Source organism: Streptomyces sp. NPDC107575, from assembly GCF_055657265.1.
On record NZ_JBVKBG010000003.1, the window covers coordinates 509496 to 566481 of the forward strand.

Here is a 56986-nt window from a genome sequence, read left to right on the forward strand (position 1 = left end):
TCCGCCTGGGACGGGGGCCTGGACTCCCTCCACCTCCGGGGGCGACGATCACGCGTCCGTGACCCCACCCCGGGCAGGCACACCACCCCTGCCAGGGGCCGACCCGCACCGTCCTCCGCCTGGGACGGGGGCCTGGACTCCCTCCACCTCCGGGGGCGACGATCACGCGTCCGTGACCCCACCCCGGGCAGGCACACCACCCCTGCCAGGGACCGACCCGCACCGTCCTCCGCCCGGAACGGGGACATGCGACTCCCTCCGCCTCCGCCCCCGGCCGGCGACGATCACGGCTCCGCGGCCTCACTCCAGGACGGGGCCTGAGACTGCCTTCACCTCCGGACTCACACCCCACACTCGCGATCCCCCACCGGGAAGCCGACCCCGCCTGACGCGACACCTCCGATTACGCCCCGGCATGGCTCAGCCCTCACGTGGTACGCCACCTGCCGGTTACGACCACCCCGCCTGGCACGGCACCGCCGGCTACCACCACCCCGCAGGGCCCGGCACCCGTCTGATGCGGCGCCTGCCGACTACGCCCCCCGATGGGCTCGGCACCAGCGGGTTGCGGCCGCCCCGCCGGACGCGGCACCCGCCAGTTGCCACCACCCGCGTGACGCGGCTCCCACGGGAAACGGTCTTCCGACTGACGCCCGCCCACCCGCGCAACACGGGTTTCCCGCCCACCTCCCACCCACCCGCCCCCTCCGGGGGCTCCGGCCAAGAGCCCCCGGGCCGGCCTCACGACCCGCGCCGGGTCGAACACTTGAGGCGCCGCCCTGCGGGCCACCCCCGCCAACGCCTTGGGCACTCCACCGCCCACCGTGGTCAAGGCAGCCCCGTTCCGACGCCGCGCAACTGGCAACGCACCCCGGAGTGCCGAAGCCCCCGGAAGTAGCGGGCGAGAGGGAGATGAGCGAAGCCCGGCGCAGCCGGAGAAGGGACGGCGCCGCGCACCAGGGCCATAGGCACGAGCCCCGATCCCCAGGGGCCGCGCCGCCCCGACGAAGACCTGGAGCCGACGCGGCGCAACCGTCACCACAAGCGCCGGCCCCCAGCACACCCCAACCCCGACACCGCGCAACAGCCACCCCACCCCGCGGGGCCGAAGCCCCCGAAGGGGGCGGGAGGGAGGGAGATGAGCGAAGCCCGGCTCCGCCGGAGAAGGAACGGCGCGGCGCACCAGCACCGCAGGCACCAACCTCAGCACCCCGAGACCGCACAGTCACCGCCCCGACGAAGACCCGGAACCGTCACCACACACCCCCGACCCCGGCCGCGCGACACGTCCCAGCCCCACGGTGCCGCAAGGCAAACCCCCACCCGCCGGGGGGGCCGAAGCCCCCGGAGGGGGCGGGTGGGTGGGAGGTGGGCCAGGCCCGGCGCAGCCGGACAAGGGACGCCCCCGCGAACCAGCACCGCAGGCGCCGCCCCGGCCCCCTCACCCCAGGGGACCGTGGACGGGAATCGGGCCAGCCTCGGCGCAGCCAGAAAGGCACGGCCCCGCGAACACGTTCCGAACAGGCACCGACCCCGGCACCCCCACACCCAAGCCGACCCAGAACAGAAGTCGACCGAGGCCCGCCCCAGCCGGAAAAGCACGGCCCCGCCCACACACCCCGAACAGGCGCCACCCCGGCCAACCCCCGAACCCCGGCGCCGCGCATCGACAACAACAGGCGCCGACCCCGGCCCCAACCTCACCCCAACGCCGCAACCCTCTCCCGATACCCCCGGACGGGCCCCGCATCGCGATACGGCTCAAGCCGCCGCTCGAACTCCCGCACATACTCATGCGCCCGCACCGACCGCATGTCCGCCGCCGCCGACGCCGCCTCCGCCCCCAGCGCGCACGCCGAGTCCAGCTCCCCGAGCCCGAGCCGCGCCGACGCCAGCACCACCCGGCAGAACAGCCGGCTGCGCGCGAACCCCGGCGCCCGCAGCTGCAGCGACCGCTCCGCGTGCTGCGCCGCGGCCCGGTACTGCTGCAGGTCCCGGTGGCAGTGCCCGAACTCGTCCGCCAACTGCGCCTCGTCGAAGAACCGCGCCCACGGCGGCACCTCGTCCCCCGGCCGCACCGCCCCGAGCGCCCGCTCGGCCCGCACCAGCGACGCCGTGCACGCCCGCACCTCACCGAGCACCCCGTGCCCGCGCGCCTCCACGGCGTGCAGCAGCGCCTGCACCGAGGGCGGCGCCGAGGCCCCGACTCCCTGCTGCGCGACGCGCGCGAGCTGCACCGCCTCCCGCCCGTGCCCGAGGTAGACGGCCTGCCGGCTCATGGTGACCAGCACGTACGAGCCGTACATCCGGTCCCCCGCGGCCTGCGAGAGCCGCAGCGCCTGCACGAAGTACCGCTGGGCGAGCCCGTGTGCCGCGATGTCGTACGAGGTCCAGCCCGCGAGCCGGGTCAGATCGGCGACCGCGCAGAACAGGCGCCGCCCGTGCTGCTCCCCGTACGCCCCACGCAGCATCGGCTCGGCCTCGTGCTCCAGGTACCGCACGAGCGCCTGCCGCGCGTGCCCGCCCCCGTACGCGTGGTCGAGCGCGCGGAACAGTTCGCCCACCGAGCGCAGTGCCGCGATGTCCCCGCTCGTCACCCGGTGCCCCGGCCCGCGCTCGGTCTGCCCGCGCTGGCGCGGCACGGCGCCGCCCGCCGCCCCGGGCACCGCGACGGGCCGTCCCTGCACCGGCACCCGCGGCATCTGCTCGCCGTGGGCCACCCGGTCGTCGGCCCGGCCGATCAGCCAGTCGCGGCTGGGCACGACGAGCCCGGCCGGGGTGAACGCGATCTTCCGCAGCTCGGCGTGGCTGCCGGAGTCCTTGCGCCACAGGCCGCTGACGATGTCGACGGCCTCCTCGGGCGACGCCGCGAACTCCAGGCCCGCGTACACGGGCGCACACGCGTCGAGCCCGAGGTCCTGCGCGGAGAGGCGGCGGCCGAGGCGGCGTGTGAACACCTCGGCGATGAGCGCCGGTGTCGTTCCTCTGGGCTGCTGCCCGCGCAGCCACCGGGTCACGGATGTCTTGTCGTACCGCAGGTCGAGCCCGTGCTCGAGCCCGAGCTGGTCCACGCGGCGCGCGAGCCCCGCGTTGGAGAACCCGGCCTCCGCGATGAGCGCGGAGAGCTGGCGGTTCGGGGTGCGCTGCGGAGGTCGTTCCGTCATGCTGTGCGTTTGCCTTCCGGGCCCTTGGAAGCGGTAAAGGGGGGCCATCGAGTGCCCCCCTTTAGTCGCTGCTCCCTCATGGAACGGCGTGCTCCGTGACCGGCTCCCGCTCACGGACGGCGCTGAAATTATCACGGAGCGCACACGGCGTCCCCCAATCAGCCCAGCCAAACCCCTCCTTCATCCGATCGTGTGACAAACCGCGCGAGGGGTGGACGGCGGGGCCGTCATCCGGGAGCCGTACAGTTGCTCCGGGCGCGTTATATGCACGGTGAAGGTTCTTAGGGAGGCACTTGCCGTGAGTGAGTTCCGGTTCGTCCGCATGGGTTTCGGTGCGGACATGGTCGATTACCAGGTGGCCTGGGACGAGCAGCGCCGTGTGCACGCCGCTCGCTTCGCCGACGAGGTGCCCGACACCTGTCTGCTCCTGGAGCACCCGCCCGTCTACACGGCCGGCCGTCGCACCGCTCCCGAGGAGCGCCCGCTGGACGGCACCCCGGTCATCGACGTGGACCGCGGCGGCAAGATCACCTGGCACGGCCCCGGCCAGCTCGTCGGCTACCCGATCCAGAAGCTCCCGCGCCCCGTGGACGTGGTCGCGCATCTGCGCCGCCTGGAGGACGCGATGATCGCGGTCTGCGCCGAGTTCGGCATCGCGGCCGCGCGCGTGGAGGGCCGGGCCGGGGTATGGGTGCTCGGCGACCCCATTGAGCAGCGTACGAACCTGGGCGGTCTGTCCCTCGACTTCAACCCCCGGCTCAGCAGCGAGGACGAGGAGTTCGACCACCGCCTCGTCGGCCCCGAGTACGCGCCCTCGAACGCGGGCCAGCGGCACGAGGACCGCAAGATCTGCGCCATGGGCATCCGCGTCGCCAAGGGCGTCACGATGCACGGCTTCGCGCTGAACGTGAACCCGGACACCTCCAACTTCGACAAGATCATCCCCTGCGGCATCCGCGACGCGGGCGTGACCTCCCTCTCGTACGAGCTCGGCCGCGAGGTCACGATGGACGAGGTGCTGCCGATCGCCGAGAGGCATCTGCAGGACGTCCTGGGGAACGCGGACCTCAAGCCGCGCACGGTCGAGAAGGCCTCCGTCTAGCCCATTCGGGGAATGCACCCCGCAGGCCACCGGTTGGCCACCCGTGAGGGCCACGAACATCACGGGCGTACCCTGATGTACGCCGAGGAATCAAAGCTTTAGGGAGCCGGTCGTGTCCGCAGTCGCACCCGACGGACGCAAGATGCTGCGCCTGGAGGTCCGTAACGCTCAGACCCCCATCGAGCGCAAGCCCGAGTGGATCAAGACCCGGGCGAAAATGGGTCCCGAATACACGAAGATGCAGAACCTCGTGAAGAGCGAAGGGCTGCACACGGTCTGCCAGGAAGCGGGCTGTCCCAACATCTACGAGTGCTGGGAGGACCGCGAGGCCACCTTCCTCATCGGCGGTGACCAGTGCACCCGGCGCTGCGACTTCTGTCAGATCGACACCGGCAAGCCCGAGCCGCTCGACCGTGACGAGCCGCGCCGCGTCGGAGAGTCCGTCGTCACGATGGACCTGAACTACGCCACGATCACCGGCGTCGCACGCGACGACCTGGAGGACGGCGGCGCCTGGCTGTACGCGGAGACGGTCCGCCAGATCCACCGCCAGACCACCAACCGCGCGGACGGCCGCACCAAGGTCGAGCTGCTCGCCCCCGACTTCAACGCGAACCCGGACCAGCTGGCCGAGGTCTTCTCCTCCCGCCCCGAGGTCTTCGCGCACAACGTCGAGACGGTCCCGCGGATCTTCAAGCGGATCCGCCCGGGCTTCCGCTACGAGCGTTCACTGAAGGTCATCACCGAGGCCCGCGACTTCGGCCTGGTCACCAAGTCGAACCTGATCCTCGGCATGGGCGAGACCCGCGAGGAGATCAGCGACGCGCTCAAGCAGCTGCACGAGGCGGGCTGCGAGCTGGTCACCATCACGCAGTACCTGCGCCCCTCCGTGCGGCACCACCCCGTGGAGCGCTGGGTCAAGCCGCAGGAGTTCGTGGAGCTGAAGGACGAGGCCGAGCAGATCGGTTTCTCCGGCGTCATGTCGGGCCCGCTGGTCCGCTCCTCGTACCGCGCCGGCCGGCTCTTCCAGATGGCCAAGGAGAAGCGGGGCTCCTTCACCGCCTCGCAGGCCGTGTGAATTCACGCACAAGAGGCTACTGATCGGTAGTGGCCGGTAAGACGCGGTCCTGACGATCCCCGCAGTTGGGGGGCACCGTCAGGGCCGCGTCTGTGTTTGCGGCGCGAGCGTCAGGGCTTCATTGGTGTTTGACCGTCCGGTCACGCCCTGGTAACACCAATCAGTGACTCTGGAATCACGCCCCGTACACCCCGTGCCACAGCCGTGATCACCCTTCGAGGGGGGACCTCAACCATGCAGGCCGCGCCCGTCCGCGCCACCGCCATCCCGACCGTCACCGACGCACTGCGCGCCGTGGAGTCGCTGCTCATGAGCGGCGGCCAGCGCACCGCCCGCCGCAATGCCTGGACCTCGGTCCTGGAGGACCGCCGCCGCGCCAAGGACCGGGTCGAGGCACAGCGCGTCCTGGAGGCCGCCGCATTGCGGGGCTGATCCGAACCAGGGACGAACCAGGGACCGGTGCGGGTTCTACCCGCTTCCCCGGCCACGTAGACTTCAAGACATGGCGAGGAAGGAAACTGCAGCGGACGCTGCTAACACCGGGCGGCTCAAGCAGATCGCCCAGACCTACAAGATGACCCGCAGGGTCGACACCAAGATCGGTCTCGTACTCGCGGGTGTGGGAATCGTCACCTTCGGTGTCCTCCTCGCGATCGGCTTCTTGATCGGTCACCCGATCTACCTCGGAATTCTCGGCCTCCTGCTCGCTTTCCTCGCGATGGCGATCATCTTCGGGCGCCGGGCCGAGAAGGCGGCCTTCGGGCAGATGGAGGGACAGCCCGGTGCGGCCGCGGCCGTGCTCGACAACATCGGACGTGGCTGGACGACGACCCCCGCGGTCGCCATGAACCGAAGCCAGGACGTGGTGCACCGCGCGGTCGGCAAGGCCGGCATCGTGCTCGTCGCGGAGGGCAACCCGAACCGGGTGAAGTCGCTCCTCGCGGCCGAGAAGAAGAAGATGGCCCGCATCGTCTCCGACGTCCCGGTCCACGACTTCGTGGTCGGCACGAGCCAGGGCCCCGAGGGAACGGTTCCGCTGAAGAAGCTCCGCACGACGATGCTGAAGCTGCCGCGCGTGCTTACCGGCCCCCAGGTGACCGCGACCAACGACCGGCTGAAGGCGATGGGCGACCTCATGTCGAACATGCCGCTGCCGAAGGGTCCGATGCCGAAGGGCATGAAGATGCCCAAGGGCGGCGGCGGCCGCGCCCGTTAACGCTCCCCGTACGCACATGTGGCGGGCCGGAACCCGAGGGTTCCGGCCCGCCACTCGTCTTTGCGGTGCTCGAATCTACGGTGCCGGTCCCGGACGGTCAGCTGCGGACCTGGACCGCCTTCGCGACCCGGTCGTGCAGGCCGCGGCCGTCGCGGTCCCAGATCAGGGCCGGGACGGCGACGCACAGCAGCACCGAGCGGGCCAGCACCCGGCCGAAGCCGATGCGTCCGCCGGCCTCGGAGACGACCCGCAGGCCGAAGAGGCGCTTGCCGGGCGTGCAGCCGATGGTGCCGACCGTGAGCACGCTGAGGACGAAGAAGATGAGCAGCGCCCAGTTCCCCGTCGCCTGGTCGTAGCCGTGCGTGACCAGGCCGTATGCGATCAGCATGCACAGCGCCCAGTCGACGACGAGGGCTCCGATGCGGCGTCCTGGGCGCGCGATGGAGCCGGGTCCGTGCTCGGGCAGACCGAGCTGTTCACCGCGGTAGCCGAAGTCGGCACCCGCCTGTTCCATGGCCTCACGAGGCCCGGACAGCCACGATCCCATTGCTTCCCTGTTGTCCACGCGTCAACGGTACTGCGCCGCTCTCCTGATGCGGCCCTGACCCCCGCTCCGGTTAACTTGGGCGAAACAAATGGGTCATGCTTGAGAAATCACGCCTGCATATCGTCAGGTCCCAGCGTGTGCCACCGCACCGGTCGCGCGATCGAGCTGCCAAGAGCTGCAACCCCGCCCCTCCCTGGGTGGGAGTAGGAGGAGTTGGATGTTCCAGAACGCCGATGACGCCAAGAAATTTCTCGCGGACGAGGACGTCAAGTTCGTCGACGTTCGCTTCTGCGACCTGCCGGGTGTGATGCAGCACTTCACGGTACCGGCTGCGGCGTTCGACCCCACGGAGGAGCTGGCCTTCGACGGCTCGTCGATCCGCGGCTTCCAGGCCATCCACGAGTCCGACATGGCGCTGCGCGCGGACCTCTCCACCGCCCGTGTGGACCCCTTCCGCCGCGACAAGACGCTGAACGTCAACTTCTTCATCCACGACCCGATCACGGGCGAGCAGTACTCCCGTGACCCGCGCAACGTGGCGAAGAAGGCCGAGGCCTACCTGGCCTCCACCGGCATCGCCGACACCGCGTTCTTCGGCCCCGAGGCCGAGTTCTACGTCTTCGACTCGGTGCGCTTCGAGACCTCCGCGAACCGCTCGGTCTACGAGATCGACTCCGAGGCCGGCGCCTGGAACACCGGCTCCGAGGAGAACAACCGCGGCTACAAGGTCCGCTACAAGGGCGGCTACTTCCCGACCCCGCCGGTCGACCACTTCGCCGACCTGCGCGCCGAGATCTCCCTCGAGCTGGACAAGCAGGGCCTCCAGGTCGAGCGCCAGCACCACGAGGTGGGCACGGCCGGCCAGGCCGAGATCAACTACAAGTTCAACACGCTGCTCGCCGCGGCCGACGACCTGATGCTCTTCAAGTACATCGTGAAGAACGTCGCCTGGCGCAACGGCAAGACCGCGACCTTCATGCCGAAGCCGATCTTCGGTGACAACGGCTCGGGCATGCACGTCCACCAGTCCCTGTGGTCCGGTGGCGAGCCCCTCTTCTACGACGAGCAGGGCTACGCGGGCCTCTCGGACACCGCCCGCTACTACATCGGCGGCATCCTCAAGCACGCCCCGTCGCTGCTCGCCTTCACCAACCCGACGGTGAACTCGTACCACCGCCTGGTCCCGGGCTTCGAGGCGCCGGTCAACATGGTGTACTCGCAGCGCAACCGCTCCGCGGCCATGCGTATCCCGATCACGGGCTCGAACCCGAAGGCCAAGCGCGTCGAGTTCCGCGCGCCGGACCCGTCCTCGAACCCGTACCTCGCCTTCTCTGCTCTCCTGATGGCGGGCCTCGACGGCGTCAAGAACAAGATCGAGCCGGCCGAGCCGATCGACAAGGACCTGTACGAGCTGGCTCCCGAGGAGCACGCCAACGTCCAGCAGGTCCCGACCTCCCTGCCCGCGGTCCTCGACGCCCTGGAGGCGGACAACGAGTACCTGCAGGCCGGCGGCGTCTTCACGTCCGACCTGATCGAGACGTGGATCGACTACAAGCGCACGAACGAGATCGCCCCGATCCAGCTGCGCCCGCACCCGCACGAGTTCGAGCTGTACTTCGACATCTAAAGATCAGGTCCGGGCGACCTGGGCGGGAGTTCCGAAAACCTGCGTTGACCTGCGAAAACACTGCTCAGCAGTGCTCGTTGTTCCCGCTTAATTTCCACCCTCTTGTGCACCGCGTGTGCACCGCTCGGTTGATTCACTGACGTAGCGTCAGCAATAGCAAGGCCGTCACTCTCATCAGGGTGGCGGCCTTGCTCTGTAGCGTGCGTCCCGTGTAGGCCCTCGCCGCCTGCGATCCATCAAGGAAAAGGGCGAGCTTCATCCCAGGCACCGGTGACATTCTGTGTTGGTGGACACAGTCTTCCCCGACCAACTGGGCACGGTTGAAAGAGAATCCCGGGCCGCTACGCAAGCGCTGATCGGACGTCTGAAGCTAACGGCACCGCATGTGCAGCCGCCGGAGCAACAGGATGTTGCCTTCATACCGGTGACCCGCGTGCAGTGGAAATCCGTGCTGAAGGACGCCGACCTGCCCAGGCTTCAGCAGGAAACTGACGAGACGGCAATGGAAATCCTGCTCCTGCGGACCGCCTCCGGCGCGACGGTCGGGAAGCGACTTCCAGAGTTGTTGCAGCGTCTCGGCACGTCGGTTGTCGCCCTCAGCTCAGTGGCAGCTGAGGTATCCCGGTTCAGCCCTTCCCGTACCGGCGCGGCTGAGCGACGATTGGCTGCTGACCTGGCGCAAGCAAATCAATGCGAGGTCCAGGCGCTGTTCGCCTGCCTCAAACAGGGGTGGCTAGAGGCCGCCTGGGCTCCGGTACAAAGGCATGCTCAAGCGGCCCAAGCAATTGCGCGGGCTCTGGAGACTGCAACCAGGAATCATCATCAGGCCAACGCTCCTGACGAGGACACATACCGACGAACACTCGGTCTGTCGGCCGAGGAAGTGGGTCACGGCTCGGGTGTAGCGGTACGAGCTCGTTTGCTGGCTGCCTGGGCGAAGGATCCAAAGAAACTCGATCGTCGGCTACGCCGGAGCATGAGTCATCTGATCGACGACTCCATACCGCTGACAGTGAAACTGCTCAATCACCTAGCCGCCCTCGCACTGTCCGACCGACCCTTGGAGGCACACCGCGCCGCACTCCTGTCGCGTGATCTGGTTGCGTCCCATCTGAAGTTGGAACCAGAACTTACGTGTGCGGTGATTGCACGGCACGTCAGTCAAGAACGGGAGTTACTGTCCTCCCACCGTGGACAGATCGCCTACCGCGACGCCTATAACCGGGCGGAGCACCAGGAAGAGAAAGCGCGTGCGGTCTTGGACATGCATCGGACTGCGCTGGAAGGCGACGTCAAGCGCACTGCAACTGTGGTCTTGGAACTACTGGGCAGGACGATCCCGCAAGGGGCCTCTCTTTCGACCATTCGAGGCCTGCTCGTGGCCGAGGGTGGACAGCCTCTGTGCAAATTGCTGGCTTCCACGATCCGCTCTGAATGGCGCAACGCGAACGCACACGAAGACTTCCGCTGGGACCCCGTCGACGGCACGCTTCTTCTAGGCGGCCAGCCGACTGATCTGCAGGCGGTACTGGACGCTGTCATCCGAGCCCGCACCATCTGCCAAGGGTTCGAGCACGGAGTCGCCGTGGCCTACGCGCAGAACGCATCCTTGATCAATTGGGGTGCGGAGGAGGCAACCTACGTCAGCCGAGACCTCACCATACTCCAAGCCGCTGGAGAGGCCAGATTCTCGGTGCTGGACATTCGACGCCATGGCAGTCTCGTACGCCTGGACATTCCCGATCTCTCCATCAAGGACTTGAGAGAGGCATTCCGGGCAATTCTGAGGGGATCCCTAGCGGACCCTGGTGTCGAAAGTTGGGAGTTGCGGCAACTCTCACAGGACCGGCCGCCACTATGCGTGGACTACACGGGGACACGCGTCGGACTCCTGCTCTCGGAACCTCTATGGGATAGCGTCGATCCGCTCCCATTCGCCGCACTCCCCCTGCTGGCAAACGCCATGAACAATGCAGGAGAGCCGGCCGAAATCGCAGCCTCATCGATTCTCTTTCTGGCTGCAGCCCATGTAGTTGGAGAGCGTGACCGCTTGTCGCGTGCTCTTGCACACGGGGATCTAGCCGCCAAGAAGGAATTGATCAGCACCACTCGGCTGATCGGCAGCGGCGCCAAGGCTGCAGCCGACTTGTTTGAGAATCAGGCCCGACGCAAGTTGCTGGCCTTTGCCGAAGTTCTCGCCGGAGAGTGCCACCGTCTGGACAACGCTCCGCCCAGGGACCTCGCCCGCGGCTTCGTGCCTGCCGATCGGACCCTGCGCAGGCATGTACCTATCCTGCCGTGGATCGCAGGACTCGAAGGCTCCAATGCACGAAGCTCCCCAGACCAGAGCGAGTGACTGCCTGCGTGGCTTCGACCAGCGCCGACGAGGTCCGCGTGCGGATTCCCTATCCATCCATTACGCGAAAGCGCCCAGTCAGTTGTCGCGTGTTCGGCGCTGGCTGACCAGAGCCTGAATTACCTCCTCTGCCGGGTGCCACTCACCTCGGGCTACTGCCCCTGACCCGATGCCTGCGAACGGACGCATACGGATCACTGCACGGCCTGTGCGGCGCCAAATCTCCTTGATTCCTGCGCCCAGGATTGGCGCTGAGGTGTACCACATACTGTGTGAGTGCTCATCGAGCCGTTTCGAGGGCTGGAGGCGTACGCCTCTACCCAGATGAAGAACCTCTGGGAACCGGTAGGGGCACAGGGTTTCCTCTCCAGCGCCTAGGTCTGCCTCAACCCCGGCAGCCGTTACCGTTACGGGAACTAGGCCGCGGTTCACGACGAGTACCCCGAGGTAAGTCTCGCCGTCGACCTCATCGACGGTAGTCTTGGCTATCCCGTTCAGCGGGACGGGGATGATGCCAGACCGCTCCACCCCTAACCCGCCATGCAGTTCGACCGTGAAATCCACAGCAGTGAGCTTCTGGAGCGAAAGCTGGACCTGCCGGACAATCTCGACCAGTTCCTCAGAGACAACCTGCTGTCCCGGCTGGGCTACCTGTGCAGACTTCCACTGCTCCAGCTCCGAGGTCTCGTAGAGACTGTCGTGTCTGTCGACGGGCTTGTGGTGGACGGCGCAGAACAGCAGTAGGTTCTCGAAGCCATTGATGTCCCCCTTGTATTGGGCATCATGCCGGGGGCCATTTAGCTTTTCGGACCGGATGTGTGCGATCTCGGCGATCACGGTAGGACGGCCCCGGTCCCACAGAACAAGCGGCTGAGGGCACTCGGGCCACGCGCATTTGGTCGCGCTGCCGAAGAGCAGCTTGAGCGTCAGATCCGTGTAACTTCTCGCCACGCCCGGAGTCTATCGATGCAGTTGGATTCGCTCCTATGTCTCCCAACGCGACTGAGCATCAGGGGAGCCAAGTGCAGACCACGTTCGGTCAGCGCGACAAGTTGATCAGAGCCACTACAACCGGCAGCAGAATCGACATCGGGACGCTGCACAGTCGTCCCGGATCTGGCGACGGGATCGTTCGTCAACCAACAAGACCGGCGGAACATCTGCGGCCAATGGACGATGAACCCCGGCCCCTCACTGCCAGCCATCGAGCGATACCTCCGAGCCACCTTCAAGGTAGCGGCGCAAAGCACTGTCGGTCGTGTCGACGAACTCTTCCGGAATTGCGTCGGCATCCACCCAACTCACCTGAGCATGCTTGCGTGGCTCCCGGTTCTCCGGCTCCCCGGACCACTCATGAGCAGTGAAGACGACGGTGAGGAAGCCGTTCGGGGCCTCGACTCCCCAGGCCCCGTGGATGATGTGGGCGACCTTGAGCGCCTCCGGCTTCACGACCAGGCCGGTTTCCTCGTACAGCTCCCGCACCGCGGTCTGCGTGATCGGCTCTCCCGGCTCGCTCTTGCCGACCGGCAGGTCCCACATGCCCTGGGCGAACTTGGCGTTCTCGCTTCGCTGCAGCAGGACGATCCGGTTGGTGGCCTTGTCGTGGACGATGACGGCCGCGACCAGCAGGGTCATGGATTCGAGGGCGGGCTTGAGGGCTTGGGGGCGGGCGTCGGTCGTCGGTTCAGCCACGGTGTTCCCTTCATCGGCCAGGTAGTTGGGCATGTTAGGCGAGCGCCTCACGGGCTCGGCGGGCGAGTTCGGTCGCGCCGGGGACTTTGCGGCGCTGGTAGATCGCGAGGGGCGAGCGCAGGGACGAGATGGCCTTGCGGGTGCGGTCCGACGTCATGCCTTCCATCAAGGTCAGGGACTGGGACCAGGCGGCGATTGCCTCGTCGGCGCGGGCCTGGGCGGCGAGGCTGTCGCCCAGGTCGGCGTAGGTGAGGGCGTGGACGCGCTTGTACTGGACCGGGTCCCAGCGGGTGAGTGCTGCCCTGTGCTGGACCTCCGTCCCCGGGTGGTCGGCGAGGTCGGTGAGGGTGCGGGCGGTGTGGCTGGCGACTGTGCCGGCGGCCGGGCCGCTGACGCGTGAGTAGCTGGGCTGCGGGCCGTCCTCGCGGAGAAGCGCGTCCTCGGCAGCGAGTAGGGCGCGGGCCGCGGCGGGCTTCTCGCCGGTGGCGGCGTAGGCGCGGGCGTGGGTGATGTGGAGGAGGGCTTCGGTCTGGCCGTCGACGCGGCCGAGTCCGCGGGTGAGGGCGCCTTCGACGAGGTCTACGCAGTGGTGGGGTTGTTTGAGGCTGAGGGCCTGGTGGGCGAGGGCGCGCATCATCCAGGCGGCGTGGCCGTTGGGGTCGGCTTCGCAGGCGAGTTGGTAGCCGACTTGGTAGTAGCGCTGGGCGGCGCCTTCCTGGCCGAGGTCGTGGTGTTTCCAGCCGGCCAGGTAGGCGAGTTCGGCGACCGCGCCGAAGGCTGCCTGGCGCAGGGCTTCGTCCGGGAAGCGGGCGCGGAGCATGGGGGCGGCGGTGTCGGCGAGGTAGGCGGTGACGGTGGTCAGGCCGTGGCCGCCGCCGAGGCGTTCGTCGGCGGAGCTGAACGCGGTGGTGATCTGGCGTACGACGGCGACGTCCTCGGCCCCGACCAGGACGCCTCCGGTGCGGGCGCGGAGCATGCGGGAGGTCGCCTCGTGGTCGTAGCCGAGGGGCATCGCGACCCCGGCGGTGGTGAAGGCGGCGATCCCCAGGAAGTGCCGCCGGTCGACGTCGGCGCGCCCCAGCTCCGTCGCCGTGACGACCGGGTCAGGGCCAGCAGCCGGTGCCTCGGTCGGGCCGCGCAGGCCGATCTCGGTGAGTGTGACGGTCCGTGCGAGCCGCCGGGAGAGTGCCTCGGCCAGGTACTGGCCCATCCGGCCGCTGGGCTCGCGGGCACCGTTGACCCAGTGGGAGATCGCGGACTTGTTGGTCTGAAGGATCTCGCCGTTCTCGGCGGCGACCCGGCGCACGTCCTTGGCCAGGGCGTCGTAGGTACATCCGCTGGCAGAGATCACGTCCCGTAGACGTGAGTTGGGCTGGTTGGGCGCTGGCACGACCTCCCCCGATCAGCAGCTGTAAACCGCGTATACCGCTTCCGCCGCCTCTCACCGTACCCACTGAGCGTGACGACGGGTTCACTAATCAACAGCCGCCCGGAACGGTTCCAGGTTCCGACCGACCCAGGCTCCCCTCCTGGTCCGGGCGGCCCCAAGTTCCGTACGCCTGATCCGGGTTCGGGCATTCCTGTGCCCGAACCCGGCCGATGAGAGACGGAGACACGGTGACCACCATCGACACCACGGCCATCACGGCCGTTCTGCCCGAGGCGTTCGACGAGCGCTGGAGCCGGCTGCCCGGCATCCAGGTCGACGGCCGGCGCATCACCATCGACCCGGCCGAGTACTTCTTCCGCTTCGAGTCCAGCACCTGGCTCGTCGCCGACTGGGAGCTGGTCAAGTCCCGGCTCCTGGAGGTGGAGGAGACGACCGAGAGCGCGGTCGAACAGCTCGCCCTCGACTTCATCCGGGAGCACGCCCGCTCCACCCTGGACGCGGCACGCGTCCTGACCACGGCGCACGAGGTGTACGCGTACCTGTTCCGCGAGGAGCACCTCGCCTCGCTCGGCCTGCCGCAGATCACCGCCGCGCACCTGCGGATGCTGCGCGAGGCGGCCACGCTGATGGCCCTGAACAAGGTCGAACTGGACGGGCACATCTCCAACGTCGGCCCGTGCTGGTTCTTCCCCGCCGCCACCTCCGTCGTCTTCGACCTGGACGACGCCATGGGCGGCCTGCTCGACGAGGTCTACCACGGCGGCTGGTTCAACGAGCACCGCCGCATCGAGTCCATCAAGGCCCACGCCGCCCTCGGTGGACGCCTGGTCCACGGCTGCCAGTCCGTGCCGGATCAGTCCGGCGGCGTCGTGGCGCCCTACGGTGCCTCGATGGCCAACTTCCGCGATGACCTTGCCCAGTTCAAGGCCGGATGGATGGAACAGGTCTACGCCCACCGCGCGACCGACCGCCCGGCCGCCTAACCCCTCCGACGCAGCTCCGGGGCGGGACGCGCCCCCGCTCCCGCCCCGGACGCCCCACCCCGTACAGGAAATACAGGAGCACTCCCCATGGACGAGTCCCTCACCGCCGAACTCCTCCACAACCTGTGCACCGCCACAGGCCGCCCGACCCCCGTCCGCGAGGAGGTCCGCGTGTGGTCGATGTCCGGCGTCGAACGCGTCACCTTCCCCGACCGCACCACCGCGATCTTCAAGTACGCCAAGCGCCCCTTCGACAGCGAGGACCAGGCCCTGCGCCTCGCGCACACCCTCGGCATCCCCGTACCCAAGGTGTACGCCTCCGCGGTGCGCGACGGACGGCTCGGCATGCTCATCGAAGACCTCGGGCCGGCGGCCCGTGAGGCCGACGACCTCGACGGCGCCGCAACCGCTGTCGTCGTACACAGCGCCCGCACCGCCCCACCGCTCGCCCTCCTCGACGAGGAAGCGCTACGCGCCCTCCCGGCCCGCGCCCTCGACCACCTCCGCGCCCTGCGCAAGGCCGACCGCTGGGCGGCCGAGGACACCGATGACATCGAGCAGGCCCTCGACCTCCTCGCCCGAGCCGCCCCGCACCGCGTGACCGGTGCAACGCTCGCCCCGTTCGGCTGGGTGCACTCCGAGTTCCACCCCACCAGCCTCCACATCGGCCGCGGCAACACCTGGCGCCTGCTCGACTTCGCCCGCGCCTTCACCGGCCCTGGCCTGCTCGACCTGGCCAGCTGGCACGGCACGATCGAGGACCCGGACCCGGCCCGTCTGCGCACCTTCATCGAGCAATACGTCGCCGCCGGCGGCACCCCCGACGCCCTCGCCCCACGTGGCGAACTGCCCGCCGAGCAATGGGCCCTGGGCTGGCAGCGCATCTGGAGCGTCGAGTGGTTCATGGACCAGGCCATCCGCTGGATCAACGACCCGGCCACCGACCCGGCGTACATCAAAGTCGTACGCCGCCACCTCACCGACGTCCTCCGCCTCCTGGAGGTCTAGATGCCCACGGCACCAGCGCCCTCCCCCTGGCACGCACACGCCCTCCAACGCACGGCGTCCGCACCCGCCGACCCCCTGCCCGTTCCCGCCCGGATGGAATGGACCACCCGCCCGGGCCTCGGCCCCGGCGCGGAGATCCTCGGCCACGACCTCGCCCACCGCCGCGTCCTCGAACTCGGCTGCGGCCCCGGACACAACGCCGCCCACCTCGCCACCCGACGTGGCGCACGCGTCACCGGCGTGGACCTCGTCGGCCTCCAGATCCGCCGAGCCCGCGCCCACTACGGCCGTTTGTCCGGCCTCACGTTCGCCGCCGGCCACGCCCTCCACTACCTCCAGGCGACCGACGAACAATTCGACGCCATCTACTCGGTCTTCGGCGCGGTCGGCCTCGTCCCTCCGAACCTGCTCCTGCCGGCCATCTCCGCGCACCTCAAACCCGGCCGCACCCTGGCCTTCTCCGTTCCGCACCCCCAACGCGGCGGCCGACGCACTGCCAGCGACGACCGCCCCCGCCGCGACCACGTCACCTTGCCCGACCGTAGCCGCCTCCCCCTGGTGCGCTGGGAGTTCGACGCCGAGCGCTGGGGCCGGCACCTCGTCCGGGCCGGCCTCCGGCTCACCTCCGCGCAGGACTTCCACGACGGTCGCCACGGCCCTTGGCCGACCACGCTGCTGATCACCGCACGCAAGCTCTGACTCGCACCGCGCCCAAGCCGGAGGAACCCATGCGCCCGCCCTACCTCTTGATCGACATCGACGGTGTCCTCATACCGTTTCCGCACGCGGACGGGGCCACTCCACCCAGTCACGTCCGCTATGACGTCATACCTGCCGACCGTCCGCCCGACGCTCCCGTTCCGGTGTGGCTGAACCCGGCACACGGACCGATGCTCACCGACCTCATCCGCACGAGGCTGGTCACTCCGATGTGGTGCACCAGCTGGCGCCACGACGCCATCACGCTGATCGGTCCCCTGCTCGGTCTGCCCACCTTCCTGTACGTCGATCTGCCCCGACCGAACATCACCACCAGCCACCCCAACGGCTACCTCTGGAAACGCGACCACGTCGACGCGTGGCTCGGCGACGCACCGGCTGCCTGGATCGACGACGACTTCACCGATCTCGACCACACCTGGGCGACCGCACGCGCCGCTCGCGGGTTCCCCACGCTGCTGGTTCAGCCCGACCCGTACGTCGGCCTGCTGTCCGAGCATCTGGTGGCAGTGCGGGACTGGGCAGCGGCCTTGCACTCGGCGGCACGGGCTGCGTGAGGCTGCCCCAGTAGCTCGAACATTGGCGTTGGAGGTCGCTGTTCCCGGAGTGGGCACTCCGTCAGCGTCGGCGGCCGTGGTCCGCGGGATTCCCGCGCTGCACCGTGACGGCCTGCTCCTGCTGCGCCGCAGATGTGACCTGCAACGTGCTGCGCGTGCTCGGCCTACGTGCTGCCTGTGCGCGCCGGTTCGGCTCGACCGTGATTCGCCAGTTGAGCACCTCGGCCGGATGCTCGGCCGTATCGAGTTCGCGTTCACCCGCGAGCCGGGCAAGGAGTTGGCGGGGCTCGTGGCCAGCAGTTTGGGCGCGGGCGAGTGTGGTGGCCAAGGCCGGCCAGGACGGGTCGGTGAGGATGCGGGCAGCGTGGCCAGGGATGGCCTCACACACCGTGGCGTCGAAGCGATCCATGGTCTGTTGACGTGGCGCGCGTCGGGTGAGGTCAGCCAGGACCGGGTCGGCTGCCTGGCTGTAGGCCGTCTGTAGGTGACGAAGGGCTTGCTCGGCTGCGGCGGCCTGCTGCTCGTGGCCGCGCTGCTCATGCCACTTGGCGGCGGCGCGGGCCAGGTGCAGGGCAGTGAAAACCAAGGAGATGGCGAGTCCACCCGGAGCACTGGGGGCATACGCGAGTTCCTTGGCGGCCCTGCGCAGTTCACCGACGGCTTGGTGGTCGGCCTGGATGGCGGAGCGGCGGGCGCGATGGAACACCCGAGCCGCTGCTTGGAGTTGAGCCTGGTGCGGGCCAGATGTGGCGCGAGCCAGGTTGTGCAGGGCGTCGCTGAAACCGTCCAGCTGGCCCTGAGCCACGGCGTCGTTGTCCGCATCGAGAAACGTGCGGGCGGTGCGCATGGCGGAATCGACACGGCGCCACGTGTCCGCCGCGTCCGCCATGGCCTGCGGTCGGTCGGCCACTTCTTGGTCGGGCAGTCGCTGACGCAGTCGGTTGAAGGACAGGTCAGGGGCGAGCTTGGAGCCGCCGAAGTAGACGGTGTCGCCTGGAGCGGCCAAGCTGTAGCCGGTCACCTCACCGGTCTCGGGGCCGACGCGGGTCTTCACCTGGATGCCCAGCGAGTCGAGGACGGTGAAGTAGTCGTCGAGGCTGCGGACCGCGGCAGCGACCGCGTACGCCTGCTCGCGGAGCCACTCTCGCGCGACCTGTTGCTGACCAAGGCGTTCGGCCTTGGCGCGCTCGGCACCGGTCGGTGTCTTGGGTGCTGTCAGGTCACCGGACTTGAGTCGGCGCAGCCCGAACTCGGCCTCGATCTGTCGGCATTCCTTCTGCGCTCGCTGGCCGTCACGGTTCGTACGTGGACGGCGGCCGTCGGCGCGGACGGTGGTGGCCAGGATGTGGATGTGGTCGTCCGCGTGGCGCACCGCGATCCACCGGCACGCCTTCTCGTCCCCTTCTGGGGCGATGCCGGTGGCAGCGACGACGCGGCGAGCCACCTCGGCCCACTCGGCGTCGGTCAGGTAGCGGTCGCCTGGCGCAGTGCGCACCGGGCAGTGCCATACGTGCTTCGGCGGCTTCGTCCCGCCCAGCTCGCGGGTGCGCAGGTCGACATGGTGGTCAAGCCGCTTGGCAAGCAGGCTGTAGGTGGCGACGGGGTCGCGGCCGGGGTCAGGGGCGCCGACCATGTCCCATGCGGCAACGATGTGGGGGTCGGTGTGCTCGTCTCGCCGCCCCTTCCCGAAGAGGTAGTTGATCAGCCCCCGAGTGTCGGAGCCGGTCGAGACGTCAGGAACCATGGCGGCCGCCTTCCGCCACGAGCTCGTCCATCAGCTGGTAGCTGCGCTCGACGGCCCGGCTGACGCGGTCGAGTACGTCCTCGGCCTGGTCGGGAACGGTCCCGCTGTTGATGGCCATGGTGATCTGGTTGAGATTGGTGCCGATGCGGTTCAGCGCCTTGGTGTGGGCCTCGACGGCCTCCACTAGCGGGCGGATCGGATCGTCGTCTGGACTGCCGACCGCGTGCGCCTTACCGAGCGCTACCGCAAGGGCGGAGTCGCCGACGAATCCGGCGAACGTCAGGTGGCGTTGCTTGGCTGCCTCGTCGATGAGACGGACCGCGGTCGAAGTGAAGCGGACCTTCTTCTCCTGATCGCGCTTCTCGGTGGTGCGCTTGCGGTTCATCCGTGCGGGCAGCACCGGGGCGTCGGGTTCACGCCACGAGGGCGACTCGACGGGCAGTGAAGGGTGGGCGGGTGACTCGGACGGCGGCGCAGTGGCGTCGGCGGGCGGCTCGTCGTACATGGCGGCGACGCTGGTACCGGACGCGGCGCTGGGCTCAGCCATCCCCTCCCTTGGCTCGGGTGCCCGCTGGCGCCCGGTCCCGTTCTCCCCCGCCACCCCCGGGGCGGGGGCAAGCGCGGACGAAGCCCCGTTAGGGGCTCGAACGCTCCAACTTGCTGCCGTTCGTCGTCCCAGGCCGAGCCATCCCCGGCGGCGAGTGGGGTGTGCGTTACCGGTGTCGGTGTCGGTGTCGGGCATCGTGGTGCTCCAAAGGCAGGTGGTTGGCGGGGTGTCACATCCGTTGCATGCGTCGCATGCCTGGTCAGCACAGGTACGGACGGCGGTGCAGGTACGGATACGTCCGTCCCGGCGAGAGAGTCCGTCCCCGCGCTGACCTGCGCGGGGACGGATGCGACGCACTGCTACGGACTCCCGTCCAGGTGCGTTGTGCAGGTGAGGTCAGAGAGTTCGCTTCGGCCCGGCAGAACCGCCGGGCGGTCCCACAGGGAGCGACTCCGTCGGCCCGCTCGTGACCGGCTTGCCCACGGTCGGACCTGCGGGTGTGACGCCGGGCGCAGGCTCAGGTGTGGTGTCGGTCTGGATCAGGTCGGGGCAATGGCGGGCCCAGGCATCCAGGAATCGGTTGCGCACATACGCCTTGGCCTGACGCCCCTGATCGAAGCGGTAGTTGGTGGGGCTGATGCCGAAATCACGCAGCAGGTTGCCGAGGTGGTAGGCGTTCAAGCCCTTGGCACCGTGGTCCGCCCACGGAGCGTCCGCGTCCTGGATCAGGACAGCGACCAGGTCCAGGGTGGGCAGGGCTTCAGGGTTGTTCGCCTGCTCGAAGACGCGATGGATATCGCGCAGTAGCCGAGTCTTCAGGCTGGTCTGTTCGTCCTGCGCAGCTTCGTGGCGGGTCATGGCCACACACGCGGTACGCGCCTGCCTTGACCAGTGACCACCGGCCAGGTCGGCGATGATGACCAGCGGCTCCCACGTGTCCGCCGCCCGGTCCTCCACCGGCATCGGCGGCACGATGCGGGCGGCCGTGCTCCGCAGCGGACCCAGCCACGCAGCCAGCCGATCACGTAGTGCTTTGAGTTCCGGTCCCGCGTACCGCGAGCGGAACGGGGCGACCTTTTCAACGGGCTTGCGCTTCTGCATCCGCAGTACGACCGACCGGTCGGTGATGGTGTCGGGCAGGTCGCCGATACCTGCGATCGCGGCCATCGCGAAGGTGGGGAACGGCGTGGGCTTGTGCTCCGGACCGGAGATCCGCCAGGCGGGCCGGTTGCGCTGGTGTCCGGCGTTGAGCAGGCCGCGCAGGACCTCGCTGTCGCCCGCTGCCTTAGGGCTGAAAATGGTGTCCGCCTCGTCCACCAGCAGCGTGGGCGGGATCTTGCCGATGGTGCGGAAGATGACCGCCGGAGAAGTGTTCACCGTCATCATCGGGTCATGGACGGTCTCATAAAGGACGTCCAGCACACGGGACTTGCCACAGCCCTTGGTCGGGCTCATCACCGCCAGGCGAGGCGCGTGCTGCAGGACAGTCTGGATGTGCGTGGCCGCCACCCACAGGGTGACCGCGGTCAATGCCTCCTCGCTCGGCAGCACGACGTACTTACCGATGGTCGATCGCAACTCATCCAGCAGCACCACTCCCTCCCCCGGCACCGAATCTCCACCGTCACCGGCCCCCGAAGCACCGCCAGATTTCATGGCGTCCCCTGACCCAGTCCCCGAACGGTCGACAGTCCCCGTCCCCTGGATGGTCCCCAGTGACCGCTGGGGACCGGATTCGCCGCCCTCAACGCGCTGCGACGCGTCCCCATCACGGTCCCCGGACCGCTGGCGGCCGTCCCCGTCACGGCCCCCAGGCTGCGTCCTCACCGCGCTGACCTGCGAATCGGCAGCAGGCTCAGAGTTCCGGTCGCTGGTTGGGGACCGGTCCCCAACCGCAGCCGCGGACATCCGGTCCCCAACTTCCGTTCCCCGCACACCGGTTTCACTTCGGGGACCGTGCCGGTCCCCGTCGACCACAAAGTTCATCGGACCGGGGACCGTATCCACAGACCAGGTTTCCCCCTGGTCCCTGTTGAGCCAGGGAGCTCCCTGGCCGGGTACGGCAGCCTTGGGCCAGATCGTGGGGGCTGCTTCGGCGGCAGAGCTGGACGTAGAGTCCTCCATAGACGTTCCTCTCCGGTGAGGGCAGGTCCGGCAAGACCCGCCCTCACCCGTTCGTTCCTTCAGATATGGGCGATCAGTTGGGGAATCTTCGGCCCTCGGCGGTGGTTCGCCGGGGGCCGCTTCGTTGTCCCCGTGGGGTGCGGAGTCAGACCGTGAGGTCGTACGAGGTCTGCGCGTCCAGCCACACGTCCACCTCCCGCCACCGGTAGCGCAGGTGCCGGCCGACCTTGTGCACGGTCGGCCCGATGCGCCGGTGACGCCACTGGTAGAGCGTCTTCACCGGCACACCGAGGTAGACCGCCACCTCCTCCGGCGTGGCCAGAGGGACAGGACCAGCGCCGTAGGCAGGGGTGGGGCGCGGGGTTCGGGGCATAAGGGCTCCTTGGCTGAAGTGGCGGGGTGGACAAGACAGCCACAGAATTGCCTGCCGCGTCCAGCGGCATTGTGCGGAAATCCCACGGCCACCCCAAACGACCTGTCGCCGAATGGGAACAAAACCGTAGACCCGGATCGCCGGTTGCCGAAATTGCGCCGAGAGCAGAGGGATCGGTCCGCTTTTCTCCGGACGCCCTGTCACCCCAATCCGCCCAAGCCATCTGACATAATCGCAGGTCAGCGACCAATCCGAGCACCTCAGAGACAGCGGCGTGGGACCATAGCACGAGAATCCGGCTTCACCGAACCACCAGAATTGTTGGCTCCGCCGAGCTTTCACAAGTCCTTGAGGAACCTCTTGCCACGGCCGCCGAATTCGAGTTACAGCTATCTGTCATGGCAACCCGACCCATAGAAATAGGCCCGGCCGGAATCCAAGCCGCGCGCAATATCGAGTACCTGCGTCTGCTGCGTGGCCTCTCCCAGCAGCGCCTCGCCGAACGATGCACCGCCCTCGGCCGCCCCCTGACCAACATCGCCCTCAGTCGCACCGAACGCGCTCGCCGCCGCTGCGACATCGACGACCTCGTCACCATCGCTACCGCACTCGGCGTCTCGCCGATTGCTCTGCTCACAATCTCCGCTGCGGGGAAGCGTGGCTGAGCCGTACGACCGCTGGCACAAGAAGCGGCCGCAGGCCGACGACGAGACCTGCACTGCCCACAAGAAGGTCCCGTCCCGCGAACACGGACGCGGCAAGCGATGGTTGGCTCGCTGGCGCGATCCCGACGGGCAGCAGCAGAGTGAGAGCTTCGACCGGTACGAGGACGCCCGGCAGCACCTCACCAAGATGCAGGGCAGCGTCGACGACGGCACGTACATCGACCCGAGGAAGGGCGAGGCCCAGCTCAAGGCGGTGGCCGAGCAGTGGTTGGCGAACCAGACGTTCGAGAACCCTCGGACGTACGCCCAGTACGAGTCCCGCGTCCGGAACCACGTCATCGCGCCGCTCGGCTCACTCAAGCTGCGCCAGGTCAAGGCGTCCACCGTGCAGACCTGGATCAAGCGCCGACTTCAGGTGCTCGACGAGACGACCGTCGGGCTGGTCTTCACGCACCTGTCATCGATCCTGGCCATGGCCGTGGACGACGACCTGATCGCCAAGAACCCGTGCGAGACCGGCTCGGTGAAGCGCGTGAAGCCCCGGCGATCGAAGAAGGCGGCGAAGGACGCGCCCTTGCAGTGGGAGCAGACAGACGCCCTGCAGCCCCACCTGCCCGAGCGCTACCGGGCCACCGTCGACTGCGGCCGAGGACTGGGCATGCGGCAGGGCGAGATCTTCGGGTTCAGCCCCGAGGACGTCGACTGGCTACAGAAAGACAAGGTCGTCCACATCCGCCGCCAGATCACACACGATCGCGGCGCTCTGGTTTTCGCCCCGCCGAAGGGTGGCACGGAGGACGATCCCAAGGACCGCTTCGTACCGGTCGGCGATGCGCTGGCCGTACTGCTCACCGAGCACATGCGCGAGCACCCGCCGGCCGAGGTCACCCTGCCGTGGATGACCAGGGACGGCGAGCCCGTGACCGTACGCCTGGCGTTCACCACACGGGAGCACAAGCCGCTGAACAAGAACTACTTCAACTACCTCTGGAAGGCCGCCCTGGAAGCGATCGGCGCGATAACGGCCGTCAACGACAAGCCTGTTGGCAGGGGCCGCAAGTGGGAGGAGTGCCGCGACAAGATGATGCATGCCCTGCGGCATCTCTTCGCCTCCGAGGCCATCAACGAGGGCGTCGATGTCTACACCCTCGCCGACCTCCTCGGCCATGAGGACCCTGCCTTCACTCTTCGCCGCTACGTCCATCGGGTGAGCGGGGCCGTCGAGAAGGCCCGCAAGGCGATCGGCCGGCGCTATTCGCCGGCCGGGTGAAACAGGGCCGCCCGCTCACTCACCTTCGAACGGCCCTGACGCCGGTCCTTTGGAGGACCATCCCCGCGTCCGTGGCGACGCATCGGGCCCAGGACGGCCTCAGCCGCGATCAGTACTGCCCCGAGGGGTGAGCACAGGCGCGGGCCCGGGGACGGACGTGGGCGCGTCACCCTGCCCCTCGATGCGGTCCAGGAGCAGGGTGACGGCCCGGTCGGCCAGGTCTTCGAGGTGGAGGTCTAGGGCGGTGAGCGGCGGCGTGGCGCTGCGGGCTCGGACGCCGTCGTAGTTGGTAGCGACCATCAGGTCTCCGGGCACGGCCAGGCCGAGTTCCTCTGCGGCGCTGAGCGTTCCTACGGCGAATGCGTCGAGCGGGGCGTAGATCGCGTCGACCGAGGGGTGGCGGCGCAGCAGGTCGAGGGCAGCGGCGTGACCGGCGCGGGCTCCTTCGCGGGCGTCGGCACGCGCGATGCGCAGGGGGCGGTCGTGTTCAGTGGCCCAACTGCGGTAGTAGGCGCAGATGTCGTCGGTGAGGACCCGGTCCTCGGTGGTGACGAGCACGGCGATCTCGCGGCAGCCGCGGTCGGACAGATGGGCGAGGATCACGTCGGCTCCGGAGGCGCCGCGTTCGACCCAGGACATGGTGCTGCCGGGGGTGCGGTCCCGGCCGATCGAGACGGTCGGCAGATCGAGGGCGGCCAGGCGCTTGCCGATCCAGTGGTCGGCGACCGGCTCGATGAGCAGGGCTCCGTCGACGTCGAGGCGGTCTATGAAGGTGCTGTCGCTGCCGTCCACGGGCGGCACGAGGAGCAGGGCGTAGCCGCGTTCGAGGGCGATCCGGGCGGCGGACGCGGCGATGTCCATGAAGAAGCCGAGGCGTGAGACGCCGCCGATCACCGCGGGCGGCATGGTGCTCATCAGGGCGATGGTCTGGGACCGCCCGGCGCGCAGCCGTCGGGCGCGGACGCTGGGCCGGTAGCCGAGTTCGTCCGCCAATGACTTGATCCGTGCGCGGGTGCGCGGGTCGAGCGTGCCCTTGCCGTTCATGGCCCAGGACACGGCGGTGGTGGACACCCCGGCGGCCTCGGCCACGTCAGCGATGGTCACGCGGCGCGTGCTGGTCACCCTTCCCCTCCCGGTGTCGCGCTGATGTTGCGCTTCGAGGTCGTTCCCGCCTCGCCCTTGACACTAGCCGAGCCTCTCGCATCTACTTCAATTAATCGATTAATTACAGGGACTTCAGAGGGGCCTCGATGGCTGTACTCGTGATCGACACGGATCCTGGTCTTGACGACGCGCATGCGCTCGCCATGGTGCTGACGCCGAGTGCGGTCCGTTCGGTCCCGCCGGTCGCCGCGCTGTGCACGGTCGCGGGCAACGTCGGTATCGACCAGGTCACCGCGAACGCCCGCTGGCTGCTCGGCGCGTACGGCGTCGAGAACGTGCCCGTGCACCGCGGCGCCGCACGCCCCCTCGCCGGACCCCAGGCGCACGCCGCCGACATCCACGGCGAGGACGGTCTGGGCGGCGCACCCCGCAAGGACGTGCCCGACGTGCCGGAGTCCCCCCTCACCGCGGCCCTCGCGCTCGTCGAGACCGCCCGTCGCCACCCCGGTGAGACGACTGTGGTCGCGCTCGGCCCGCTCACCAACCTGGCTCTTGCCGTGCGCCTCGAGCCCCGGCTGCCCCAGCTCCTGGACCGCGTGGTCGTGATGGGCGGCGCCATCGACGGGCGCGGCAACCTCACCATGAACGCCGAGTTCAACACCGGCGCCGACCCGGCCGCCGCCGACGTGGTCTTCGCCGAGTTCGAGCGGGTGACGCTGGTGTCCTGGGAGGCCACGCTCGATCACCCGTTCACGCCCGAGGAGTTCACCGGCTTCTTCGTCGGTGACTCCCGACCCGCGAGGGCCCTGCACGACCTCGTCCAGCACGGCTTCACCTCTGACCCCGGCTACGCCGCCCGTCCGTCGTTTCTTCGCCCCGATCCGCTCGCGATGGCCGTCGCCCTGGACCCGTCCGTGGTCACACGCTCCGAGCGGCATCGCATCTACGTACGGCACGGCGGCGGGCTCGATCACGGGCTGAGCGTCGTGGACTGGCGGGACCGCGGCGATGTATGCCTGCCCGACCGGCCCGCCGTCGAGATCGTCTTCGAGACCGACCGCGAGCGACTGCTCGACCTGCTCAGGGTCTGACGGATCCGGTCCGCCGGCTCCAACGCCGCGGCACAGGCCCGTACTTCATCGCGCCACCCACCACCACTCACGCACCCCTCTCCTCAGGAGGTCCCGTGTCTTCCTCCCCCGGCCTGTCGCGGCGCGCTTTGTTGCGCGGCGCCGCGATGCTCGGCGGCGCCGCCGCGCTCGGGCCCGCGCTCACCGCGTGCGGCTCCAGCGGCACCGACGCCGACGGCGCCACCCGGATCCAGCTGGGCTGGCTGCCCAACGTCGAGTCGATGGGCCTGCTGGTCGCCGCCGCCAACGGCCACTACCGCGCCCAGGGCATCACACCCAAGCTGGCACCCGGCGGGCCCACCGTCGTCATCGAACCGCAGATCATCACCGGCAAGGCGCTGGTCGGCACCGAGTCCAGCGACACGCTGGGCGACGCGATCGCCAAGGGCGCGCCGCTGGTCGCGATCGGCGCCATGTACCAGCGCTCTCCTTCCTGCATCCTGTCGCTGGCGAAGAAGCCGGTGCGCACGCCCAAGGATCTGGAGGGGCGCCGCTTCGGTGTGGCGCAGAGTGACGCCCGCGTGTACGCCGGTTTCTTCAAGCTGGCCGGCGTGGACGCGAGCAAGATCGAGATGGTGCCGACCGGCACCGACCCGTCCGCGCTCGCGTCCGGCGAGGTGGACGCCATCTCGGCGACCCTCGCCAACCAGCCGGTCGCCCTGAAGCTGCGCGGCATCGAGACGACATCCATCGCACTCGCCGACCACGGATACAACCGGTGGGGCGGGCTGCTCACGGTCAGCGCGCGCAGCCTGCGCGACGACGCGACGCGGGCGAGGGTGGTCAAGGTGCTGCGCGGCACGGTCCTCGGCCTGCAGGACGCGGTCGCCGACCCCGCCGGCGCGGCCCGCACCATCGTGGACCGCTACGGCAAACAGACCGGCCTGGACCTGCCCGGCCAGCGGGCGGGCGCCAAGATCTGGGCGGGTCTTACCCGCACGCCCGACACCGAGAAGCACGGCCTAATGCGCCTGACCCCGGAGGGCATCGCCTCTCAGGAACGTTTTCTGCGCAGCCTCGGCATCAAGGCCGATGCGAAGTCCATGTTCGACTCGTCGCTCCTCGACGAGATCTACGGCACCGCAACCCACCTGTGACCCCTGTCCGTCCGAGGAAGGACCTCCCCATGTCGTCAACCCCTTCGGCGGGCCTGACCGCCGACGGCGTCGAGCGAGTGTTCAAGGTCGCCGGCGACACCGTGACCGCGCTCGGCGGAGTCGATCTGGCCACGCCAGCGGGCTCGTTCGTCTCCCTGCTCGGCCCGTCGGGCTGCGGCAAGTCGACGCTGCTGCGCATGTTCGCCGACCTGGACGTGCCGACCGGCGGCCGCGTCGCCGTGCACGGCGAGACGCCCGACAAGGCCCGCACCGCGCACAAGGTCGGCGTCGCGTTCCAGGACGCGGCGCTGCTGCCCTGGCGTTCGGTCGAGCGCAACATCCGCATTCCGCTGGAGGTCGCCGGCAAGCAGACCGACAGCAGACTGATCGCCGACCTGATCGAACTGACCGGACTCAAGGGCTTCGAGAAGGCCCGCCCCGGCCAGCTGTCCGGCGGTATGCGCCAGCGCGTCGCCATCGCCCGCACCCTCGTGCTCCAGCCCGAAGTGCTGCTGCTCGACGAGCCGTTCGGCGCGCTCGACGACATGACCCGGCAGACCATGAACCTGGAGCTGCAGCGCATCTGGACGGAGCGGCCCGCGACCACCCTGCTGGTCACCCACTCCATTCCGGAGGCGGTGTTCCTCAGCGACAAGGTCGTCGTGATGGACGCACGGCCGGGCCGCATCGTCGCCGAGATCGACATCGACCTGCCGCGGCCCCGCACGCCGGAGATCCAGCGCACGACGGAGTTCCACGCGTACGTGGACCAGCTGTCGGAGGAGCTCTTCGCCGGGCACGGCGCACTCGCCGGGGGCGCGGCATGAGCGCGCTCCCGCTGGCCCCGGCCCCCGCGCGCCGGGCCTTCAAGCCTGCCGCGGCCCGCTGGCTGCCGGTCGTCTCGGGTGTCACCGTCCTGCTCGCGGTGTGGTGCGCGGTGGCGTTCTCGCTCTCCGAGCAGCAGCTGGTCCCCTACCCCTGGGACGTCGTGCACGCCCTGTGGCGGGACCGTTCCCTGCTGCTCGACAACTCCTGGCCGACCCTGTGGGTGGCGCTGCAGGGATTCTTCTGGGGCAACCTCGTCGTGATCCCGCTCGCGGCGATCGCCCTACTGTGGCCGGCGAGCGAACCGGTGGTGAACCGCCTCGCCGTCGTGCTGCACGCCGTGCCGTTCATCGCCATCGCCCCGATCCTGATCGTGGCACTGCCCGGCGGCAGCGCGAAGGTCGTCATCACGGCGCTGATGGTGTACTTCCCGTCCCTCGTCGGCGTCCTGCTCGGCCTACACAGCGCGGACTCACGCTCCCTAGACATGATCCGGGCCGCGGGCGGCTCCCGGCGCACCGCGCTGGTGAAGGTCCGCTTCCCCGCCGCGCTCCCCCAGGTCTTCGCCGGTCTGCGGATCGCCACCCCGGCGGCCCTGCTCGGCGCCCTCGTCGCGGAGTTCTTCGGCGCCGACCGCGGGCTCGGCGCGCTCATCGTGCAGGCGCAGACCTCGATGGAGGTGGAGCGCACCTGGGCCACCGCCGTCTGGATCGGCCTGCTCTCCGGCGCGGTCTACGCACTGATCTCCTACGCGGCCCGGCTCGCCACCCCCTGGGCGGGCAAGGGCGGCACCGTCGCGACCGACATCGGCACGGGGCAGAGCGCCCCGGGCAGCCGCACCCAGCGCGTCGTCGGCATCGTGCTGTCAGCCATGCTGCTGCTCGGTCTGTGGCAGCTGATCGTGTCCGCGCTCGGCCTCGACCCGTTCTTCGCCAAGGGGCCCGCCGACGTGGTGAGCTACCTGACAGGCCATCAATCAGCTGCGTACTGGGACCAGTTCGTCTCCGGTCTCGGCCAGACCGTGCTGGACGCGGGCACCGGGTTCGTCGTCGGCACGCTGATCGCCGCGGTCACCGCCGTTGCCGCCGTGGCCTGGCGCCCGGTGGAGCGGCTCGTCCTGCCGCTCGCGATCGTGCTGCGCTCGGTGCCGCTGATCGCTATCACCCCGCTGATCGTGCTGGTCTTCGGCCGCGGCCTGGTCGGGGTGAGCGTGGTCATCACGCTCGGCACGTTCTTCCCGACGCTGGTCAACCTGATCACCGCACTGCGCTCGGCCCCGGCCGGTGCCGCCGAGGTGGTCCACGCGGCGGGCGGCTCCTCGCTCACCGCCGCGCTCAAGGTCCGCCTGCCGTACGCGATCCCGGCCCTCACCGCGTCCGCGCGCATCGCCATCCCGAGCGCGGTCGTCGGCGCCACGCTCGCCGAATGGCTCGCCACCGGCAAGGGGCTCGGCCACCTCATCACCTCGTCCTACGAGGAACTGGCCTTCGACGCGCTGTGGTCCTCCGGCGTCCTCGTCGTCCTGCTCGTCCTCGTCCTGTACGCGTGCATCGGCCGCCTCGACACGTTCGTGGCCCGCCGGTTCGGCCTCACCGACTGATCCTCCATGGCACCCCGCCCCACCACCCTGTGACAGGAAATTCCGTGCACTCCATCGACCTGCTCATTCACAACGCCCACGTCGTCGCCTTCGACGAGGCGGGCACCGTGCTCCCCGACGGAGCCATCGCCGTCCGCGACGGCGAGATCGTCGAGATCGGCCCGACTGCCGACCTGACCGAGCATTACGCGCCGGCCGAGCGCATCCACGCCGACGGTTCGATCGCCATGCCCGGCCTGATCGACGCGCACGTCCACACGGCCCAGACCCTCATGCGGGGCCTGATCACCACCCTCGGGCAGCGCAACGCCCTGCGCGTGCCGTTCTGGCGCGAGTACTACGTGCCGTTCGAGTCGATGCTGACGCCCGAGGACATGTACCTGTCCGCGCAGCTCGCCTACACCAACATGATCGCCAACGGCACGACCGCGTTCTGGGACGCGGGCGGCCCGCACCCCGACTCGATGGCGCGCGCCGCCGACGAGGTCGGAATCCGCGGCATCGTCTCGCTGAGCACCATGGACGGCGGCGACCGCATCCCCGACTCGATGCGCACCACCACCGACCAGGCGCTCCAGGGCAACCTCGACCTCGTCAAGCGCTGGCCTTCCGACGCCGGCCAGCGCGTCAGCGCGTCCCTGTCGCTGCGTCAGGTCATTGCCTGCTCCACCGAGTTGGTCACCGAGATGTCGCGCGCGGCCCACGAGCTCGACGTCAGGATCCATACGCATCTCGTCGAGGGCACGTACGAGATCGACCACTGCCTGGAGAAGTACGGGCGCCGCCCCATCGACCACCTCATCGACCTGGGCGTCTTCGACGAGCGTCTGCACGGCGCGCACTCCATCCTCGCTGCCCGGCACGACGTCGACGCCTACGTCCGCCACGGTGTCTCGGCCTGCCACTGCGGATTCGGCAACTCGTCCATCGGCCAGCCGCCGGCCCTGGACATGTGGCGGCGCGGCGTCGCCATCGGTCTTGGCACCGACGGAGTCAACGACCGCGGCAGCCTCGACATCTTCCAGGTCGCGCACGCCACCCTCGTTAACCAGCAGCTGGTGTACGGCACTCCGTACCACGACCGGTTCGCCGTCAAGCCCTCCGAACCGCTGACCATGGCCACCCGCGGTGGTGCGCGCGCCCTCGGACTCGGCGAGAAGATCGGCTCCCTGGAGGCGGGCAAGCGCGCCGACGTCCTCCTGCTCGGCCTGGACTCGGCGGACGCGGCGGCCTCGATCTCGCCCGAGGCGTTCCTGTACGAGGCGGCGAACGGTCGCGACGTCCACACCGTCGTCGTGGAGGGCCGCACGGTCCTGAAGAACCGCGAGTTCACCACCGTGGACGTGGCCGCCATCCGGGCCCGCGCCGCGGCACGCCAGCAGGAACTGGTCGCACGCTTCATGCCCTGACCAGGCTCGTCGCCTCGACACCGACCGGGCCCGACACACACTCGTGCGTCGGGCCTCACGGCGTACGCCCCGCATGCCTCAGCAGAGAGCCCGACCCATGACGCTCCGCCCCGCCCTCAGCACCCGGCTCATCGCCACGGACCTGGACGGCACCCTGCTCCGCGACGACAAAGCCGTCTCCGCCCGCACCGTCGACGCCCTCGCCGCCGCAGCGGATGCCGGCATCGAGGTCCTCTTCGTCACGAGTCGCCCCGCCCGCTGGATGCATGTCGTCAGCGACCACGTGCACGGCCACGGCTTCGCGATCTGCGCCAACGGAGCCGCGTTTGTCGACCTGCACGCCGGCCCCAGCCGCAGCCGCTTCACCAGGATCCGGGCACTCGCGACAGCGGACGCCCGCCACGTCGTGCACGCCCTGCGCACAGCCATGCCCGGCATCTCTTTCGCCGTCGAACGAACCGGAGGGCTGCACTTCGAAGCGGGCTTCCCGCCGATGTTCGCCGACCCCCGCCGCGGCGTCGCCCTCGCCGAACAACTCCTCGCACCCGACGCGCCCGCCGCCGACGAACCGGTCCTCAAACTCCTCGCCCACCACTCCGGACTCACGCCCGACGCCTTCCACGCGCTCGCGCGCACCGCGGCGGGCGGCCGTGCCACGGTCACCCGCTCCCACCCGGGGACCGCCCTGCTGGAGATCAGCGGAGCCGACGTGTCCAAAGCCAGCGCCCTTGCTCTGTGCTGCCAAGAACGAGGCATCTCCCCCTCAGAGGTCGTGGCGATCGGCGACATGCCCAACGACCTGGAGATGCTCGGCTGGGCGGGCACCTCCTACGCCATGGGCAACGCCCACCCGGACGTCGTCGAGGTCGCCGACCACGTCACCGCCGACAACAACCACGACGGGGCAGCCCGTGTCATCGAAAACATCCTGGCACGCACCCGACGCCGGCCCTTCCGTCCTGCCTTCACGCATGCCGTGCCCTCATGACGTGCACCGGTTGTGCACCGCCTCTTCCGCATCCACGGCATCCGTGCAGGTCAAGACAACTTCCATGCTGTACTTCGACCTCTAAGCCGTCCCGTAGCTCCGGACGCGCTCGTCGCCGAGGGCCCGGTCTCCCCGCAAGGGAGGCCGGGCCCTCGGGCGTGTCAGGGGTGTGTGAGGCTCGCCGGGCGGAAAGCGGCCAACCGCCTTAAACTCGGGCAAGTCGCACACGCTGACAAGCCTCGGAGGAGTGCCGTCATGAGCAATCTGTTCGTCGTCGCCTATAACGACCTCGCCACCGCCGACCAGGTCCGCAACCGGCTCCTGGAGATGTCCAAGGAGCACCTCGTCGAGCTCGAGGACATCGTCGTCGTCGAGCGCCGGGAGTCCGACGGGAAGATCAAGCTGCACCAGGCCGTGAACCACACCACGATGGGCGCCACGGGCGGCGCGCTGTGGGGCAGCGTCATCGGCATGCTGTTCCTGGTGCCGTTCCTGGGCGCCGCCGTGGGCGCCGCCGCGGGTGCCGCGGGCGGGGCCGTCACGGACACCGGCATCAACGACAACTTCATGAAGGAACTCAGCCAGAACCTGCGGCCCGGCGCCGCCGCGCTGTTCGTCCTCGTCAAGCAGGCCGCCCGCGACAAGGTGGTGCCGGAGATCGCGCAGTACGGCGGTCAGCTGGTGCAGACGTCGCTGAGCAACGACGACGAGGAGGCGCTGCGCGAGATGCTGCAGGAGGGGCAGGCGAAGGCCCAGGCCTCGGCGTAGGCTCCGCAGCCGCAGCAGGGCGGCCGCCCCGGTCCGAGGGGCCGGGGCGGCCGTCGTCGTGTGTCCGGGCGGCGCTACTTGGCGACGAGTTCGCCGCGGCCCTCCGTGACCTCGCGGGCCACGTCCACGAGCTTGCGCTGATGGGAACGCGCGTAGCTCCGAAGTCCCGCGAAGGCCTGGTCCAGGGACTGGCCGGTGCGGGCGGCGAGGATGCCCTTGGCCTGCTCCACGAGGACCCGGCTGGACAGCGCGTGCTCCAGCTGACCGGCGAGGACCTGGGACTCGCCCAGTTCGCGCTGGAGCGTGAGGGTGTGCCCCGCTACCTCGGCGAAGAGCCGGACCAGGGCGAGGGCCTCCTTGTCCAGCGGTGTGTCGGCGGCGGTGAACAGGACCAGCGCGCCGATCTCCTCGTCCCTGCCGCGCAGTGGAAGCGCGGTGGCCCGGCCGAAGCCGAGGGCCCTGGCGCGCGCGGCCCAGCGCGGCCAGCGCCGCTGTGCGGAGCGCGTCGTCACGTCGACGTCCACGAGGGCGCAGCCCGTCGTACGGGCGTCGTAGCCCGCGCCCTCCTCCCAGCGGACGGCATCGGCCGCGAGGGCGCCGAGCGAGGCGTCGGTGCCGTCGGTGAGGAGCGGGGCGCGGCCGCCGGGCACGTACGCCACCTTCGCGCCGCGCGCGCGGAACAGCCGCCTGCCCCCTTCCGCGAGGGTGGCCAGCAGGGTTTGCGTGTCGGAGGGGTCGCGCGCGGCTCCACCTGTCAACTCGGCGAAGACCGCGGCGACTTCCTGCTCTCGCAGTGTCACGGTGGAGACCTCTCAGCCGAGTCGGAGTCGTCCCTGGACGATATCCCGCGCGATGTCGCCGATAGGACGGCCGTCGGCGAAAGCGCGTACTTTGACCAGTTCCAGTGCATCCGGGATGCGGCAGCCCACCTGGACTGCCACCATGCCCGCGGCCTGGTGGACCTCGGCACGGTAGTCGATTCCTCCGAAGAGGCCGGGTACCGCGTCCGTACCGAGGAAAACGTTGCGGGTCAAGGAGTCGGCGACCTGCGTGACGGCCGTGGTGGACGCGGCGTCCGCGCGTGCGTCGAACACGGCCAGCGCGCCGATGCAGCTGTCGGCGGACTGCAGGGGAACGGCGACGACGTGGCCGATTCCGAGCCCTTCGGCGGCGGGACCGTAACCGGGCCAGCGGTCCGTCAGCAGGGCACCCGAAGCGACGACCGCGCGGCGCTCCCGCACCGCGTCGCGCGCCGGGCCCTCGCCGAGGACGTACTCCAGCTCCTGCGCGGCGCGCGAGGGCTCGCCGGAGGCGGCGGTCGCGACCTGGTTCCGGTCCGCGTCGACGAGGGTGACGGCGGCGCTGTCGCTTCCGCAGGCCTCCGCGACCCCGGTCATGAACAGCGGGGGGCACCCTCCCGTGTCCGCCCACTGAGCGGCGCGCCGGGCGTGGGACTCGAGGAGCTGCGCCGTCAGCTCGTGCCGCCGCGCGCTCGTCCGGTGAATGTGCGCCAGGCGGGCATTGAGCCGGCCCCAGTCCCCCGCACCGATGGCTTCGTACTGGCGGGCAAGCTCCAGCTCGCGGTCGGCACGCCCGCGGGCGCGGGCCGCACGCTGCCAGACGGCCGCCGCCTGCTCCGCCGAGCTCCCCCCGAGGGTCATGCCGTCAGCGTACGCCCGGGGAGCGGATCAGGAGGCTCCGTTGCTCCGGCCGCCCTCTTCCATCAGCAGCACGACACCGCCGCGGTGTCCGTCGAAGGGGCTGCAGTTCACGGTGCAGTTGATGCTGCGGCCGAGGCGGTTGACGGCGGCGACCATCACCGGGGCGCCGCGGCTGCGGGTCCTGACGCACTCCTCCACGGCCTCCCGCAGCGGCCGGGTGGGCAGCCCGAAGTCGAGCTCGAAGAAGGGTTCGTCGACCGCCTCGTCCGGGCGCAGTCCCCACAGGTCGCTCGCGCCCCGGTTCCAGCTCTTGACCTTCAGGTCCTTGTCGAGGACGACGATGGCGGCCGCGATGGAGGCGAGCACGCCCTCCAGGAAGGCGCGGGTCTCGTCGAGCTCGTCGCTGCGGATCCGCATCTCCTCGTTCATCGTCTCCAGCTCCTCGTTGCCGGACTGGAGCTCCTCGTTGGTCGTCTCCAACTCCTCGTTCGTGGACTGGAGTTCCTCGTTGGTCGTCTCCAACTCCTCGATGGAGGACTGCAGTTCCTCGTTCGTGGTCTCCAACTCCTCGTTCGTGGACTGGAGTTCCTCGTACGCCGTCTCCAGGTCCTCGCGTACGCGCTTGACCTCTGCCTTGAGCTGGGTCGCCACGGTCACGTCGGTGAACGAGATGTTGGTGGCGGCCGGCACGCCCCCGGCGCCGACCAGCGGCTGGACGACCATGTCGAAGTACTGGAGGTCCTCGCCGACCCGGCGCTCCGCCCCGTTGACCCGCAGGGTGCGGCGCTCGTGCGTGGCCTGGTCGATCAGCGAGCGCAGCTCGACCGGGCGGTAGGAGATCTCGAGGTCCTGGAAGGGCCGGCCGATATCGTTCGTGGTGAGGCCGAACTGCACGCGCGCGTGGTTGTTGATGAGGACGACCAGGCCCTCGGCGTCCACCGCCAGCGCGGCGCCGGGTGAGGCGTCGAGGATGAGGTCGCGCAGCTGACGGTTGCGGGCCATGTGCTGCATCTCCCCGCCCAGGTGCGCGCGCAGCTTCACCGGCGCGGGCTGGTAGGGGGTCGCGGAGTCGCCGGGGCGGCGGCGGAAGATGCGCTGGCGCATGCTGACGACGTCGAAGCGGTCCGCGTCGTTGAGCAGCATCTCGGCCTTGCCGAGGAACAGGAATCCGCCCTCGCGCAGTGCGAAGTGGAACCGGTCGATGATCTGGGTCTGCGCCTCGACGTTGAAGTACATCAGCGCGTTGCGGCAGACCAGCAGGTCGAGGCGGGAGATCGGGGCGTCGCGGGTGATGTCGTGGCGGCCGAAGATGACCCGGCGGCGCAGGTCGGCGCGGAAGCTGTACCGCGCCCCGTTCTGCTCGAAGTACTTCTCGCGCAGGGTGTCGGAGAGCGGTTCCAGGGTCTTGGCCGGATAGAGGCCGGAGCGGGCGTCGCGCAGGGCCTCGTCGTCGACGTCGGTGCCGTAGATCTTGACGCGGTTGAGGGTCTCCTCGACGCCGAGGGCCTCGGCGAACATGATGGCCAGCGAGTACGCCTCCTCACCACTGGAGCAGCCCGCGCTCCAGACCCTGATCTCGTCCTCCGGGCCGTGCTCGGCCAGCACCTCGGGGATCACTTCGCGCTGGAGGTACGTCCAGGCCTCCGAGTCCCGGAAGATGGAGGTGACGTTGATCAGGATGGTGTTGAAGAGGGCGCTGAACTCGTCCGCGTTCGTCTCCAGCTGGTCGCGGTACTCGGAGTACGACTCCGTGCCGACGTCGGCCATGCGCTTGCGGATGCGGCGGCCCAGGGACGAGCGCTTGTAGCCGGTGAAGTCGAAGCCGCGTGCGTCCCGCAGGAAGCCGAGCAGCTCCTCCAGCTCCTCGTCCGTCTCCACGTCGCGGCGTGCCTCGCTCATCACTGCCCTACCTACTGCCTCTTGATGTCGACAAGTCCGCGGATCACCGCCGAGATTTCCTGCAGAGGTAGCACGAAGTCCACTGTGCCCGTACCCTCCGCGGCCTCCGGCATGCCCCGGAACTCCGCGGTGCGCGGATCCTGAGCGATCACGGTACCGCCGCGGGACTTCACCGCGTCGACACCCATGGCCCCGTCGTTGCCCGTGCCGGTCAGGACGATGGCGATGGCCCGCGGCCCGTAGGCACCAGCGACGGATTCGAAGAGAAGATCGGCGGAGGGCCGCAGGAAGTGGACCAGCTCGCTCTGGGAGAGGGCGAGGGTGCCGTCCTCGCCCACGAGGAGATGGCGGTCGGGCGGCGCGATGTAGACGGTCCCCGGCCGGGCCGACTCGCCCTCTTCGGCGAGTTTGACGTGCAGGGCGGTGCGGCGGTCGAGGATCTCCGCGAGGACGGTGCGGTGCCGCGGGTCCAGGTGCTGGACGACGAGGATCGGCACGGGCAGGTCGGCCTCGAGCCCGCCCAGGACGGCGACGAGGGCATGGATGCCGCCCGCGGACGCGGCGACGGCGACGACGCTGAAGCTGTCGTCCGAACGATCGGCACTGATCGGGGTCGGCACACCACCGAGCCTAGGCATGCGACCGAGGACGTGGCTACGGCTGTGTGGCAGTCGGCCGTCACGCCCCGGAGGCCGCCGTCAGCACTCCCGCCGATATCGCGCCGCGCAGCTCCGCGTGGTCCCGTACGGTCTGGTCGGCGTAGTGCAGCGCGAACGCGGCGACCGCCCGGTCGAAACCGTCCTTGCCGCCGAGGTAGGCGGCGATGGCGACCCGGTCGCCGGAGCGGGCGTGGGCGCGGGCGAGGGCGGTGCCGCACAGCCGGGCGTAGGCGAGGAGTTCGTCGGGCGGCATGACGGTGACGTCGGCGGAGCCCTTCATGTCGCGCAGCTGGCGCCAGTAGAAGGAACGGCCCTGCGGCCCCGTCATCCAGCCGAGGAAGATGTCGCCCGCCGCCTGGAGCAGGCGCTGGCCGGAGACGACGCGGTGGCCGGGGTGGATGTACGGGCCGTGGTTCGGGATGTGGTCCTCGACGACGGACCGGGTGGCCTCCTTGATCTGAAGGAACAGCGGGTCGTCGGCATCGCGCCCGGCCAGCAGCACGATGAAGCAGCGGGTGCCGACGCTGCCGACGCCGACGACCTTGCGGGCCGCGTCGACGAAGCGGTAGCGGTCGAGCAGCCGGCGGCGCTCCTCGGCGAGCGTGGAGCGGTAGTCGCCGAACATCTTGCGGACGGCCGCGGCGTCGGAGACCCCGGCCGGTTCGAGGAGCGGCGGGTCGTAGGCGATGCGGCGGCGGCCGTCGGGGGTGGTCTCCGTGAGCTTGCCGAGGGCGTGCAGGCTGGTGCGCCGGGTGGCCTGGTTGAGGGTGTGCTCGGCGCGGCGGCGGTGGCGCGCCGAGCGGATGAGCGGGAGCAGCGCGTGGGCGTCGATGCGCTCGTACCAGACGGCGAGCTCACCGAGGGAGGCCAGCCGGCGCATGTTGGTGCGGTACGCGGTGACGGAGGCGAGGGCGGCGCGGTGCGCCTGCTTGTCGGAGTGGCCGTTGTCGCGGGCGGCGACGGCTGTGGAGGCGGCGAGGCGTTTGACGTCCCACTCGAAGGGCCCCGGGTACGTCTCGTCGAAGTCGTTGAGGTCGAAGAGCAGGGCGCGGTCGGGCGCGGCGAACAGGCCGAAGTTCAACAGGTGTGCGTCGCCGCAGAGTTGGACGGTGAGCCCGGTGTGGGGCGTCGCCGCGAGGTCGCCGGCCATCACGGCGGCGGAACCGCGCAGGAAGGCGAAGGGGCTCGCCGCCATCCGCCCGTAGCGGATGGGCAGCAGGTCGCGGAGCCGGTCGGCGCCCTGCCGTTCCAGGGTCACGACGGGGTCGGGGCGGTCGGCGGACGGGATCCACGGGCCGTGCGAGGAGCGGGGGCTGTGCTTGCGGGCCCGTCGGCCCAGGGCGGCGCGTTCGGCGGGGCTGCTCATGGCGGGGCGCCCCGCGGGTCAATGACGCAGGGCGCGGGAGACCTCGGCGGTGATGCCGTCGCCGAGGGAGTGGGTGCTGCGGGCGGTGGCGTCCTTGGAGTCGCCGCCCGGCACGTCGTCCACATTCAGCACGACGGTGTCGACCAGCTTGTCGTCGCCGTTCTTGAAGCTGACCTGGACGGCGTACGACTTGGTGTCCGACGTGCCGTTGTCGACGGTGACGGGCACCGTGGTGCGGTTGCCCTCGGTCTTCACGTCGCCGAGCTTCACATCGCCCTTGGCGTCGACGCCGTCCTTGAAGTCGTCGAACTTCTGCTGCGCCTCCGCGGTCGCCGACGCCACCACGTCCGAGGCCCTGGAGGCTGCCGACGAGGCGGCGGACGCGGCCTTCGACGCGGCACTGGAAGGGTTGTCGCCGTCGTCGGAGCAGCCCGCCGCGGCCACGGTCAGGGCCGCCACGCACAGGGCCGCGCCCACCGCTCGGGCGCCTCGTCGTACGTCCGCCATCGCCGACACCTCCGCTCGACCAACACACTCCAGGTCGCTCAAGTCAACGGTGGGGCAGGGCCGGGGCGCATGCCAAGGGGGGCAAACAGGTGACCTTCGCGGCGGGGCGGCGGGCAGGATGTGCCGCATGAACACGAAGAGCACAGGGCCCGTGCGGCACATCGGTGACGACGAGCGGCGCGTACGGCTCGCACTTGCTCACCGCCTCTCCCCCGCGGCGCGCGCGGACCGCGCCGAGGACGTCGCGCGCTCGCTGGTCGCGCTGCACGGCACCGACCCCGCGACCGTGTACCTGGCGGTGGGGGCGCGGCTCGCGGACGCCTCCGGGACCGTCGCGGACGTCGAGCGGGCGCTGTACGAGGACCGGACGCTGGTGCGGATGCACGGGATGCGGCACACGGTGTTCACCTTCCCGGCGGAGCTGGCGGCGACGGTGCACGCGTCGACCGGGCTCGCGGTGGCGGCGAAGGCGCGGGCCGGGCTGCTCAAGGACATCGCGGCCGGGAGCGACGGGCGCCTCACGCCCGAGTGGCTGGCGGAGGTGGAGGCCTCGGCGCTGGCCGCGCTCGGGCGGCGCGGGGAGGCCACGGTGGGTGAACTCGTGGCGGACGAGCCGCGGTTGCGGGAGCGGTTCACGTACGGGCGCGGCAGGAGCTACGAGGCCGAGCAGACGGTGTCGTCGCGGCTCATGCGGGTGCTCGGGGTGGAGGGGCGGGTCGCACGGGGCAGGCCGCTCGGCTCGTGGACGTCCTCGCAGTTCCGGTGGGCGGTCGCGCCGCCGCATCCGGAGCTGCCGGCCGCCGATGCACAGGCGAAGCTGCTCGGGCGGTGGCTGGGGGCGTGCGGGCCCGCCACGGAGGCGGACCTCAAGTGGTGGACGGGCTGGAAGGTCACGGACGTACGCAGGGCGCTCGCCGCGGTGGGAGCGGTGGCGGTGTCGCTGGACGGCGGCGGCACGGGGTACGTACTGGCGGACCAAGTGGGCGCGCCGGAGGGCGACTTGGAGCCGTGGGCGGCGCTCCTCCCGGGCCTCGATCCCACGTCGATGGGCTGGCAGGAGCGGGACTGGTACTGCCCGCCGGAACTGCGCCCCGCGCTCTTCGACGGCAGCGGGAACATCGGCCCGACGGTGTGGTGGGGCGGGCGGATCGTGGGCGGGTGGGGGCAGCGGGCGGGTGGTGAGGTGGTGTGGCGGTTGCTGGACACGTCCGGCGGCCGTAAGGCCGAGCGGGCGATTGCCGCGGAGGCGGATCGCTTGTGGTCCTGGCTGAGCGGGACCCGGGTCACGCCCCGTTTCCGCACGCCCTTGGAGAAGGAGCTGGGTACTTCGAGCCCCGCCGGCGATTGAGGCGCGGGGTCCGGGGCGGAGCCCCGTGACGTGGGAATCCGCCCCGGCCGAAGGAAGCTACCGGCTGTACCGCATCAGCGCCCGCACCATGTGGCACGTCGTGTCGGACGGCGGATGGATACCGACGAGGTCGGCGGTCGCGCGGATCCTGCGGTTGTGGGCCTGGGTGGGGAGGTAGACGCCGGAGTCGAGCAGGGCTATCGCCAGGCGCATGGCCTTCAGGCGGCGGTTGTGGGTGATGTACCAGTCGCGGGGGCGCCCCGCGGGGAGCGGCCTCTTGGCGAGTGGCGTGTACGGCAGATCGATCAGCATCGGAGCGGCGGCAGCGGGCACAGGCATCCTCCTGTCGCGGACGTCCAAGGGCCCCCGTAGCCCTCGAACACTGCTTCTATTCTACTGCCGACCACTGACAAAAGCCGCTGGCCAGAGCCGACTTGAGGGCCACCGCACGGCTTCACTCGCGTACCGTTGACCCCATGGAGATCTGGATCAACCCGGCCTGCTCGAAGTGCCGCAGCGCGCTCACCCTGCTCGACGCGGAGGGCGCCGACTACACGGTGCGCCGCTACCTGGAGGACGTACCCGCCCCCGACGAGATCCGCGCCGTGCTCGGCCGGCTCGGCCTCGAACCGTGGGACATCACCCGCACCCAGGAGGCCGACGCGAAGGAGCTCGGCCTGAAGGACTGGGCGCGCGACGCGGACAGCCGCGAGCAGTGGATCGAGGCGCTCGCCGCCCACCCGAAGCTGATCCAGCGCCCGATCATCACGGCCGAGGACGGCACGGCGGTCGTGGGCCGCAGCGAGGAAGCGGTGCGGGACGCCATCAACCGCGGCTAGGGGCCTCGCCCACGAACTCGGCCAGCCCGGCGCCGAGTTGGAGCGGCATCGCGTGGTGCGAGAGGCCCGGGACGGTGACCGTTGCAGGCCCGGCCCGCTCCGCCACCCGCCGCACGTCGTGCGCCCGGCTCTCCCCCGCGAGCACGACCCGCACCCTGTCGCCCAGCGCCCGCAGCGCGTCCCGCGCCGGGATCCGCCCCGTCACCGGCCGCGCCGACGGGAAGCGCGCGGCGGCCTCCTGCAGCGCGAGCCAGTCGCCGTCGAGCGCGGCCCCGCCCGTCTCCCACGCGAGGAACCGCCGGGTCCGGTGCGGGGCGGGCCGCAGCAGCGTCGGCAGGGCGTGCGCCAGGTACCCGGCCCGCAGCCCCGCGTAGCAGCGGGTGGGGTCGAGCAGGGTGAGCGCGCCGACGCGCCCCGGGTCCCGCAGCGCGCAGTGGAGCGCGATCCAGGCGCCGTACGAGTGTCCGCACAGCTCGACGGGCACGGTGACGTCAAGACCGGCCAGCAGCGCCTCCAGCCAGCCGGACAGATCGGCGACCGTGCGGATCGGGCGGCCGGGGTCGGCGACGCTGCGGCCCGGCTCGCCGACGAGGTCGGGCGCGTACACCCGGCGCGATCGCGCGAGCGCCGCCACGTTCGCGTACCAGCCGGCGCTGCTCGCGCCGCCGCCCGGGAGCAGGAGGAGGGGTGGGGCGTCGGCCGGGCCCAGGGCGTGGACGTGCGTGGAGCCGTACGGGGTGGGGACGTCCAGGTGCGCGGTCGGCTCCGGCCACTTGGCCATGACCTTGTCGTACGCCTCGAAGAACGCCCGTTCCGGTGCCATCGTCGCCACGCTCCCCCTCGTGTCACCAACTTCCGTGTGAGACACGTTACTTGAGCGCCCCAAGCGGTCGTTGAGCGTTCGGGTTCGGGTGCTCGTACGTAACGGCGTGCGCAACAACGTGCATCTCACGACAGGAGGCGCGCATGTCACGCAGGAGAACTCTTGGCCCGAGGAAGCGGCTCGCGCTCACGGCGGCCGCGGCGGTGGTCGCGGGCGGCGGGGCGTTCGCCCTGGCGGCGACCAGCAACGCGGCGCAGGTCGACCAGGGCTCGGCCGTGTGCGACGGGCTGAACACCGCGCTCGCCAACAACCAGAAGTTCATCGACGGGCAGAAGGCGAACCCGGACGCCCAGTCCGAGGCCCGGATCGCCAACCGCGAAGCGGTGATCGCGGAGATCAAACGGAAACAGGAGGCCTCCGGATGCGATACGGGGGCGGGGGCCGGGTCCGCCGCGGACGCGAGCACCCCGCCGGCCGACGCCTCCGCTTCCGCGTCCGCACCGGAGGCATCCGCTTCCGCGCCGGAGGCCTCCGCCTCCGCCGCCGATCAGGCCGCCTCCGGTGAGCAGGTCTGCGCCGGGCAGCAGGTGACGCTCTCCGGAGAGGGCGGGGCCCCGGCCGCGTCCAGCAACCAGTTCCCCGCGGGCACCCAGCTGAAGGTGACCAACCTCGACAACGACAAGTCCACGACCGTCGAGGTCACCTCCACCTCCGGATCCTGCGCGCTGCTCAACAACGCCGCGTTCGAGCAGGTCAGGGAGCCTGGCAAGTTCCTGATCCGCAACGCCCGCATCGAGAAGGTGGGCTAGCGGGGAGGCCGGATCGCATACGACGCACGGGCCACATCCCTCCCCGGGCCGCTCAGGTAACACGGGGTTCACAAACGGGCAACGGCCGGGAAATCCCCTGGTGACAGGCTCCCGGTTAGTTCGAGACCCGCGTGAATGAGGATGTGGCCCGTGACCTTCAAGGCTGAGTACATATGGATCGACGGCACCCAGCCGACGGCCAAGCTGCGTTCGAAGACGAAGGTCATGGCGGGCTCCCCGCAGGGCCTGGACACGCTCCCCCTGTGGGGCTTCGACGGCTCCTCCACGAACCAGGCCGAGGGCCACGCCTCCGACCTCGTACTGAAGCCGGTCGCCCAGTACCCGGACCCGATCCGCGGCGGCGATGACGTCCTCGTCATGTGCGAGGTCCTGAACATCGACATGACCCCGCACCACTCCAACACGCGTGCCGCGCTCGCCGAGGCCGAGGAGAAGTTCGGCACCCAGGAGCCGATCTTCGGCATCGAGCAGGAGTACACCTTCTTCGAGGGCGACCGCCCGCTCGGCTTCCCGGTCGGCGGCTTCCCCGCCGCGCAGGGCGGCTACTACTGCGGCGTCGGCACGGACGAGATCCACGGCCGTGACGTCGTCGAGGCCCACCTCGAGAACTGCCTGAAGGCCGGCCTCGCGATCTCCGGCATCAACGCCGAGGTCATGCCGGGTCAGTGGGAGTTCCAGGTCGGCCCCGTGGGCCCGCTGGAGGTCTCCGACCAGCTGTGGATCGCCCGCTGGCTGCTCTACCGCACCGCCGAGGACTTCAACATCTCCGCGACCCTCGACCCGAAGCCGGTCAAGGGCGACTGGAACGGCGCGGGCGCACACACCAACTTCTCCACGAAGGCGATGCGCGAGGGCTACGACGCGATCATCACCGCGTGCGAGTCGCTCGGCGAGGGCTCCAAGCCGCTCGACCACGTGAAGAACTACGGCGCCGGCATCGACGACCGCCTCACCGGTCTGCACGAGACCGCCCCGTGGGACGAGTACAAGTACGGCGTCTCCGACCGCGGCGCCTCGGTCCGCATCCCGTGGCAGGTCGAGCGGGACCGCAAGGGCTACATCGAGGACCGCCGCCCGAACGCCAACGTCGACCCGTACGTCGTGACGCGGCTGCTCGTCGACACCTGCTGCTCCGCCCTGGAGAAGGCCGGCCAGGTCTGACGGCGCCGGCCGGATCCGGATCCGGCCATCCGCTTCGGGAGGGTGTCCACATTGTGTGGGCGCCCTCTCGCTCGCGTGACACATCTGTTTCAATGAAGGCATGGCCAGTCTCCGTCGGAACAGCAGCTCGAAGGGTCGTCGCTACGACCTCGAGCCGTTCTGGCCGTCCCGCCAGCACCACGACTTCGACCGTGTGTGTCGCCGCGTGAGGAACGCGCGGGCCCTCTAAAGCCGTCGACCCGACCGTCACGGCCTTCGGTCCGCGCGCACGACGTACGTCCTTCTCCCGACGTTCCCTCGCGCGAAAGAGCTGACCATGGCTGCTTCTGCCCTGCTGACCGACCCGCTCATCTCCGTCGACACCGCCTGCCGCACGGTGCACGTCGCGGGCCGCCAACTCGACCTCACCTACCTGGAGTTCGAGCTGCTCGCCCATCTCGTCGGTCACCCGCACCGCGTGCACACCCGCGACGCCCTCGTCCACACCGTGTGGGGATACGGGCATGTGGGCGACGGCCGCACCGTCGACGTGCACGTCGCACGCCTTCGACGGAAGCTCGGCGCCGAGTACCGGGACACCATCCGCACGGTGCGCCGCGTCGGCTACAAGTACACGCCGCCCACCGGCGGTTGAGGTGAAATCCGGGGGCCGATTGAACAGGGTCGGCCCCCGTTGCGTACGTAGTCCCATGGGACGCACCTCACGGAAACGGCGCTCAACGCTGGCGACGCGCATGACCATCGCGTCGGCCGCACTCCTCCTGGGTGGAGGTGGGCTGGTCGCGGTCAACGTGTACGCGTCGGCCCACGAGGACTCCGCCGACGGACGAGACGCGGGCAGCGGGACGCAACAGACACAGCAGACGCAACAAGTGGCCACCATCGACTGCCCGGACGTCGGCGCACAGCTGTCCGACGTGCCGGGCGGCGCCCGCGACGAGGTCGACGGTGAACTCGCCACCCTGGACACCCAGATCACGCAGGCCTACAAGCGGCTCGCCACCACGCGGGACGCGGCCGCGCGGGACCCGCGGTTCGTACAGAACAGCATCATGGACCCGCTGAAAAAGAACCGGGCCACCATCCTGGAGCGCATCCGCCTGGAGATGGAGCGCCGCGGCGGACAGGCCCCCGACGGCATGAACGACATGGCCGAGTGCACCGCCCAGCCGAAGGAGGGCGAGCAGCAGCCCCCGGCCGACGACGGCGGCCAGCAGCCTCCGGCCGACGGCTCCGATCAGGGCGGCGGCGATCAAGGCGGCGGCGACCAGGCCGGCGGCGATCAGCAGCAGGGCAACGGCGGGCAGGCAGGCAACGGCCCCGTCGCCGCCGACTTCGCCGACATCACCAAGGTCCAGCCCAACGTCCAGAAGCCCCAGAACGGCGACAACGCCTCCACCGGCACCTTCACCACCCGCTGCGGCGTGAACGACAACAAGAAGTTCAACACCGACAACATCATCGTGGCGCCCGGCGTCAGCAACGGCGCGCACCACCTGCACGACTACGTGGGCAATCAGGACAACGACGCCTTCTCCAGCAACGACGACCTGGCGAACGCCGACACCAGCTGCCAGAACCAGGGCGACAAGTCGACGTACTACTGGCCGGTGCTGCGCGTGCAGGACGGCTCGGCGGACTTCGACGCCGACAAGGACGGCGGCGGCAAGGAGGGCAACGTCGGCAAGATCCTCCAGGCCCAGAAGGCGAGCATCAAGTTCGTCGGGAGCCCGCAGAGCGATGTCGTCGCGATGCCGAAGTTCCTGCGCATCATCACCGGCGACGCCAAGGCCTTCACGAACGGCACGGCGAACGCCAACGCGCACTGGAGCTGCACCGGCTTCGAGGACCGGCAGTTGACGGACAAGTACCCGTTGTGCCCCGACGGTTCGAAGGTCGTGCGCAGCTTCGCGTTCCAGAGTTGCTGGGACGGGCAGAACATCGACAGCGCCAACCATCGCACACACGTGGCATTCGCCGACCAGGCCGGCAACTGCCCGCAGAATTTCAAGGCCATCCCGCAGCTGAAGATGCGCCTGGTGTACGACGTGCAGACGCCGACGATCGAGAACGGGCAGGTGAAGAACCCGTTCGCGGTGGACGGCTTCCCCGAGCAGCTGCACAAGCCGATCACGGATCATGACGACTTCATCAACGTCTTCGACGACCAGACCATGCGGAAGGTCGTGGACTGCATCAACAAGGGCGATCGCTGCACCTGAGCGATCGCCCCTTCCCGGCCGCTGCGCGGCCGGCCCGGCGGAGACCCTCGTGCCCGGAGAGCTACCCGGCCTCGTGACCCCCACCACCGCTGCTCCCCGAGTGGTGCGAGGCAGGCCTCTCCAGGGTCCCGCCGAGCCGGCCGCGCAGCTTCGTGAGCTGTGCGGCGCCGCCGACCGCGATCCACTTGGGTCCGACGAGGTAGACGCCGCCGTAGTCGTTGGCCTCGTCGAACCACTGGGCCTGGCCCTTGTCGGTGCTGAACGTGGCGAGGACGTAACGCCCCTTTCCCGCACCGCAGTTGGCCTGTCGGATCTCCGCCGCGTCGGTCTGGATGTCGGGGCGGCAGCCCGCCTCCTTCGCGAGGTGCTCCAGGCTCCCGGAGGCCGTACGGGGGATCTTCGGCGTGTCGTCCTCCCCGGCACCTTCGGGGCCGCCCGGGCCGCATCCGGTCGCTGCCGCGAGCAGTACGGCCGCCACCACCAGCTTTTTCCGCATTGCGCTCTCCTGTCCCGTACGTTCCGTTGCTACCGTGCGCCGCACCAACCGCGACGCAAGGGGGGTACACGTATGTCCGCACCATCGCGACGCACTGTTCTCGGCACGACGGCCGCCATCGGCCTCGGCACGGCCCTGGGGACCGGCGCCCCGGCCGCTCAGGCGGCTCCGCGGTCCGTCGCCGCGAGGGAAGTGCCCGTTCTTGATACGGCTGAGGCGCGCGCGACACTCAACCGTCAACTGCCGCACCACGCGGACCAGTTCCGTCTCAGACTGATGGCCGCGAGCGGCACGGAGGACCGTTTCCGGGTGACCGGGACGCAGGGCCGCATCACGGTGTACGCGACGACCCCGGCGACGCTGCTCGCCGGGGTCCACTGTTATCTGAAGTACGAGTGCGGCGCGCACATCACCTGGAACGGCTCCCAGCTGGACCTTCCCGACCGCCTCCCGGCCCCTTCGAAGACGCTGGAGCGCAGCACCCCGCTCCCCCACCGCTTCGCGCTCAACGACACGAACGACGGCTATACGGCACCCTTCGCCGGCTGGTCGTACTGGGAGCGCGAGATCGACGTCCTCGCGCTGCACGGCTGCAACGAGGTGCTCGTCATCGCGGGCATGGAGGCCGTCTACCACCGCCTCCTGAAGGACTTCGGCTACAGCGACGAGGAGTCCAGGGCCTGGCTGCCCGCCCCGTCCCACCAGCCGTGGTGGCTGCTGCAGAACCTCTCCTCGTACGGGGGCCCGCTGTCGCCCGAACTCATCCAGAGACGCGCGGAGTTGGGGCGAAGAATCGTCGACCGGCTGCGCGCGCTCGGCATGAAGCCGGTGCTGCCCGGCTACTACGGGCACGTACCGAAGGGCTTCGTGGAGCGCAACGGCGGGGACGCGCACGTCGTGCCGCAGGGGGTGTGGCACGGCTTCGAGCGCCCCGACTGGCTCGACCCGCGCACCGACTCCTTCGCGCAGGTGGCGAAGGCGTTCTACGGGCACCAGAAGGACCTGTTCGGCGAGATCGACGCCTTCAAGATGGACCTGCTGCACGAGGGCGGCACCGCCGGTGACGTGCCGGTCCCGGACGCGGCGCGCGGCGTCGAGGCCGCGCTCCAGAAGAACCGTCCTGGCGCGACGTGGGTGATCCTCGGCTGGGAGGCGAACCCGCTGCCCGAGCTGATCGACGCGATCGACAAGAAGAAGATGCTGATCGTGGACGGGGTGTCCGACCGGTTCACCTCCGTCACGGACCGCGAGAAGGACTGGGGCGGCACCCCGTACGCGTTCGGGACGATCCCCAACTTCGGCGGGCGCACGACGATCGGGGCCCGCGCGCACATCTGGGAGCAGAAGTTCTTCGCGTGGCGCGACAAGCCGGACAGTGCGCTCGCCGGGACGGCGTACATGCCTGAGGGCACCGACCGGGACCCGGCGGCGTTCGAGCTGTGGTCCGAACTCGCCTGGATGGACGGGAAGGTGGACCGGGCGGCCTGGTTCGCCTCCTACGCCGACTTCCGCTACGGGCGCCGCGACAAGGACGCCCGCGCCGCCTGGCAGGCGCTGCAGGAGACGGCCTACCAGCACAGGGCGACCGAGCGCTCCGACCCGCACGACTCGCTCTTCGCGGCCCGCCCCGACCTGTCGGCCGACCGCGCCTCCTACTACGCGCCGCGCGCCCTCGCCTACGACCCGGCCCGCTTCGACGCGGCGCTCGCCGGGCTCCTCGGCGTTGCCGGGAAGCTGAGGGGCAGCGCGGCCTACAAGTACGACCTCGTGGACGTGACGCGGCAGGCACTCGCGCACCGCAGCCGCCAACTCCTTCCGCAGCTGAAGGCGGCGTACAACGACAAGGATCAGGCCACGTTCAAGGCGCTGTCGACGCTGTGGCTGCGGCTGATGCGGCTGTCGGACGACGTGACGGGCACCAACGCGGCGTTCCTGCTCGGCCCGTGGATCCAGGATGCCCGGAACCTCGCCACGAACGACGCCGAGCGCGCCGAGTTCGAGCGCTGCGCGAAGGCGCTGATCACGGTGTGGGGCGACCGGGCCACGTCCGATCCGGGCAATCTCCACGAGTACGCCAACCGCGACTGGCACGGCCTGATCGCCGACTTCTACCTGCCGCGCTGGCAGAAGTGGCTCGACGAGCTGTCCGACGCGCTGGCCGCGGGCCGCGAGCCCGCGAAGGTCGACTGGTTCGCCTTCGAGGAACCCTGGACGCGCGAGCGCAAGGACTACCCGCTGCGGGCGTACGGGGACCCGTACCGGGCCGCCGCGAAGGTGCGCGACGTCCTCGCGCGCGCCCCCTACCAGGGCTCGGTGAAGGTCACCGCGGAACCTGCCGCCTTCCCGCCGGGCGGGCACGCGCGCGTGACGGCCACGTTCCGCAATGTCAACGGGCTGCGCGCGACGGGCCGCGTCGACTTCGACCTGAAGGGCATCGCCGCCGAGCCCGAGGGCGCCACCTCGCTGCCGAGCGTGCCGCCGGCCGGGGAGGGCACGGTCACGTGGCAGGCGAGCGCGCCGGGCACCCCGCTCGACGAGCCGCTGCGCCCGTTCCCGTACACGATCGACGTCCAGTACGGTCCGGCCGGCGAGAAGCGGATCACCTACGTCCGCAAGGGCACGCTGTTCGAGGCCGGTCCGGTCGCCGAGGGCTGGCGTACGTACAGCAACAACGGGGCGGTCTTCGGGCAGCTCGGCGAGCGGTTCGCGATCGACGGCGGCGGCGCCGACCTGTGGAAGGGCACGGCGGAGTTCGGGGCGCTGTACCGGGCGAACGCGTTCCGGGACGGTTCGGTGGCCGTGGTGCGGGTGGACGCGCAGGCGGTCACGGGCCCGTGGGCGCGCGCCGGGATCATGGTGAGCAACTCCATCGGCGGCTCGGGGTCCCTGGGCTTCGCGAACCTGTCGGTCACGCCCGCGAACGGCGTCGTCCTCTCCTACGACTCCACCGGCGACGGGACCCTCGACACGTACAAGCGGATCACCGGGATCAAGGCGCCGGTGCTGCTGCGGCTCTCCCGGGCGGGCGACTCGTACACCGGGGAGTGCTCGACGGACGACGGCGCGACGTGGCGGACCGTCGCGACCGTGCCGTCGCCGCGGCTCGCCTCCGCGCAGGGCGTCGGCATGTTCATGAGCGCGACGAACGGCGGGAACGGGACGCGGGGCACGGTGGAGTTCAGCGGGTGGAAGCTGAGCTGAGCCGGTCCCCGCAACTCCGGTGACACCGGGGCACTCCTGTGTGAGAGTGCCCCGGTGAGCACCGAGAACAGTGACTGGGAAGAGCGGATCGCGGCCGCGTGGGCGACGATCGACGACTATGACGAGGCGGGCTCAAGCGAGTTCCGGGCGCTCATCGACGGGCTGGCCGCGGAGCTGCCCGCCGGCAGCCCTGTCGCCGCGTTCGAGCGGGCCTCGGCCTTCGACTCGACCGGCCACTCCGACAAGGCGGTCCCGCTGTACGAGGAGGCGCTGCGGCTCGGCCTGTCCGGGTATCGGGCCCGCCGCACGAAGATCCAACTGGCCAGTTCACTACGGAACACGGGGCGCCCGGAAGCGGGCGTCGCGCTCCTTGAACCGGAATTGACCGCTCCCAGCGACGAGTTGGACGACGCGGTGCGGGCGTGCCTGGCGCTGTGCCTGTCGAGTCTCGGCCGCGACAGGGAGGGCCTCGCCCTGGTCCTCGGCGCCCTTGCACCCCATCTGCCCCGGTACCAGCGGTCGATGGCGAACTACGCGAAGGCGCTGGTCGCGGCGGAACCGAATCCGACGTCATGACCGAATGACGACGGACGGCTGTGACCATCCCACGATTCGCTCGTTCAGCTGAACGTGCAGTCAAAGGTGCAGCAGCAATCCACGTCCCCGTCCGCAGCGCCGGCCGCCGTCATCGACGTCGAGCAGGCCGAGGCCGCCCTGGTCGAGCACTACCCACGACTGGTACGGCTCGCCTACCTCGTACTGCCGCCGGGCCTCGGCCGCAATCGCCGCGTGCTGACCGCCCACTCGGTCGTCCAGCGGGCCCTCCCCCGCGGCCGCACCGCGGACGCGCCCGCGCCGGTCCCGGCCCAGCGCGACTCCGCGGGCCGCACAGGCGACCCCGGCTTCGCCTACGTACGCCTGAAGGTGCTGCGCAGCGCCCTGGAGGCGGGGCTGCCGTTGCGGCGCCTGGCCTGGCCCAAGCGGGCCCAGCTGCCGCCGCTGCTGCCTCAGGTGTGGGGCCTGCGGCTGTTCCCGAAGTCGGGCGGCGCCGATGAACTCGCCCTGGACCAGCAGCTTTCCACGCTGAGCGGACCGGCCCGCGCCGCGTACGTGCTGCGCGGCCTTGAGCGGCTCGACGACGCCGCCGTCCGCGCGGCCCTCATCGACGCGGGCTGCGCCGAGGAGGACGCGGCCGCGGCCCTCGCGGAGGCGCGCGGCATGGCGGCCGACGCCGGGTCCTGCACGGAGCTCCTGGAGTCCCCCGAGTTCGACCCGTGCTCCCTGCACGCGCGGCCCACCGACCTGATGCGCCGCCGCCAGCACCTGAAGGCGGCGATCGCGGCGGTCGCGGCGACGCTCGTGTGCGGCGCGCTGCTCGGCCTCCCCGGCGAGGGCTGGGCGCCGGACGGCGCGGCGGCACCGCCGTACGCGAAGAACCCGGCGGGGCAGGCGGCCCTGAACCCGGGCAAGCTGCGGAAGGTGTCGCCGACCGCGTGGAAGACCTCGGCGCGCACCGACTTCTCGGTGTGGCCCGCGCGCGGCTCGCTGACCGGCGACAAGGAGCTGCTGCGCAGGGCGCTCGCCGTGTGGGCGCGGCCCGGCGGCTCGGTGAAGGTGTCGGCGACACCCGGCACCCCCGCGGGCGCGCCGCCCGGACCGCCGCAGCTGCTGTACGCGGGCGAGCTCGACCAGGCCCGCGTCGTGCTGCTCTACGACGGGCTGCGGATCGTGCGCTACGCCGAGCCGAAGAGCGGCACGAGCGGCGCGGCGCTCGACTTCGCGCGGGTCGACGGGGCGCAGGGCGCGCAGTCCGGCGCCGTGGTGATGGACCGGACCGACGGCAACGTCCGCTATCTGACGGCCCCTTGGGTGGCGAAGGCCGGCACCCGCGACCTCCTGAAGCCGTCGGCGGGGACGCGGTCCCTCGCGCGTACGAAGGACGGGGTGACGGCGCCGTTCCCGAGCCCGGCGCTCGCGACGTCCTGCACGTCGTGGAACGCGCTCGCGCTGACCGACTCGACCGGGACCCGGCTCACCACCGACCTCGGCGAGCTCGTGCCCGCGCACCTCACGTCCGGCAGCCCCGCCGCGCCCCGCGAGGCGCGGCCCGCGGACTGGGCGACGACCGCGTGCTCGCTCGCGGCGGCCCGCTCGCACGGGGTGCGGTCCGTGAACTCCTGGGCGTACGCGCGCCAGCCGCTGCCGGAGGCGAACGGGACGGCCGAGTGGCTGTGCACCCGTGCCGACACGTGGCGGGGCACCGGGCCGCGCACCCTCGCGCTGTTCCGGGCGCCGGGGGCGGACTCCGCCGTCGTGGCGGCGAAGTCGCAGTCGTCGCCGGCGTGCGGCTCTCGCGAGCCGCAGGTGTTGGCGGGTGTGCGGTGGAAGTCGCGGGGCGGGGAGTGGTACCTCGTGGCCGCGGGGAGCCGGGCGGTGAACTCGGTGAGCGCGTCCGGTCGGTCGGCCGAGGGGAACGTGCTCGCGGTGCCACTGGCGCGGGGAGCGAAGGTGTCGCTTACCGGTCGGACGGCGCAGGGAGCGAAGGTTCGGCCCCTGAGGTGACCCGGTCTCGGGGCTCTGCCCCGGACCCCGCTGCTCAATCGCCGCAGGGGCTTGATTGGCGCACCCGGACTGAATGACAAAAGTGCTGCACGAGGGGTGTCCACGGAGCCTACCCGTCAGTACATTGACGCCATGTCTAATACGCGCGTCCCGTTGAAGGCACGCCAGGTCTCGTTCGCCTGGGACAAGACGCCCCTGCACTGGCTGCCGGACGATCCGTTCAGCACGCACACCATCAACGTCCTGCATCTCCTGCTCCCGGCGGGCGAGCGCTGGTTCGTGCACGTCTACAAGCAGGTGCTTCCGTACATCACGGACGAGCGGCTGCGCGAGGACGTCATCGGGTTCATCGGCCAGGAGGCCATGCACTCGCAGGCCCACGACGAGGTGCTGCCGCACCTGCGCGAGCAGGGCCTCGACCCCACGCCGTACACGGCCCAGGTCGACTGGTTCTTCGAGAAGCTGCTGGGCGACCGGACGCTGCCGCCGGGCAAGGCGCGGCAGTGGTGGCTGATGGAGCGGGTCGCGCTGATCGCGGCGATCGAGCACTACACGGCGTTCCTCGGCAACTGGGTGCTCAACGCGGAGGAGTTGGACCGCAACGGCGCCGACCCGATGATGCTGGACCTGCTGCGCTGGCACGGCGCGGAGGAGGTCGAGCACCGGGCGGTCGCCTTCGAGCTGTTCGAGCACCTCGACGGCAGCTACCGGCGCCGGGTGCGCACCTGGGCCACCGCCTTCACCGCGCTCGTCTTCCTGTGGCAGCGCGGCGCCCGGTTCTTCATGGAGAACGACCCGACGCTGCTCGACGGCAAGGCCACCTGGAAGGACTTCTACCAGGGCGGCAAGCGGGGCGTGCTGCCGACGCCCGGGGCCATGGCGCGGTCCATCCCCCGCTATCTGAGCCGGAGTTACCACCCCGACCAGGAGGGCGACACCGCCCAGGCCGTCGCCTACCTCGCCTCGTCCCCCGCGGCCACGGCCGCCGAAGCCCGTACCGGAGCCGCCCGATGAACGCTCGTACGCTGCGGGGGGCCGTGGTCGTCGCCGGTGCCGCGTTCGTGGTGCGGCGCGCCCTGCGGCGGCGTGTGCGGCGCTCGCCGCTGTGGCCGATGCCCGCGCTGGAGGAGCCGACGTCGGGGCGGCCCCGGGCCCGGGCGCTGAGCCTGCTCGTCACGCGGCACGAGCAGGTGGCCGAGGGCGTCGTTCAACTCCGCCTGGAGGGCCCGGACTTGCCCGCGTGGCAGCCGGGCGCACACCTCGACCTCGTGCTCCCCTCCGGGGTCGTGCGGCAGTACTCGCTGTGCGGCGACCCCGAGGACACGTCGTCGTACACCGTCGCCACCCGGCTCATCCCGGCGGACGAGGGCGGGCGCGGCGGCTCGCGCGAGGTGCACGAGCAGGTGCGGGAGGGCATGGAGGTCGAGGTGCGCGGACCGCGCAACCGCTTCCCGCTCGACGCGCGGGCACCCTCGTACGTGTTCGTCGCCGGCGGCATCGGCATCACCCCGATCCTGCCGATGCTGCGGGAGGTCGCGGCGCGGGGCGCCGACTGGAAGCTGTTGTACGGGGGCAGGTCGCGGGCCTCGATGCCGTTCGTGGAGGACGTGGCGAAGCTGGGCGGCGAGGCTCCCGGCCGGGTGACCGTCGTGGCGGAGGACGAGGACGGGCGGCCCGATCTCGCCGCCGCGCTCGCGGACACCGCGCCCGGCACAGCCGTGTACTGCTGCGGGCCCGAGGGCCTGATGGCGACCGTGGAGGCGGCGCTGCCCGAGCACTGCACGCTGCACAGCGAACGGTTCACGCCACGCAATTCGACCGAGGGCAACGGCCCGTTCGAGGTCGAGCTGCGGCGCAGCGGCAGGATCGTGGACGTACCCGCCGACTCGACGGTGCTCGCGGCGGTCCGCTCGGAGGTTCCCGGAATCGCGTACTCCTGCGAACAGGGCTTCTGCGGAACGTGCCAACAGCGCGTCGTGGAAGGGGAGATCGAGCATCGCGACGAGTTGCTCACGGATGCCGAGCGCGCCGACTCGATGCTGATCTGCGTCTCGCGGGCCCGTGGCGAGCGTCTGGTTCTCGACCTTTAGTGGAGCGCGGCGGGGGCGGTGCGCGGGGGCCGGTTGGCAGGCCGGAATCGCTCGGTAGAGTGTTCGGCATGACTACCGGGGTGCGGCGCAGGATGGGAGTCGAGGAGCGGCGGCGGCAGTTGATCGGGGTCGCACTCGAACTGTTCAGCCACCGCTCCCCCGACGAGGTCTCCATCGACGAGATAGCGGCCGCCGCGGGCATCTCGAGGCCGCTGGTCTACCACTACTTCCCGGGCAAACTCAGCCTGTACGAGGCGGCGTTGAGGCGGGCGGCGCAGGATCTGGCCGAACGGTTCGAGGAGCCGCGGGAGGGGCCGCTCGGGGCGCGGCTGCTGCGGGTGATGGGGCGGTTCTTCGACTTCGTCGACGAGCACGGGCCGGGGTTCTCGGCGCTGATGCGCGGCGGCCCGGCAGTCGGCTCTTCGGCGACGAACGCGCTGATCGACTCCGTCCGGCAGGCGGCGTACGTCCAGTTCCTCGCGCATCTGGGGGTCGTGGCGCCCTCCGCCCGCCTCGAACTCGTCGTCCGCTCCTGGATCTCGCTCGCCGAGTCGACGGCGCTGATCTGGTTGGACGGTCGGCGTATCCCCCGCGAGGAGCTTCAGCTCCAGCTGGTCCACGACTTCGCGGCGCTTGCCGCGGTGAGCGCGGCGTACGACGAGGAGATGGCGGTGTTGCTCCGCCACCTCCTCGCGGACGAGCCGGCGGACGGCCCCTTCGCAACCCTGATCACCCGCCTCACCACCGCCGGGGTCCCCGCGGCAGCGGGCTGAGTCCTGTTGCGCGGCACCGGGCATCGGGGCTGGGCCCCAGGCCCCTGTTGCGCGGCACCGGGGGCCGCCTTGCCCACCCTGCCGCCCAAGGCGGCAGATTGCCCAAGTCGGGGGCGGCCGACCGCGGCGGGTGGGGAGCCGTGCTGGCGGCAGATTGCCGGAGGCGGTAGCGGGCGACCGCAACGGGTGGGGAGCCAGGCCCGCGCCCCGTGGGGCCGACGCCCCCGGAGGGGGCGGGTGGGTGGGAGGTGGGCGGGGAGCGGGCAGGGGCCATGGCCTGCGGGTGGGCGGGGAGACACGAGCAGCTGCGGCGGGTGGGTCAATCAGGCCGGGCGGCGGGTGGGCCAATCAAGCCCCTGCGGCGATTGAGCAGCGGGGCCCGGGGCAGAGCCCCGAGACCGTAACGCCGACGCCGCAAGAGAGCCCGCGGGGTCCAGGGCGGAGCCCCTGACGTGGGAGCGGTTGCCCGTCAGTCGGCGATCGCCGAGCAGTACGACGGGGCCAGGTCGCGGACCTCCGCCGAGAGATGCACCCCCGCCGGCTCCTTGATGTGCGCCGGCAGCGCCGCCAGCACCGCCTCCGCAAGCGCCGTCTTCGCCTCCTCCGTACGCCCCGCGAGCAACGCGATCTCCACGTGCACGAGGGACGCCGCCCCCTCCCCGACCACCGTGGTCCCGACCCCGCGGAACCGCGTCTTGCACGCGGGAATCCGCGCGGCCACGATGTCGACGGCGGCCTGGTGCACGGCCCCGGCGAGCCCCGCCCGGTCGAGCCGGTCGTCGAGGTCCGCGGAGTGGTCGACGGTGATCTGCGGCATGGAGGCCCTCCGAGGTGTCGTGGTGCGTGCGCGCGTGCCCGCACACATGTCGGCGCCAACCTTCACCCGTAAGCCCCCGACCGCACAATCACGTCCCGCCCAGCGGACGCCCCGCCGACCCCCTGGTCACCGCGGAGCGCGCCGCAGGGCCAGGAGCGCGATGTCGTCGGCCCGGTCGCGCCCGAACCGGGCGAGGAGCGCGTCGCACAGCTCACCGGGATCCGCGGGCGCGTCCGCGGCGGCCTCGCGCAACTCCTCCAGGGAGATGGACAGATCGATGCCGCGGGTCTCCACGAGCCCGTCGGTGACCAGGAGGAGGCGGGCGCCGGGTCCGAGGTCGACCACGGTGGGCTCGGGGTGCCACAGCCCGAGCCCGAGCAACGGCCCCGCCGCCCGCACGTAGTGGGCCGCGCCGCCGACCGGCACGACCAGCGGCGGGATGTGCCCGGCGTTGGCCACCCGCGTACGGCCCGTCGCGGGGTCGACGAGGGCCAGGCACAGCGTGGCGGTTAGCTGCGGGTGGTAGTGCTGGAGCAGCCGGTCGAGCCGGGACACCAGATGGGCGGGGCGGGGATCCTCCAGGCAGTAGGCGCGCAGCGCGTGCCGCAGCTCGACCATCACCGTCGCCGCGTCGAGCGAGTGCCCCAC

51 protein-coding genes and 1 pseudogene (1 of these 52 running past the window's edge) are annotated in these 56986 nt (G+C 70.5%); 31 read left to right on the forward strand and 21 right to left on the reverse strand.

The window, feature by feature from the left end; all coding sequences use genetic code 11:
- Positions 1-1700: 1700 nt before the first annotated feature.
- Positions 1701-3164: a regulator gene (locus tag ACZ7L4_RS15555; protein WP_472102765.1), complete on the reverse strand. Its 1464-nt coding sequence runs from the start codon at positions 3162-3164 to the stop codon at positions 1701-1703.
- Between the two features lie 298 nt (positions 3165-3462).
- On the opposite strand from ACZ7L4_RS15555, the gene lipB reads away from it, so the two are divergent.
- The 4 genes from lipB (at position 3463) to ACZ7L4_RS15575 (ending at position 6560) form a co-directional block, all read left to right on the forward strand.
- On the forward strand, positions 3463-4266 hold the full coding sequence (lipB, locus tag ACZ7L4_RS15560) for a lipoyl(octanoyl) transferase LipB (protein WP_472102767.1): 804 nt from the start codon (positions 3463-3465) through the stop codon (positions 4264-4266).
- Between the two features lie 112 nt (positions 4267-4378).
- Positions 4379-5344, forward strand: coding sequence for a lipoyl synthase (gene lipA, locus ACZ7L4_RS15565; RefSeq protein ID WP_450817821.1), 966 nt, complete (start codon positions 4379-4381; stop codon positions 5342-5344).
- A 234-nt stretch (positions 5345-5578) separates the two neighbouring features.
- Positions 5579-5776, forward strand: a complete 198-nt coding sequence (locus tag ACZ7L4_RS15570) for an SCO2195 family GlnR-regulated protein (protein WP_472102769.1) — start codon at positions 5579-5581, stop codon at positions 5774-5776.
- 70 nt (positions 5777-5846) lie between these two features.
- Positions 5847-6560 carry a DUF4191 domain-containing protein gene (locus tag ACZ7L4_RS15575; protein ID WP_266720370.1) on the forward strand — a complete coding sequence of 238 codons (714 nt, stop codon included), beginning with the start codon at positions 5847-5849 and terminating at the stop codon, positions 6558-6560.
- A gap of 97 nt (positions 6561-6657) precedes the next feature.
- Here the strand turns inward: ACZ7L4_RS15575 and ACZ7L4_RS15580 are convergent, their stop codons facing one another.
- Positions 6658-7125, reverse strand: coding sequence for an RDD family protein (locus ACZ7L4_RS15580; protein ID WP_472102771.1), 468 nt, complete (start codon positions 7123-7125; stop codon positions 6658-6660).
- Between the two features lie 199 nt (positions 7126-7324).
- Between ACZ7L4_RS15580 and glnA the strand changes: the two genes are divergently transcribed.
- Positions 7325-8734 (forward strand): type I glutamate--ammonia ligase, encoded by a 1410-nt coding sequence (glnA, locus tag ACZ7L4_RS15585; RefSeq protein WP_472102773.1) that lies wholly within the window; start codon positions 7325-7327, stop codon positions 8732-8734.
- A gap of 286 nt (positions 8735-9020) precedes the next feature.
- Positions 9021-11090, forward strand: a complete 2070-nt coding sequence (locus ACZ7L4_RS15590) for a hypothetical protein (protein ID WP_472102775.1) — start codon at positions 9021-9023, stop codon at positions 11088-11090.
- A 78-nt stretch (positions 11091-11168) separates the two neighbouring features.
- On the opposite strand, the gene ACZ7L4_RS15595 is transcribed toward ACZ7L4_RS15590, so the two are convergent.
- The 3 genes from ACZ7L4_RS15595 to ACZ7L4_RS15605 all read right to left on the reverse strand — a co-directional run bounded on the left by ACZ7L4_RS15595 (position 11169) and on the right by ACZ7L4_RS15605 (position 14172).
- On the reverse strand, positions 11169-11927 hold the full coding sequence (locus ACZ7L4_RS15595; RefSeq protein WP_472102777.1) for a hypothetical protein: 759 nt from the start codon (positions 11925-11927) through the stop codon (positions 11169-11171).
- Positions 11928-12281: 354 nt separating this feature from the next.
- Positions 12282-12815, reverse strand: a complete 534-nt coding sequence (locus tag ACZ7L4_RS15600) for an NUDIX domain-containing protein (protein ID WP_472102779.1) — start codon at positions 12813-12815, stop codon at positions 12282-12284.
- A gap of 1 nt (position 12816) precedes the next feature.
- Positions 12817-14172: a tetratricopeptide repeat protein gene (locus ACZ7L4_RS15605; protein WP_472102781.1), complete on the reverse strand. Its 1356-nt coding sequence runs from the start codon at positions 14170-14172 to the stop codon at positions 12817-12819.
- Positions 14173-14399: 227 nt separating this feature from the next.
- On the opposite strand from ACZ7L4_RS15605, the gene ACZ7L4_RS15610 reads away from it, so the two are divergent.
- The 4 genes from ACZ7L4_RS15610 (at position 14400) to ACZ7L4_RS15625 (ending at position 17440) form a co-directional block, all read left to right on the forward strand.
- Positions 14400-15155, forward strand: coding sequence for a hypothetical protein (locus ACZ7L4_RS15610; RefSeq protein ID WP_472102783.1), 756 nt, complete (start codon positions 14400-14402; stop codon positions 15153-15155).
- 87 nt (positions 15156-15242) lie between these two features.
- On the forward strand, positions 15243-16163 hold the full coding sequence (locus ACZ7L4_RS15615; protein WP_472102785.1) for an aminoglycoside phosphotransferase family protein: 921 nt from the start codon (positions 15243-15245) through the stop codon (positions 16161-16163).
- Positions 16164-16862 (forward strand): class I SAM-dependent methyltransferase, encoded by a 699-nt coding sequence (locus tag ACZ7L4_RS15620; protein WP_472102787.1) that lies wholly within the window; start codon positions 16164-16166, stop codon positions 16860-16862. It begins immediately after the preceding gene.
- Between the two features lie 29 nt (positions 16863-16891).
- A complete protein-coding gene (locus tag ACZ7L4_RS15625) occupies positions 16892-17440 on the forward strand; it encodes an HAD domain-containing protein (protein WP_472102789.1) in 549 nt (182 codons plus the stop codon).
- Between the two features lie 61 nt (positions 17441-17501).
- Here the strand turns inward: ACZ7L4_RS15625 and ACZ7L4_RS15630 are convergent, their stop codons facing one another.
- The 4 genes from ACZ7L4_RS15630 to ACZ7L4_RS15645 all read right to left on the reverse strand — a co-directional run bounded on the left by ACZ7L4_RS15630 (position 17502) and on the right by ACZ7L4_RS15645 (position 22228).
- The gene (locus ACZ7L4_RS15630) at positions 17502-19184 is read right to left on the reverse strand and encodes a relaxase/mobilization nuclease domain-containing protein (RefSeq protein WP_472102791.1); all 1683 of its coding nucleotides are present in this window, start codon (positions 19182-19184) and stop codon (positions 17502-17504) included.
- A complete protein-coding gene (locus ACZ7L4_RS15635; protein WP_472102793.1) occupies positions 19174-19731 on the reverse strand; it encodes a MobC family plasmid mobilization relaxosome protein in 558 nt (185 codons plus the stop codon). The genes ACZ7L4_RS15630 and ACZ7L4_RS15635 overlap by 11 nt, the downstream gene beginning before the upstream one ends.
- Positions 19732-20127: 396 nt before the next feature.
- The gene (locus ACZ7L4_RS15640; RefSeq protein WP_472104025.1) at positions 20128-21309 is read right to left on the reverse strand and encodes a DUF3631 domain-containing protein; all 1182 of its coding nucleotides are present in this window, start codon (positions 21307-21309) and stop codon (positions 20128-20130) included.
- A 691-nt stretch (positions 21310-22000) separates the two neighbouring features.
- Positions 22001-22228: a helix-turn-helix domain-containing protein gene (locus ACZ7L4_RS15645; RefSeq protein ID WP_472102794.1), complete on the reverse strand. Its 228-nt coding sequence runs from the start codon at positions 22226-22228 to the stop codon at positions 22001-22003.
- Positions 22229-22626: 398 nt separating this feature from the next.
- On the opposite strand from ACZ7L4_RS15645, the gene ACZ7L4_RS15650 reads away from it, so the two are divergent.
- Positions 22627-22893 carry a helix-turn-helix domain-containing protein gene (locus ACZ7L4_RS15650; protein ID WP_472102797.1) on the forward strand — a complete coding sequence of 89 codons (267 nt, stop codon included), beginning with the start codon at positions 22627-22629 and terminating at the stop codon, positions 22891-22893.
- Complete coding sequence (locus ACZ7L4_RS15655; protein WP_472102799.1) at positions 22886-24163, forward strand: tyrosine-type recombinase/integrase; 1278 nt, start codon at positions 22886-22888, stop codon at positions 24161-24163. Before ACZ7L4_RS15650 ends, ACZ7L4_RS15655 begins: the two co-directional genes overlap by 8 nt.
- A 99-nt stretch (positions 24164-24262) precedes the next feature.
- Here ACZ7L4_RS15655 and ACZ7L4_RS15660 read toward each other — a convergent pair whose 3' ends face one another.
- Entirely contained in the window at positions 24263-25285 is a 1023-nt protein-coding gene (locus ACZ7L4_RS15660; RefSeq protein WP_472102800.1) for a substrate-binding domain-containing protein, read from the reverse strand.
- Positions 25286-25413: 128 nt separating this feature from the next.
- Between ACZ7L4_RS15660 and ACZ7L4_RS15665 the strand changes: the two genes are divergently transcribed.
- The 7 genes from ACZ7L4_RS15665 to ACZ7L4_RS15695 all read left to right on the forward strand — a co-directional run bounded on the left by ACZ7L4_RS15665 (position 25414) and on the right by ACZ7L4_RS15695 (position 33084).
- Positions 25414-26358 carry a nucleoside hydrolase gene (locus ACZ7L4_RS15665; protein WP_472102802.1) on the forward strand — a complete coding sequence of 315 codons (945 nt, stop codon included), beginning with the start codon at positions 25414-25416 and terminating at the stop codon, positions 26356-26358.
- Positions 26359-26453: 95 nt separating this feature from the next.
- On the forward strand, positions 26454-27494 hold the full coding sequence (locus ACZ7L4_RS15670) for an ABC transporter substrate-binding protein (protein ID WP_472102804.1): 1041 nt from the start codon (positions 26454-26456) through the stop codon (positions 27492-27494).
- A 29-nt stretch (positions 27495-27523) separates the two neighbouring features.
- On the forward strand, positions 27524-28321 hold the full coding sequence (locus tag ACZ7L4_RS15675; protein ID WP_472102806.1) for an ABC transporter ATP-binding protein: 798 nt from the start codon (positions 27524-27526) through the stop codon (positions 28319-28321).
- Complete coding sequence (locus ACZ7L4_RS15680) at positions 28318-29919, forward strand: ABC transporter permease (protein ID WP_472102808.1); 1602 nt, start codon at positions 28318-28320, stop codon at positions 29917-29919. The genes ACZ7L4_RS15675 and ACZ7L4_RS15680 overlap by 4 nt, the downstream gene beginning before the upstream one ends.
- 44 nt (positions 29920-29963) lie before the next feature.
- A complete protein-coding gene (locus ACZ7L4_RS15685) occupies positions 29964-31328 on the forward strand; it encodes an amidohydrolase family protein (protein ID WP_472102810.1) in 1365 nt (454 codons plus the stop codon).
- A 97-nt stretch (positions 31329-31425) separates the two neighbouring features.
- The gene (locus ACZ7L4_RS15690; protein ID WP_472102812.1) at positions 31426-32316 is read left to right on the forward strand and encodes a Cof-type HAD-IIB family hydrolase; all 891 of its coding nucleotides are present in this window, start codon (positions 31426-31428) and stop codon (positions 32314-32316) included.
- A 255-nt stretch (positions 32317-32571) separates the two neighbouring features.
- Entirely contained in the window at positions 32572-33084 is a 513-nt protein-coding gene (locus tag ACZ7L4_RS15695) for a DUF1269 domain-containing protein (RefSeq protein WP_422477503.1), read from the forward strand.
- Positions 33085-33158: 74 nt separating this feature from the next.
- On the opposite strand, the gene ACZ7L4_RS15700 is transcribed toward ACZ7L4_RS15695, so the two are convergent.
- From ACZ7L4_RS15700 to ACZ7L4_RS15725, 6 genes are read right to left on the reverse strand one after another with little or no spacing between them, the layout of a single operon-like run.
- On the reverse strand, positions 33159-33884 hold the full coding sequence (locus tag ACZ7L4_RS15700) for an ANTAR domain-containing protein (RefSeq protein WP_472102814.1): 726 nt from the start codon (positions 33882-33884) through the stop codon (positions 33159-33161).
- Positions 33885-33896: 12 nt separating this feature from the next.
- The gene (locus ACZ7L4_RS15705; protein ID WP_472102816.1) at positions 33897-34745 is read right to left on the reverse strand and encodes a GAF and ANTAR domain-containing protein; all 849 of its coding nucleotides are present in this window, start codon (positions 34743-34745) and stop codon (positions 33897-33899) included.
- A 27-nt stretch (positions 34746-34772) separates the two neighbouring features.
- Positions 34773-36644, reverse strand: a complete 1872-nt coding sequence (locus tag ACZ7L4_RS15710; RefSeq protein WP_472102818.1) for a CheR family methyltransferase — start codon at positions 36642-36644, stop codon at positions 34773-34775.
- A gap of 11 nt (positions 36645-36655) precedes the next feature.
- The gene (locus tag ACZ7L4_RS15715; protein WP_472102820.1) at positions 36656-37264 is read right to left on the reverse strand and encodes a chemotaxis protein CheB; all 609 of its coding nucleotides are present in this window, start codon (positions 37262-37264) and stop codon (positions 36656-36658) included.
- A gap of 58 nt (positions 37265-37322) precedes the next feature.
- On the reverse strand, positions 37323-38669 hold the full coding sequence (locus ACZ7L4_RS15720) for a DUF2252 domain-containing protein (RefSeq protein WP_472102822.1): 1347 nt from the start codon (positions 38667-38669) through the stop codon (positions 37323-37325).
- Positions 38670-38687: 18 nt separating this feature from the next.
- The gene (locus ACZ7L4_RS15725; RefSeq protein ID WP_472102824.1) at positions 38688-39176 is read right to left on the reverse strand and encodes a hypothetical protein; all 489 of its coding nucleotides are present in this window, start codon (positions 39174-39176) and stop codon (positions 38688-38690) included.
- 118 nt (positions 39177-39294) lie between these two features.
- On the opposite strand from ACZ7L4_RS15725, the gene ACZ7L4_RS15730 reads away from it, so the two are divergent.
- Positions 39295-40524: a winged helix DNA-binding domain-containing protein gene (locus tag ACZ7L4_RS15730; RefSeq protein ID WP_472102826.1), complete on the forward strand. Its 1230-nt coding sequence runs from the start codon at positions 39295-39297 to the stop codon at positions 40522-40524.
- 57 nt (positions 40525-40581) lie between these two features.
- Here the strand turns inward: ACZ7L4_RS15730 and ACZ7L4_RS15735 are convergent, their stop codons facing one another.
- Complete coding sequence (locus tag ACZ7L4_RS15735) at positions 40582-40863, reverse strand: hypothetical protein (RefSeq protein ID WP_450811524.1); 282 nt, start codon at positions 40861-40863, stop codon at positions 40582-40584.
- Between the two features lie 137 nt (positions 40864-41000).
- Between ACZ7L4_RS15735 and ACZ7L4_RS15740 the strand changes: the two genes are divergently transcribed.
- The gene (locus ACZ7L4_RS15740) at positions 41001-41363 is read left to right on the forward strand and encodes an arsenate reductase family protein (protein ID WP_472102828.1); all 363 of its coding nucleotides are present in this window, start codon (positions 41001-41003) and stop codon (positions 41361-41363) included.
- On the opposite strand, the gene ACZ7L4_RS15745 is transcribed toward ACZ7L4_RS15740, so the two are convergent.
- Positions 41350-42186: an alpha/beta fold hydrolase gene (locus ACZ7L4_RS15745; protein ID WP_472102829.1), complete on the reverse strand. Its 837-nt coding sequence runs from the start codon at positions 42184-42186 to the stop codon at positions 41350-41352. The genes ACZ7L4_RS15740 and ACZ7L4_RS15745 overlap by 14 nt on opposite strands.
- Positions 42187-42329: 143 nt before the next feature.
- Here ACZ7L4_RS15745 and ACZ7L4_RS15750 point away from each other — a divergent pair, with 143 nt between their 5' ends.
- From ACZ7L4_RS15750 to ACZ7L4_RS15765, 4 genes and pseudogenes are all read left to right on the forward strand, one after another.
- Positions 42330-42995 carry an RlpA-like double-psi beta-barrel domain-containing protein gene (locus ACZ7L4_RS15750; RefSeq protein WP_472102831.1) on the forward strand — a complete coding sequence of 222 codons (666 nt, stop codon included), beginning with the start codon at positions 42330-42332 and terminating at the stop codon, positions 42993-42995.
- Positions 42996-43145: 150 nt separating this feature from the next.
- Positions 43146-44177: a glutamine synthetase gene (gene glnII, locus ACZ7L4_RS15755; protein ID WP_472102833.1), complete on the forward strand. Its 1032-nt coding sequence runs from the start codon at positions 43146-43148 to the stop codon at positions 44175-44177.
- A 340-nt stretch (positions 44178-44517) separates the two neighbouring features.
- Positions 44518-44811, forward strand: a pseudogene (locus ACZ7L4_RS15760) (winged helix-turn-helix domain-containing protein); the annotation flags it as partial.
- Positions 44812-44866: 55 nt separating this feature from the next.
- The gene (locus ACZ7L4_RS15765) at positions 44867-46399 is read left to right on the forward strand and encodes a DUF1996 domain-containing protein (protein WP_472102835.1); all 1533 of its coding nucleotides are present in this window, start codon (positions 44867-44869) and stop codon (positions 46397-46399) included.
- A gap of 61 nt (positions 46400-46460) precedes the next feature.
- Here the strand turns inward: ACZ7L4_RS15765 and ACZ7L4_RS15770 are convergent, their stop codons facing one another.
- Positions 46461-46895: a hypothetical protein gene (locus tag ACZ7L4_RS15770; protein WP_472102837.1), complete on the reverse strand. Its 435-nt coding sequence runs from the start codon at positions 46893-46895 to the stop codon at positions 46461-46463.
- 72 nt (positions 46896-46967) lie between these two features.
- Between ACZ7L4_RS15770 and ACZ7L4_RS15775 the strand changes: the two genes are divergently transcribed.
- The 6 genes from ACZ7L4_RS15775 to ACZ7L4_RS15800 all read left to right on the forward strand — a co-directional run bounded on the left by ACZ7L4_RS15775 (position 46968) and on the right by ACZ7L4_RS15800 (position 55521).
- Positions 46968-50096 carry an alpha-N-acetylglucosaminidase gene (locus ACZ7L4_RS15775; RefSeq protein ID WP_472102839.1) on the forward strand — a complete coding sequence of 1043 codons (3129 nt, stop codon included), beginning with the start codon at positions 46968-46970 and terminating at the stop codon, positions 50094-50096.
- Between the two features lie 54 nt (positions 50097-50150).
- On the forward strand, positions 50151-50672 hold the full coding sequence (locus ACZ7L4_RS15780; protein ID WP_472102841.1) for a tetratricopeptide repeat protein: 522 nt from the start codon (positions 50151-50153) through the stop codon (positions 50670-50672).
- Positions 50673-50738: 66 nt separating this feature from the next.
- Positions 50739-52658, forward strand: coding sequence for a hypothetical protein (locus ACZ7L4_RS15785; RefSeq protein ID WP_472102843.1), 1920 nt, complete (start codon positions 50739-50741; stop codon positions 52656-52658).
- 132 nt (positions 52659-52790) lie between these two features.
- Entirely contained in the window at positions 52791-53672 is an 882-nt protein-coding gene (locus ACZ7L4_RS15790; RefSeq protein WP_450813884.1) for a metal-dependent hydrolase, read from the forward strand.
- The gene (locus tag ACZ7L4_RS15795; RefSeq protein WP_472102845.1) at positions 53669-54748 is read left to right on the forward strand and encodes a PDR/VanB family oxidoreductase; all 1080 of its coding nucleotides are present in this window, start codon (positions 53669-53671) and stop codon (positions 54746-54748) included. The genes ACZ7L4_RS15790 and ACZ7L4_RS15795 overlap by 4 nt, the downstream gene beginning before the upstream one ends.
- 68 nt (positions 54749-54816) lie before the next feature.
- Positions 54817-55521 (forward strand): TetR/AcrR family transcriptional regulator, encoded by a 705-nt coding sequence (locus tag ACZ7L4_RS15800; RefSeq protein ID WP_472102847.1) that lies wholly within the window; start codon positions 54817-54819, stop codon positions 55519-55521.
- 469 nt (positions 55522-55990) lie between these two features.
- Here the strand turns inward: ACZ7L4_RS15800 and ACZ7L4_RS15805 are convergent, their stop codons facing one another.
- Entirely contained in the window at positions 55991-56338 is a 348-nt protein-coding gene (locus ACZ7L4_RS15805; RefSeq protein WP_472102849.1) for a 5-carboxymethyl-2-hydroxymuconate Delta-isomerase, read from the reverse strand.
- 126 nt (positions 56339-56464) lie between these two features.
- Positions 56465-56986 carry the 3' portion of a SpoIIE family protein phosphatase gene (locus ACZ7L4_RS15810; RefSeq protein WP_472102851.1) on the reverse strand. Its footprint extends 1086 nt past the window's final position, so the window shows 522 of its 1608 coding nt (coding positions 1087-1608); the start codon falls outside the window, past its right edge; it ends in the stop codon at positions 56465-56467.

What these genes read in the sequence shown, in the direction of transcription:
- ACZ7L4_RS15555 (WP_472102765.1), bottom strand. Translation starts at nt 3,164, where the DNA reads ATGACGGAACGACCTCCGCAGCGCACCCCGAACCGCCAGCTCTCCGCG.
- ACZ7L4_RS15570 (WP_472102769.1), top strand. Translation starts at nt 5,579, where the DNA reads ATGCAGGCCGCGCCCGTCCGCGCCACCGCCATCCCGACCGTCACCGAC.
- ACZ7L4_RS15575 (WP_266720370.1), top strand. Translation starts at nt 5,847, where the DNA reads ATGGCGAGGAAGGAAACTGCAGCGGACGCTGCTAACACCGGGCGGCTC.
- glnA (WP_472102773.1), top strand. Translation starts at nt 7,325, where the DNA reads ATGTTCCAGAACGCCGATGACGCCAAGAAATTTCTCGCGGACGAGGAC.
- ACZ7L4_RS15600 (WP_472102779.1), bottom strand. Translation starts at nt 12,815, where the DNA reads ATGCCCAACTACCTGGCCGATGAAGGGAACACCGTGGCTGAACCGACG.
- ACZ7L4_RS15615 (WP_472102785.1), top strand. Translation starts at nt 15,243, where the DNA reads ATGGACGAGTCCCTCACCGCCGAACTCCTCCACAACCTGTGCACCGCC.
- ACZ7L4_RS15620 (WP_472102787.1), top strand. Translation starts at nt 16,164, where the DNA reads ATGCCCACGGCACCAGCGCCCTCCCCCTGGCACGCACACGCCCTCCAA.
- ACZ7L4_RS15625 (WP_472102789.1), top strand. Translation starts at nt 16,892, where the DNA reads ATGCGCCCGCCCTACCTCTTGATCGACATCGACGGTGTCCTCATACCG.
- ACZ7L4_RS15630 (WP_472102791.1), bottom strand. Translation starts at nt 19,184, where the DNA reads ATGGTTCCTGACGTCTCGACCGGCTCCGACACTCGGGGGCTGATCAAC.
- ACZ7L4_RS15635 (WP_472102793.1), bottom strand. Translation starts at nt 19,731, where the DNA reads ATGGCTGAGCCCAGCGCCGCGTCCGGTACCAGCGTCGCCGCCATGTAC.
- ACZ7L4_RS15645 (WP_472102794.1), bottom strand. Translation starts at nt 22,228, where the DNA reads ATGCCCCGAACCCCGCGCCCCACCCCTGCCTACGGCGCTGGTCCTGTC.
- ACZ7L4_RS15650 (WP_472102797.1), top strand. Translation starts at nt 22,627, where the DNA reads ATGGCAACCCGACCCATAGAAATAGGCCCGGCCGGAATCCAAGCCGCG.
- ACZ7L4_RS15665 (WP_472102802.1), top strand. Translation starts at nt 25,414, where the DNA reads ATGGCTGTACTCGTGATCGACACGGATCCTGGTCTTGACGACGCGCAT.
- ACZ7L4_RS15675 (WP_472102806.1), top strand. Translation starts at nt 27,524, where the DNA reads ATGTCGTCAACCCCTTCGGCGGGCCTGACCGCCGACGGCGTCGAGCGA.
- ACZ7L4_RS15680 (WP_472102808.1), top strand. Translation starts at nt 28,318, where the DNA reads ATGAGCGCGCTCCCGCTGGCCCCGGCCCCCGCGCGCCGGGCCTTCAAG.
- ACZ7L4_RS15690 (WP_472102812.1), top strand. Translation starts at nt 31,426, where the DNA reads ATGACGCTCCGCCCCGCCCTCAGCACCCGGCTCATCGCCACGGACCTG.
- ACZ7L4_RS15695 (WP_422477503.1), top strand. Translation starts at nt 32,572, where the DNA reads ATGAGCAATCTGTTCGTCGTCGCCTATAACGACCTCGCCACCGCCGAC.
- ACZ7L4_RS15705 (WP_472102816.1), bottom strand. Translation starts at nt 34,745, where the DNA reads ATGACCCTCGGGGGGAGCTCGGCGGAGCAGGCGGCGGCCGTCTGGCAG.
- ACZ7L4_RS15710 (WP_472102818.1), bottom strand. Translation starts at nt 36,644, where the DNA reads ATGAGCGAGGCACGCCGCGACGTGGAGACGGACGAGGAGCTGGAGGAG.
- ACZ7L4_RS15720 (WP_472102822.1), bottom strand. Translation starts at nt 38,669, where the DNA reads ATGAGCAGCCCCGCCGAACGCGCCGCCCTGGGCCGACGGGCCCGCAAG.
- ACZ7L4_RS15725 (WP_472102824.1), bottom strand. Translation starts at nt 39,176, where the DNA reads ATGGCGGACGTACGACGAGGCGCCCGAGCGGTGGGCGCGGCCCTGTGC.
- ACZ7L4_RS15730 (WP_472102826.1), top strand. Translation starts at nt 39,295, where the DNA reads ATGTGCCGCATGAACACGAAGAGCACAGGGCCCGTGCGGCACATCGGT.
- ACZ7L4_RS15735 (WP_450811524.1), bottom strand. Translation starts at nt 40,863, where the DNA reads ATGCCTGTGCCCGCTGCCGCCGCTCCGATGCTGATCGATCTGCCGTAC.
- ACZ7L4_RS15740 (WP_472102828.1), top strand. Translation starts at nt 41,001, where the DNA reads ATGGAGATCTGGATCAACCCGGCCTGCTCGAAGTGCCGCAGCGCGCTC.
- ACZ7L4_RS15745 (WP_472102829.1), bottom strand. Translation starts at nt 42,186, where the DNA reads ATGGCACCGGAACGGGCGTTCTTCGAGGCGTACGACAAGGTCATGGCC.
- ACZ7L4_RS15750 (WP_472102831.1), top strand. Translation starts at nt 42,330, where the DNA reads ATGTCACGCAGGAGAACTCTTGGCCCGAGGAAGCGGCTCGCGCTCACG.
- ACZ7L4_RS15765 (WP_472102835.1), top strand. Translation starts at nt 44,867, where the DNA reads ATGGGACGCACCTCACGGAAACGGCGCTCAACGCTGGCGACGCGCATG.
- ACZ7L4_RS15770 (WP_472102837.1), bottom strand. Translation starts at nt 46,895, where the DNA reads ATGCGGAAAAAGCTGGTGGTGGCGGCCGTACTGCTCGCGGCAGCGACC.
- ACZ7L4_RS15775 (WP_472102839.1), top strand. Translation starts at nt 46,968, where the DNA reads ATGTCCGCACCATCGCGACGCACTGTTCTCGGCACGACGGCCGCCATC.
- ACZ7L4_RS15790 (WP_450813884.1), top strand. Translation starts at nt 52,791, where the DNA reads ATGTCTAATACGCGCGTCCCGTTGAAGGCACGCCAGGTCTCGTTCGCC.
- ACZ7L4_RS15795 (WP_472102845.1), top strand. Translation starts at nt 53,669, where the DNA reads ATGAACGCTCGTACGCTGCGGGGGGCCGTGGTCGTCGCCGGTGCCGCG.
- ACZ7L4_RS15800 (WP_472102847.1), top strand. Translation starts at nt 54,817, where the DNA reads ATGACTACCGGGGTGCGGCGCAGGATGGGAGTCGAGGAGCGGCGGCGG.
- ACZ7L4_RS15805 (WP_472102849.1), bottom strand. Translation starts at nt 56,338, where the DNA reads ATGCCGCAGATCACCGTCGACCACTCCGCGGACCTCGACGACCGGCTC.